Annotated in this window: 49 protein-coding genes (2 of these 49 cut by a window edge); 36 read left to right on the top strand and 13 right to left on the bottom strand. The window is 44.7% G+C overall.

Annotation, left to right across the window (positions count from 1 at the left end; genetic code table 11):
* From metK to AC1RNB_RS09675, 5 genes are all read left to right on the top strand, one after another.
* Window positions 1–153, top strand: the 3' end of a protein-coding gene (metK, locus tag AC1RNB_RS09695; RefSeq protein WP_493082475.1) for a methionine adenosyltransferase. It extends 1,101 nt beyond the left edge of the window; only the last 153 of its 1,254 coding nucleotides appear in the window; its start codon lies off the left edge, out of view; its stop codon occupies window positions 151–153.
* A gap of 100 nt (window positions 154–253) precedes the next feature.
* A complete protein-coding gene (locus tag AC1RNB_RS09690; protein WP_493082474.1) occupies window positions 254–757 on the top strand; it encodes a hypothetical protein in 504 nt (167 codons plus the stop codon).
* A 42-nt stretch (window positions 758–799) separates the two neighbouring features.
* The gene (rlmB, locus tag AC1RNB_RS09685; RefSeq protein WP_493082473.1) at window positions 800–1,546 is read left to right on the top strand and encodes a 23S rRNA (guanosine(2251)-2'-O)-methyltransferase RlmB; all 747 of its coding nucleotides are present in this window, start codon (window positions 800–802) and stop codon (window positions 1,544–1,546) included.
* A 41-nt stretch (window positions 1,547–1,587) separates the two neighbouring features.
* Window positions 1,588–2,469, top strand: coding sequence for a hydroxymethylglutaryl-CoA lyase (locus tag AC1RNB_RS09680; RefSeq protein WP_493082472.1), 882 nt, complete (start codon window positions 1,588–1,590; stop codon window positions 2,467–2,469).
* Window positions 2,470–2,472: 3 nt separating this feature from the next.
* Window positions 2,473–3,474, top strand: coding sequence for a GSCFA domain-containing protein (locus AC1RNB_RS09675; protein ID WP_493082471.1), 1,002 nt, complete (start codon window positions 2,473–2,475; stop codon window positions 3,472–3,474).
* Here the strand turns inward: AC1RNB_RS09675 and AC1RNB_RS09670 are convergent.
* The gene (locus AC1RNB_RS09670; RefSeq protein ID WP_493082470.1) at window positions 3,471–4,079 is read right to left on the bottom strand and encodes a MiaE family protein; all 609 of its coding nucleotides are present in this window, start codon (window positions 4,077–4,079) and stop codon (window positions 3,471–3,473) included. The two genes, AC1RNB_RS09675 and AC1RNB_RS09670, sit on opposite strands and share 4 nt — an antisense overlap.
* Before the next feature lie 131 nt (window positions 4,080–4,210).
* Between AC1RNB_RS09670 and AC1RNB_RS09665 the strand changes: the two genes are divergently transcribed.
* The 17 genes from AC1RNB_RS09665 (at window position 4,211) to AC1RNB_RS09585 (ending at window position 20,896) form a co-directional block, all read left to right on the top strand.
* Window positions 4,211–5,302, top strand: a complete 1,092-nt coding sequence (locus AC1RNB_RS09665; RefSeq protein ID WP_493082469.1) for an aminotransferase class I/II-fold pyridoxal phosphate-dependent enzyme — start codon at window positions 4,211–4,213, stop codon at window positions 5,300–5,302.
* Window positions 5,303–5,312: 10 nt separating this feature from the next.
* Complete coding sequence (locus tag AC1RNB_RS09660) at window positions 5,313–5,885, top strand: pentapeptide repeat-containing protein (RefSeq protein ID WP_493082468.1); 573 nt, start codon at window positions 5,313–5,315, stop codon at window positions 5,883–5,885.
* 72 nt (window positions 5,886–5,957) lie between these two features.
* Window positions 5,958–7,283, top strand: a complete 1,326-nt coding sequence (locus AC1RNB_RS09655) for a DEAD/DEAH box helicase (RefSeq protein WP_493082467.1) — start codon at window positions 5,958–5,960, stop codon at window positions 7,281–7,283.
* 275 nt (window positions 7,284–7,558) lie between these two features.
* Complete coding sequence (locus tag AC1RNB_RS09650; protein WP_493082466.1) at window positions 7,559–8,716, top strand: homogentisate 1,2-dioxygenase; 1,158 nt, start codon at window positions 7,559–7,561, stop codon at window positions 8,714–8,716.
* Between the two features lie 67 nt (window positions 8,717–8,783).
* Window positions 8,784–9,188 carry a hypothetical protein gene (locus tag AC1RNB_RS09645; RefSeq protein ID WP_493082465.1) on the top strand — a complete coding sequence of 135 codons (405 nt, stop codon included), beginning with the start codon at window positions 8,784–8,786 and terminating at the stop codon, window positions 9,186–9,188.
* A gap of 121 nt (window positions 9,189–9,309) precedes the next feature.
* Complete coding sequence (locus AC1RNB_RS09640; protein WP_493082464.1) at window positions 9,310–10,458, top strand: redoxin domain-containing protein; 1,149 nt, start codon at window positions 9,310–9,312, stop codon at window positions 10,456–10,458.
* 129 nt (window positions 10,459–10,587) lie between these two features.
* A complete protein-coding gene (locus AC1RNB_RS09635; protein ID WP_493082463.1) occupies window positions 10,588–13,386 on the top strand; it encodes a TolB family protein in 2,799 nt (932 codons plus the stop codon).
* A 132-nt stretch (window positions 13,387–13,518) separates the two neighbouring features.
* Window positions 13,519–13,737: a translation initiation factor IF-1 gene (gene infA / locus AC1RNB_RS09630; RefSeq protein ID WP_026752042.1), complete on the top strand. Its 219-nt coding sequence runs from the start codon at window positions 13,519–13,521 to the stop codon at window positions 13,735–13,737.
* Between the two features lie 66 nt (window positions 13,738–13,803).
* Window positions 13,804–13,920: a type B 50S ribosomal protein L36 gene (gene ykgO / locus AC1RNB_RS09625; RefSeq protein ID WP_161819061.1), complete on the top strand. Its 117-nt coding sequence runs from the start codon at window positions 13,804–13,806 to the stop codon at window positions 13,918–13,920.
* A gap of 100 nt (window positions 13,921–14,020) precedes the next feature.
* Window positions 14,021–14,401 (top strand): 30S ribosomal protein S13, encoded by a 381-nt coding sequence (rpsM, locus tag AC1RNB_RS09620; protein WP_493082462.1) that lies wholly within the window; start codon window positions 14,021–14,023, stop codon window positions 14,399–14,401.
* A gap of 163 nt (window positions 14,402–14,564) precedes the next feature.
* Complete coding sequence (gene rpsK / locus AC1RNB_RS09615) at window positions 14,565–14,975, top strand: 30S ribosomal protein S11 (protein ID WP_493082461.1); 411 nt, start codon at window positions 14,565–14,567, stop codon at window positions 14,973–14,975.
* Between the two features lie 149 nt (window positions 14,976–15,124).
* Complete coding sequence (gene rpsD / locus AC1RNB_RS09610) at window positions 15,125–15,730, top strand: 30S ribosomal protein S4 (RefSeq protein WP_493082460.1); 606 nt, start codon at window positions 15,125–15,127, stop codon at window positions 15,728–15,730.
* 127 nt (window positions 15,731–15,857) lie between these two features.
* Window positions 15,858–16,859 carry a DNA-directed RNA polymerase subunit alpha gene (locus AC1RNB_RS09605; RefSeq protein WP_493082459.1) on the top strand — a complete coding sequence of 334 codons (1,002 nt, stop codon included), beginning with the start codon at window positions 15,858–15,860 and terminating at the stop codon, window positions 16,857–16,859.
* 120 nt (window positions 16,860–16,979) lie between these two features.
* Window positions 16,980–17,507, top strand: a complete 528-nt coding sequence (gene rplQ, locus AC1RNB_RS09600) for a 50S ribosomal protein L17 (RefSeq protein WP_493082458.1) — start codon at window positions 16,980–16,982, stop codon at window positions 17,505–17,507.
* A gap of 134 nt (window positions 17,508–17,641) precedes the next feature.
* Window positions 17,642–18,751: a glutamine-hydrolyzing carbamoyl-phosphate synthase small subunit gene (gene carA / locus AC1RNB_RS09595; RefSeq protein WP_493082457.1), complete on the top strand. Its 1,110-nt coding sequence runs from the start codon at window positions 17,642–17,644 to the stop codon at window positions 18,749–18,751.
* 142 nt (window positions 18,752–18,893) lie between these two features.
* Window positions 18,894–19,316 (top strand): type II 3-dehydroquinate dehydratase, encoded by a 423-nt coding sequence (locus tag AC1RNB_RS09590; RefSeq protein WP_493082456.1) that lies wholly within the window; start codon window positions 18,894–18,896, stop codon window positions 19,314–19,316.
* A 101-nt stretch (window positions 19,317–19,417) separates the two neighbouring features.
* Complete coding sequence (locus tag AC1RNB_RS09585; RefSeq protein WP_493082596.1) at window positions 19,418–20,896, top strand: ArnT family glycosyltransferase; 1,479 nt, start codon at window positions 19,418–19,420, stop codon at window positions 20,894–20,896.
* Between the two features lie 20 nt (window positions 20,897–20,916).
* On the opposite strand, the gene AC1RNB_RS09580 is transcribed toward AC1RNB_RS09585, so the two are convergent.
* The 3 genes from AC1RNB_RS09580 to AC1RNB_RS09570 form a co-directional block, all read right to left on the bottom strand.
* On the bottom strand, window positions 20,917–25,635 hold the full coding sequence (locus tag AC1RNB_RS09580) for a translocation/assembly module TamB domain-containing protein (protein ID WP_493082595.1): 4,719 nt from the start codon (window positions 25,633–25,635) through the stop codon (window positions 20,917–20,919).
* A 177-nt stretch (window positions 25,636–25,812) separates the two neighbouring features.
* Window positions 25,813–26,487: a hypothetical protein gene (locus AC1RNB_RS09575; protein ID WP_493082455.1), complete on the bottom strand. Its 675-nt coding sequence runs from the start codon at window positions 26,485–26,487 to the stop codon at window positions 25,813–25,815.
* 2 nt (window positions 26,488–26,489) lie between these two features.
* Window positions 26,490–26,999, bottom strand: a complete 510-nt coding sequence (locus AC1RNB_RS09570) for an RNA polymerase sigma factor (RefSeq protein WP_493082454.1) — start codon at window positions 26,997–26,999, stop codon at window positions 26,490–26,492.
* Between the two features lie 132 nt (window positions 27,000–27,131).
* On the opposite strand from AC1RNB_RS09570, the gene AC1RNB_RS09565 reads away from it, so the two are divergent.
* Window positions 27,132–27,428, top strand: coding sequence for a hypothetical protein (locus tag AC1RNB_RS09565; RefSeq protein WP_493082453.1), 297 nt, complete (start codon window positions 27,132–27,134; stop codon window positions 27,426–27,428).
* A gap of 9 nt (window positions 27,429–27,437) precedes the next feature.
* On the opposite strand, the gene AC1RNB_RS09560 is transcribed toward AC1RNB_RS09565, so the two are convergent.
* Entirely contained in the window at window positions 27,438–28,319 is an 882-nt protein-coding gene (locus AC1RNB_RS09560) for an AraC family transcriptional regulator (RefSeq protein ID WP_493082452.1), read from the bottom strand.
* Between the two features lie 301 nt (window positions 28,320–28,620).
* On the opposite strand from AC1RNB_RS09560, the gene AC1RNB_RS09555 reads away from it, so the two are divergent.
* From AC1RNB_RS09555 to AC1RNB_RS09535, 5 genes are all read left to right on the top strand, one after another.
* The gene (locus AC1RNB_RS09555; RefSeq protein WP_493082451.1) at window positions 28,621–30,447 is read left to right on the top strand and encodes a sodium:solute symporter family protein; all 1,827 of its coding nucleotides are present in this window, start codon (window positions 28,621–28,623) and stop codon (window positions 30,445–30,447) included.
* 341 nt (window positions 30,448–30,788) lie between these two features.
* Entirely contained in the window at window positions 30,789–33,971 is a 3,183-nt protein-coding gene (locus AC1RNB_RS09550) for a SusC/RagA family TonB-linked outer membrane protein (RefSeq protein ID WP_493082450.1), read from the top strand.
* A 33-nt stretch (window positions 33,972–34,004) separates the two neighbouring features.
* Complete coding sequence (locus AC1RNB_RS09545) at window positions 34,005–35,741, top strand: RagB/SusD family nutrient uptake outer membrane protein (RefSeq protein WP_493082449.1); 1,737 nt, start codon at window positions 34,005–34,007, stop codon at window positions 35,739–35,741.
* A gap of 115 nt (window positions 35,742–35,856) precedes the next feature.
* On the top strand, window positions 35,857–39,447 hold the full coding sequence (locus AC1RNB_RS09540; protein WP_493082448.1) for a VCBS repeat-containing protein: 3,591 nt from the start codon (window positions 35,857–35,859) through the stop codon (window positions 39,445–39,447).
* A gap of 16 nt (window positions 39,448–39,463) precedes the next feature.
* The gene (locus AC1RNB_RS09535) at window positions 39,464–40,777 is read left to right on the top strand and encodes a vanadium-dependent haloperoxidase (RefSeq protein ID WP_493082447.1); all 1,314 of its coding nucleotides are present in this window, start codon (window positions 39,464–39,466) and stop codon (window positions 40,775–40,777) included.
* Between the two features lie 8 nt (window positions 40,778–40,785).
* Here AC1RNB_RS09535 and AC1RNB_RS09530 read toward each other — a convergent pair whose 3' ends face one another.
* Window positions 40,786–41,466: an HAD family hydrolase gene (locus AC1RNB_RS09530; protein WP_493082446.1), complete on the bottom strand. Its 681-nt coding sequence runs from the start codon at window positions 41,464–41,466 to the stop codon at window positions 40,786–40,788.
* Window positions 41,467–41,550: 84 nt separating this feature from the next.
* Between AC1RNB_RS09530 and AC1RNB_RS09525 the strand changes: the two genes are divergently transcribed.
* Window positions 41,551–43,467 (top strand): beta-N-acetylhexosaminidase, encoded by a 1,917-nt coding sequence (locus AC1RNB_RS09525; RefSeq protein ID WP_493082445.1) that lies wholly within the window; start codon window positions 41,551–41,553, stop codon window positions 43,465–43,467.
* 172 nt (window positions 43,468–43,639) lie between these two features.
* Window positions 43,640–45,574, top strand: a complete 1,935-nt coding sequence (locus AC1RNB_RS09520) for a T9SS type B sorting domain-containing protein (RefSeq protein ID WP_493082444.1) — start codon at window positions 43,640–43,642, stop codon at window positions 45,572–45,574.
* Between the two features lie 20 nt (window positions 45,575–45,594).
* On the opposite strand, the gene AC1RNB_RS09515 is transcribed toward AC1RNB_RS09520, so the two are convergent.
* The 3 genes from AC1RNB_RS09515 to AC1RNB_RS09505 form a co-directional block, all read right to left on the bottom strand.
* Complete coding sequence (locus tag AC1RNB_RS09515; RefSeq protein WP_493082443.1) at window positions 45,595–46,110, bottom strand: hypothetical protein; 516 nt, start codon at window positions 46,108–46,110, stop codon at window positions 45,595–45,597.
* 35 nt (window positions 46,111–46,145) lie between these two features.
* On the bottom strand, window positions 46,146–47,147 hold the full coding sequence (bioB, locus tag AC1RNB_RS09510; protein ID WP_493082442.1) for a biotin synthase BioB: 1,002 nt from the start codon (window positions 47,145–47,147) through the stop codon (window positions 46,146–46,148).
* A gap of 69 nt (window positions 47,148–47,216) precedes the next feature.
* Window positions 47,217–48,263 carry an RluA family pseudouridine synthase gene (locus tag AC1RNB_RS09505; protein WP_493082441.1) on the bottom strand — a complete coding sequence of 349 codons (1,047 nt, stop codon included), beginning with the start codon at window positions 48,261–48,263 and terminating at the stop codon, window positions 47,217–47,219.
* Window positions 48,264–48,353: 90 nt separating this feature from the next.
* On the opposite strand from AC1RNB_RS09505, the gene lipB reads away from it, so the two are divergent.
* The gene (gene lipB / locus AC1RNB_RS09500; RefSeq protein WP_493082440.1) at window positions 48,354–49,076 is read left to right on the top strand and encodes a lipoyl(octanoyl) transferase LipB; all 723 of its coding nucleotides are present in this window, start codon (window positions 48,354–48,356) and stop codon (window positions 49,074–49,076) included.
* A 52-nt stretch (window positions 49,077–49,128) separates the two neighbouring features.
* Here the strand turns inward: lipB and AC1RNB_RS09495 are convergent, their stop codons facing one another.
* Window positions 49,129–50,301: a hypothetical protein gene (locus tag AC1RNB_RS09495; RefSeq protein ID WP_493082439.1), complete on the bottom strand. Its 1,173-nt coding sequence runs from the start codon at window positions 50,299–50,301 to the stop codon at window positions 49,129–49,131.
* 26 nt (window positions 50,302–50,327) lie between these two features.
* On the bottom strand, window positions 50,328–51,218 hold the full coding sequence (locus AC1RNB_RS09490) for a 1-aminocyclopropane-1-carboxylate deaminase/D-cysteine desulfhydrase (protein WP_493082438.1): 891 nt from the start codon (window positions 51,216–51,218) through the stop codon (window positions 50,328–50,330).
* 50 nt (window positions 51,219–51,268) lie between these two features.
* Between AC1RNB_RS09490 and AC1RNB_RS09485 the strand changes: the two genes are divergently transcribed.
* Window positions 51,269–52,171: a glycosyltransferase family protein gene (locus tag AC1RNB_RS09485; protein ID WP_493082437.1), complete on the top strand. Its 903-nt coding sequence runs from the start codon at window positions 51,269–51,271 to the stop codon at window positions 52,169–52,171.
* Between the two features lie 121 nt (window positions 52,172–52,292).
* Here AC1RNB_RS09485 and AC1RNB_RS09480 read toward each other — a convergent pair whose 3' ends face one another.
* Window positions 52,293–53,399, bottom strand: a complete 1,107-nt coding sequence (locus tag AC1RNB_RS09480; protein WP_493082436.1) for a S1C family serine protease — start codon at window positions 53,397–53,399, stop codon at window positions 52,293–52,295.
* Window positions 53,400–53,403: 4 nt separating this feature from the next.
* Entirely contained in the window at window positions 53,404–53,970 is a 567-nt protein-coding gene (locus tag AC1RNB_RS09475) for an RNA polymerase sigma factor (protein WP_493082435.1), read from the bottom strand.
* A 146-nt stretch (window positions 53,971–54,116) separates the two neighbouring features.
* On the opposite strand from AC1RNB_RS09475, the gene AC1RNB_RS09470 reads away from it, so the two are divergent.
* The 4 genes from AC1RNB_RS09470 to AC1RNB_RS09455 form a co-directional block, all read left to right on the top strand.
* A complete protein-coding gene (locus AC1RNB_RS09470) occupies window positions 54,117–54,290 on the top strand; it encodes a hypothetical protein (RefSeq protein ID WP_493082434.1) in 174 nt (57 codons plus the stop codon).
* Between the two features lie 531 nt (window positions 54,291–54,821).
* Entirely contained in the window at window positions 54,822–55,709 is an 888-nt protein-coding gene (locus tag AC1RNB_RS09465; protein ID WP_493082433.1) for a prephenate dehydratase, read from the top strand.
* A gap of 2 nt (window positions 55,710–55,711) precedes the next feature.
* The gene (locus tag AC1RNB_RS09460; RefSeq protein ID WP_493082432.1) at window positions 55,712–56,866 is read left to right on the top strand and encodes a pyridoxal phosphate-dependent aminotransferase; all 1,155 of its coding nucleotides are present in this window, start codon (window positions 55,712–55,714) and stop codon (window positions 56,864–56,866) included.
* Window positions 56,867–56,950: 84 nt separating this feature from the next.
* A protein-coding gene (locus AC1RNB_RS09455) for a prephenate dehydrogenase (protein WP_493082431.1) crosses the window boundary here: on the top strand, window positions 56,951–57,671 show its 5' portion. It continues 119 nt past the right edge of the window; 721 of the gene's 840 nt are visible here — the first part of the coding sequence; the start codon lies at window positions 56,951–56,953; the stop codon falls past the right edge of the window.

Genomic DNA, 57,671 nt, shown 5'->3' with positions numbered 1-57,671 from the left:
GCTGCTTATGGCCATATGGGTCGTAAGAATGAAGTGGTAACCAAAGAATTCACCCTGCCTAATGGTAAAGTGAAAAAAGTGAAAGTGGAGCTGTTTACCTGGGAAAAACTGGACTATGTTACCAAAGTAAAGAAAGCTTTCGGGGTTAAATAAGATCCCATACCTGATACACAAAAACCCTTGCCTAACCGGCAGGGGTTTTTTGTTAGTATATTTGGATACTGGTTTTGCCGGCCAGTAAAACCCAACTCCCATGAAAAAGAACCTATCGATTGCTGCGATCAGTTGCATGGTAATGGTAGTAATCATGCAATGGCAGGGCAGCAGTCTTAAAACGTCCACCGCCAAACGGGGGATCCTGGACCTTGAATTTGCCCGTACCCCGGAATTGTTGCAGACAGCATTATCCGGTTGGGATCTCTCAGTGGTAAAGATGAATATCTGGCTTGATTTTGCTTTTATCGTAACCTATGTGGTATTTCTTTCGCTGGCAGCAGAAACCACAGCTCGTAAATGGGGAAACATCCGTTGGCTCTCGCAAACCGGGCTTTTTCTCGCTAGGGTGGCGTATGTGGCCGGTGTACTGGATATTGCCGAAAACCTGCTGATGCTGAAAACCATATCAGGAAGTTATGATGCCATTTCGTTGCAGCTTACTTTTTATTGTGCCGTTGTAAAATTCATTTTGGCAGGACTGATCATTGTCTACCTTTTTCTTTCTCTTCCCCGTATGTTACAGAAAAACGAAAGCCACTAAACTCCTTTTGGCAGAAGGTCGGAGGAAATAATACATTTGCAGATGCCTGTTAAACAAAGCTCCCTGATTATTGGCCGCCAACCGCTGGTAGAAGCCCTGCAAACCGGTAAGGCAATTGATAAGATCTTACTGCAGAAGAATGCTTCCGGAGACGTGATCAACACCATCCGCAAACTGGCACGCGACCAGAATGTGCCCATACAACTGGTGCCTATTGAGAAGCTGAATGGTATGACAAAAGCAAATCACCAGGGTATACTGGCTTTTGTGGCACGTGTACAATATATGGATCTGCAGCAGGTGATCGATCATGTGGTATCCAACGGCGATCTTCCTCTATTCCTGATGCTGGATGGGGTTACGGATGTACGTAATATCGGTGCCATTGCGCGTAGTGCGGTCTGCTGCGGTGCGCAGGCAATCATCATCCCCGACAAAGGCGTAGGTGCATTGAATGAAGAAGCGATGAAAAGCAGTGCCGGTGCACTGGAGCAGATCCATATCTGCCGGGTGAATAGTTTATTGAAAGCGGTAGACACTATGCACCTGAACGGTATCAAAATATTTACCAGCGAAATGAGGGCCGAGCAGAATGTGTTCGAACTACCCTTCACCGATCCCTGCTGTATCATTATGGGTGATGAAGGAAAAGGGGTTCAACCCTATCTCGCCAAAGCGGCGGATCATTTTTTCAAGATCCCCATGGCGGCCAACTTCGATTCATTTAATGTGTCCGTAGCCACGGGAATCATTTTGTATGAAGCCATGAAACAAAGGATGGGGAAATAGTCTATTGGTTTACTGGTTTAATCGTTTATTGGAAAGTCAATATGGGAACGACACTTACTACTCACCACTCACCACTCACCCTAGTAGAATGTCCGAGAGACGCCATGCAGGGCTGGTCCCGTTTTATTCCCACTACCGATAAAATCCGATACCTGAATGCTTTGCTGAGGGTAGGTTTTCATACACTTGATTTCGGCAGTTTTGTTTCGCCCAAAGCCATTCCACAGATGGCTGATACCAAAGAAGTGATCGAAGGATTGCAGTTGGCTGGTTCAGTTTCAAAATTGCTGGCCATTGTGGCCAACCCTCGCGGTGCAGAAGAAGCAGTTGTGTATGATGAGATCCAATATCTCGGTTTTCCTTTTTCATTATCACCCACATTCCAGTTACGTAATACCAACAGCACGATGGAGGAAAGTGCACAAAGGGTAGAAGTCATTCAGGAACTCTGTATCAAAAACCACAAAGAACTGGTAGTATACCTGAGTATGGGATTTGGAAATCCTTACGGTGATGTATATAATGAAGAGATCCTGCTTCATTGGGCAGAGCAGATGGCGCAACTGGGTATCCCAGTTCTTTCGCTGGCCGATACGGTAGGATTGGCTTCACCGGAACAGGTACAGTTTGCCCTGCAAACATTGATTCCGCGATATCCGGCTATACAGTTCGGAGTTCACCTTCATTCGAGTGCCACTAACTGGCAGGCCAAGACAGATGCTGCTTTACAGGCGGGTTGTTTACGGTTTGATGGTGCGCTGAAAGGTATCGGCGGCTGCCCCATGGCGCAGGATGAACTGGTGGGAAATATGGATTCTGTATTGATGATTGATTATTTTGAAAAAAAAGGACTGCTGCCCGGATTAAACAAAGAAGCGTTGGCTCAAAGCCTGCAGATCGCTGCTGAAATATTTTTACACTGATCTATGAAATTTCATCTCGAATTTGATATCAAACGTGCGCCCAAACGCATACAACATCCGCAAAAACTGATGCTGATGGGTTCCTGTTTTACAGAGAATATCGGCGAGAAACTCCGCAGGCATAAATTCGAAGTACTGGAAAATCCGAACGGCATCCTTTTTAACCCGGTAAGTGTGGCCGAGGCCATCGACAGCTATCTTACCCAACCCGTTTTTACAGAAGCCGATATTTTTTTTCACAATGAAACCTGGCATAGCTGGAAACACCATAGCCGGTTTTCGGGTATTACTACTACTGACTGCCTGCAGAAGATCAATACCGCCATCACGGAGGCGCATCAATACCTGAAACATACCGATCACCTGATGATTACACTGGGTTCTGCGTGGTTATATACATTAACAGAAGCAGCACCCCAGGCAATACCCGCTTCGGTAGCGGCCAATAACCATAAAGCACCCGCCAATTGGTTTCAGAAAAGATTACTGTCTGCTGCAGAAGCCAAAGTATTACTGGGTAATATGATAAGCAGGTTGCTTGCTTTTAATCCACAACTCCAGATCATCTTTACTATCAGTCCAGTAAGACATTTACGTGAAGGCGTGGTAGAGAATAATCGTAGCAAAGCGGTACTGATACAGGCTGTACATGAACTGGTGGAAGATTTCGGGCAGCTCTATTATTTCCCCGCCTACGAACTGGTGATCGATGACCTGCGAGATTACCGGTTTTATGCAGAAGACCTGGTGCATCCCAATTACCATGCTACACAATATGTATGGGAGAAATTCACAGATGCCTGTATGAACGAAGACACGATTCAGCTAATGAAGGAAATTGCAGAACTGAACCTGGCTTTTCAGCACAAACCGTTTAATCCTGCTACCCAACAGCACCAGCTGTTTCTGGCGGCCAGTGCCCGCAAAGCACTATTATTACAGGAAAAATATCCATTCCTTGATCTTACCAGGGAACTGGCTTATTTCACGGGTTCTGCGGATTAATGTATCCGGTCTCCCCTTATTTCCAGGTCTTTCATAATGCCTGTTTCATATACCAGCCATTCCTTCCATCTTTTTCTGACCAGTTTCTTATCGAGATAGGTTTCTGCCAGTTCTATAAACAGGGTATAATGACCGGCTTCGCTTTCCATAAAGCGGCGGTAAAACTTACGCATATAGGCATCGGGTAAACCTTCGCTCAATCTTTTAAAACGCTCACAGCTACGGGCTTCAATCAGGGCCATGGTCAGTAAATGATCCAGTAAACGTTCTTCGGGTCGGCCACCTTTTTTTTGGAATTCGATCAGTTTATTTACATACTCATCTTTTCTTTGTTTACCGAGTGAGAGCCCTCTTTTTTTGAGCTCGTTGAGTACCAGCCTGAAATGCCCCCATTCTTCCGTTACGATGGGTGCCAGTTCTGCCACCAGTTTTTCCTTATCGGAATACCGTTGTATCAGCGTGATACAGGTAGTTGCCGCTTTCTGCTCACAATAAGCATGATCGGTGAGGATGGCTTCCAGCGAAATATTGGCCAGGTCTACCCAGCGGGGATCAGTTGGCAGTTGTAAGCCTAAGATGTTTTTGGTATGTTGGGAATATTCCATGAGTGAATGAGTGGATGAGTGAATGAGTGGATGAGTGAATGAGTGAATGTTTTTTGAGAGAAATGTTACTAACAATTCACCATTGCCCATTCACCATACAAATATCTGCTACAATCCTTTAGTTTTGACATATGTACCCGGATGATTTTCTACAGAAGAAACTGAATGAGCGGAGAGAAAACCAGGCTTTCCGGCAACTGCGTTTGCCGGAGGAGAAGGTTGATTTCTGTTCCAATGATTACCTCGGAATCGTTACAAATGGATTACTGAACACGAAACTGCCTCACCTGCGTTCGGGATCTACCGGGTCGCGGCTGTTGTCGGGCAATTATCCGTTGATAGAAGCAACCGAACAAGAACTGACAGCTTTTCACCAGGCAGCAGCGGCACTGTTATTTAATTCTGGCTACGATGCTAACCTCGGCCTGCTTTCTGCTGTGCCGCAGAAAGGGGATACGATTCTGTACGACCAGTTATCACATGCTTCTATCCGCGATGGGATCCGGTTATCTTTTGCCGCAGCATTTTCCTTCGCGCATAATGATATGGATGATCTGCGCAAGAAACTGGAACATGCTACAGGCACTGTCTTCATTGTAACCGAATCGGTTTTTAGTATGGATGGCGATTTTTGTCCTTTGGAAGAGCTGGTTTCTATAAGCCAGAAATATAAAGCCCATCTGATCATTGATGAAGCCCATGCTACCGGCGTAATCGGTAACAGGGGAGAAGGCCTGGTGCAACACCTGCAACTACAGCAAGCGGTATTTGCCCGTGTACACACATTCGGGAAAGCCTGTGGCTGTCATGGATCGGTGGTATTGGGATCAACTGCTTTGCGCGATTATCTGATCAATTTTGCAAGGAGCCTGGTCTATTCCACTTCCCTGCCCGAACATAGTGTGTCGCTGATCAAAGAAAGTTATGAAACCTTTCCGGCTATGCTGGCTGAAAGGGAACATTTACAGCAGTTGATCCGGCATTTTCAATCGGCCCGGCTACGCTTTGAGAAATTGCCTTCTGTTACACCTATTCAGGTGGTGGTGATCCCGGGAAATGAAGCTGTGAAAAAAGTGGCAGCTGATTTGCAGGAACGGCAATTGGATGTACGGGCCATTTTATATCCTACGGTACCCAGGGGCAAAGAAAGATTGAGGATTGTATTACACGCATTTAATACCATAGAAGAAGTAACCCGGTTAATCAATGCACTGAACCGATAAACCTATATAAATGGAAAGACCTTATATAGAAGATAAACTGTTTGACAAGATCATTTTTGCAGAGAAGCCTTTGCAGCAGGGAGATTATGAATATTGCCGTTTTGTGGATTGTGATCTGTCGTATGCAGATCTGTCTGGCTACCATTTTACCGAATGCAGTTTCACGGGTTGTAACCTGGCCATGGCCAAACTGCAGAAAACTTCGCTGAATGGAGCGCAGTTCAAGGAGTGTAAACTCATGGGACTGCATTTTGAAGACTGCGATTCGGTTCTTTTCTCTGTTAACTTTGACCATTGCCAGCTTGATTTTTCTTCTTTCTTTCAACTGAAAATGAAGAAAACACTTTTCAGTTACTGCAGCCTGAAAGAAGCTGATTTTACAGAAACGGACCTGAGTGCTGCGGTATTTGAGCATTGCGACCTTGTAAGGGCCATTTTTGAACATGCTATCCTCGATAAAACGGATCTCCGAAGCAGTTTTCATTATTCCATTGACCCCGCCAGGAATACCCTCAAAAAAACAAAGGTTTCCAGTGCCGGACTTGCCGGTTTTCTCGATCGGTATGACCTGGATATAGACTGATCGCACAAAACTGCCCTTAGCTACGATTCTGCCCTGCACGGGGATTTTGCTGCAGAGGCATTACTTTTGCAGATGCAATCAACAGAAACCATCGAACAAGTCATCACCCGCCTGGGCATCTCTTCTCTCAATCCCATGCAGGAATCGGCTGTGGCTGCCATCCTTTCTCAAAAAGAAGTGCTATTGCTTTCTGCCACCGGTTCGGGTAAAACACTGGCCTTTCTGTTGCCGGTAATGCAACAACTGAAACCGGAAGAAAAACGGGTGCAATGCCTGGTGCTTACACCCTCGCGAGAACTGGCTATTCAGATAGAACAGGTGTGGAAGAAAATGGGTACGGGTTATAAAGTCAGCTGCTGTTATGGCGGACACGATATGCCTACCGAGATCCAGAACCTGGCCGAACCACCGGCTTTACTGATTGGAACACCCGGCCGTATTGCCGACCATATTAAACGTGCAACCTTCTCGCGTGAAGCTCTGACGATACTGGTACTGGATGAGTTTGATAAATCACTGGCACTGGGTTTTGAAGAAGAAATGTCTTATATCTTTTCCTCTCTGCCCAAACTAGACAAAAAAATACTGGTATCTGCCACGGCCGCTGTGGCCATTCCCGCTTTTGCAGCTGTGGCAGAAGACCTGACCGTACTGGATTATATCTCTGAACAACCCGAAACCGCTTCGTTGGAACTGAAACTGGTAATCTCTGAAGAGAAAGATAAGGTAGACCGGCTGGTGCAATTATTGTCTTTTATCTCTTCAGAACCCGCCCTGATTTTCTGCAACCACCGCGATGCGGTGGAACGTACGGCTTCTCTTCTGAAAGAGAAAGGCATTGAATGTGCTTCTTTTCATGGAGGCATGGAACAGATGCAGCGGGAGCAGACATTGATCCAGTTTCGCAACGGTAGTGTAAAATTTCTGGTGGCAACAGATCTGGCAGCCCGAGGACTGGATATACCCGAGATCAAACACGTGATCCATTACCACCTGCCTTCTACTGAATCTGAATTTACACACCGCAATGGCCGTACCGCCCGAATGGATGCTACCGGTACCGCTTATTTGCTGATGCACAGAGAAGAACCCATGCCCTATTATATCCGTCAAAAACCAGAAGAGATGGCTGTGCCGCAGCAGGGCGCTTTACCAAAGCCGGCAGAATGGGTAACCATCTATATCAATGGCGGCAAAAAAGACAAGTTGAACAAGGTGGATATTGTCGGATTCTTTACCCAGAAAGGCAGACTGGAAAAAGATGAGATCGGCCTGATCATCGTCAAAGACCGCAACGCATTCGTTGCCGTGAAAAAGCACAAGGTAAAAACCTTACTCCCCCTGGTGCAGAACGAAAAGATCAAGGGAACAAAGTACAGAATAGTCGTAGCCCGCTAGCTGAAAAAATAACCGTTCGCTTGTGCCTTGGTGTGGTTATTTTTTTATGCCGAAGCACAAGGGAACGGTTATTAGTATCTATAGAAAACTCCCGGAAGTTTTGTAGCTTTAACACATACCATTGTTATGCCTTACCACAGAAACTTCACCTACTGGATCGATAAACGCATCTGGAAATACTATTTCCTCATGCTCTCCCTCCAATTATCGAAATAGACCGATATCCGCTTTACGTCTACTGCTTCCATTTTTAATTTTTAATTTTTAATTAACGCATGCCTCATTACCATACACTCGGAACCATTCCGCACAAACGTCATACCCAGTTCCGCAAGCCTGACGGAACTTTGTATTCGGAACAGTTATTTTCTACTGAAGGATTCAGTAATGATTATTCACTGCTCTACCATACCTGGCCTCCCACACAGATCATTCATACAGATGAGCCGGTGAACATGATGCCCCGGATAGCGGAAGAGAAAATGCTGAAGCACCGCAGTTTCGAAGGATTCCGGATCAAACCCTGGAAAGATTTTTTACAAAGCCGCAAAGCAGTGTTGGTGAATAACGATTGCCATATTGTACTGGCTGCCCCGCAGGAAAGTATGAAAGATTATTTCTACAAAAATGCAGATGCCGATGAAATGATCTTTGTACACGAAGGATCCGGCAAACTGATTACCCAATACGGGGAACTACGTTTTGGCTACGGAGATTATCTCGTTATTCCACGCGGCACGATTTACCAGATCCATTTTACAGATGCCACCAACCGTTTGTTTATTGTAGAAAGTTTCAGTCCCATCCGTTACCCCAAACGTTATGTAAGCAAATACGGCCAGTTGCTCGAACATGCCCCTTTCTGCGAGCGTGATATCCGTACCCCGCAAAACCTGCAGACCATAGATGCGGAAGGTGATTTTCTGATCAAAACCAAAAAGAAGGGGATCCTGTATGGGCTGCATTACGCCCATCATCCTTTTGATGTGGTAGGCTGGGATGGCTGTTGTTATCCCTATGCCTTCAGTATCCACGATTTTGAACCCATCACAGGCCGCGTGCACCAGCCACCACCGGTGCATCAGACTTTTGAAGCAAATAATTTTGTGGTCTGTAGTTTTTGTCCAAGGCTCTATGATTACCACCCCGATGCCATTCCCGCGCCTTATAACCACAGCAATATTGATAGTGATGAGGTACTGTATTATGTGGCCGGCGATTTTATGAGCCGGAAACATGTTACCCGCGGTATGATTACCCTGCATCCGGCCGGTATCCCGCATGGGCCACACCCCGGAGCCGTAGAAAAAAGCATCGGTAAAAAAGAGACGCAGGAACTGGCGGTAATGGTAGATACTTTTCATCCACTGCAGCTGACAATCGAAGCACTGGAAATCGAGAACCCCGGGTATACCATGAGCTGGGCCGAGTAGAGAAGGAGGATAGAACTTGGTTCTTCTCCAAATAAATCTTATCTTCTACTCCTAAAAACATTGCCATATGATTAAATTCAGCGACATCAGAATCGGCGACTATCTGAAGGCAGAATATGAAGGAAAAATGTGGGATGGAGAAGTTGTCCGGTTAAACGGAGACGAAAAACAGGTTTGTGTACAAACCGATGTGCAGGAGTTCTGGTTTGAGACCGATCACCTGCATCCGATTGAACTGACTGACGAAGCCTTACTGAAACTGGGTTTTCACAAGCAGGAAAATGAGGATGGATCTGTAAAGTACGGGAAAGGTTCTTTCCGGATCGTGATTCCCAAAGCCGGAGATTTCAGCAGTATCGAAATGTGGTACCGCGAAGACCGCAGGCATCACCCGGATGTACACTATGTGCACCAGTTGCAGAACCAATATCTGGATATGACCAAGATCCATCTTACCGATGAACCGATGTAACCAGTACCGTTGATACTTTTTTAAAACCCGCTTCCGGCGGGTTTTTTATATTGGGGAATATTTGACAGGGATATCAAAAAGTCTATTAAATTTGTAGGATAATAATTAAAAATGAATCAACATGCTTAGAAGGAGTTTCTTTTTCGTATTAATCAGTGTAGCTATTTCAGGTGCTGCCCAGACAGAAAAACCGTTCAGCGTAAAAGGAAGGTTTACCAATATCTCCCTGCCGGTGCAGAAAGTGTTTCTTTCTTACAGGGCAGGTGATAAGAATATCACGGATAGTGTAGTGCCGGCAGAGGGTGTGTATACATTCTCCGGTAAACTGGCAGAGCCCACAGCGGCATCCCTTCGGGTCAGATATGCACCCGATGCGGAAGGGAAGCCCGTTAAATTTGCAGGAACAAGGGATTTTATTTCTCTGTTTCTGAGTGCGGATAAAATTGACGTTATTTCTGTTGATTCTTTCAGTAATGTGAAAGTTACGGGTTCCAAAGCTAACGACGATTATGCAAAATTAACGGAGGCACTGAAACCGTTCAATACGCGGATGCGGGCACTGAGTGCTGAATACAGCAAAGCAGCTGCCGCCAAAGATGAATCTGCGCGTAAAGCCGCAGAAGATAAAATGGATGCGCTTGATAAAGAAAGTAAACTCGTGTACCGCGACTTTGTTACCAACCACCTGCAGTCACCGGTTGCGGTGTACGCCATCTCGCAGTTTGCGGGATGGGATATTCAGGTAGACGAGGTAGAGCCCCTGTTCAATCAACTTCCCGTTGCTGCCAGAAATGCACCGGCTGCCAAATTACTGAGCGAGCAGATCGCGATTGCCAAAAAGACAAGCGTGGGCAGAGAAGCCATGGACTTTACACAGAACGATACCCTGGGAATACCAGTTAAGTTGTCTTCATTCAGAGGTAAATATTTACTGGTAGATTTCTGGGCCAGCTGGTGCGGTCCCTGCAGAAGAGAAAATCCGAATATAGTGAAAGCCTATCAGGCATACAAAGAGAAAGGGTTTCATATACTCGGTGTCAGTCTCGATCAGCCCAACGCCAAAGACAAATGGATCAAAGCCATACACGATGATAACCTTACCTGGACACATGTATCTGATTTGAAATTCTGGCAGAATGAAGTGGCCCAGCAATACGGCATCCAGGCTATCCCGCAGAACCTGTTACTCGATCCGCAGGGCAAGATCATTGCCAAAAACCTGAGCGGGGAACAGCTGCAGCAAAAATTAGGAGAGATTCTGAAGCCATAAAAACAACTCTCCATCTTTTATGCCGTGCCTCAATGCCTTTGTGAGAAAATATATTCCACACAAAGGCATTGAGGCACGGTTTTTTGTATAGCTTGTTTAAGTAACTTTCATCAAATTCTATGGAGGATCATGAAGTGTCTTGGTTATATCCTTGTTGCCCTTTTTAGCTGCATGCAGGCAGCGGCACAATCATTCGGTGGTAACCCTGCCTCTGTAAAATGGCAGCAGGTAAATACGGATACCGTTCGCGTGATTTTTCCGAAAGGATGGGAACAGCAGGCGCAAAGGGTAACACAGGTGGTACACTGGTTGCAGAGACGGCAGGCAAGCAATCTCGGAACAGATTTCCGCAAAGTAAATATCGTTCTCCAGAACCAGACAGTACTTTCCAATGCCTATGTAGGGTTGGCCCCCTTCCGTAGTGAGTTCTATACCACAGCCCCGCAAAACGCGTTTACATTAGGTGCCGCCAACTGGCTCGATAACCTGGCCGTACATGAATACCGGCATGTGCAGCAATACAATAATTTCAACAAAGGGCTATCACGGGTTGCTACCTGGCTGTTGGGTGAACAGGGACAACTGCTGGCCAATGCGCTCTCTGTGCCGGATTGGTTTTTTGAAGGGGATGCTGTTTATAATGAAACAAGATATACGGGGCAGGGAAGGGGGCGTCTTCCTTTATTTCTGAGCAGTTATCAATCGCTGTGGCTGGCCAATAAACCTTACGATTTCATGAAGCTGCGCAATGGCTCTTTGCGCGATTATGTTCCCAATCATTATGAACTGGGGTATCTGCTGGTAGCATATGGAAGAAAACAATACGGAGATAATATCTGGCGTAAAATAACAGATGATGCGGCCCGGTTCAGATCATTGTTTTATCCCTTCCAGGGAGCAGTGAAAAAACATACCGGCATTTCCTATGCACAATTTGTAAATGAGGCACTGCAATACTACCGGCAGCAATGGCAAACACCTGGCAGCGACCAGGTGAACTGGCTTACACCAACTGCTCCGCACCAGGTGGTCAATTACCTGTATCCGCAGGCAGCAACTGATGGTGCTATCATCGTACTCAAAACAGGCAACCGTTTCATACCGGCATTTTATACAGTGACTGCGGATGGGAAAGAAAAACGAATTGCCCTAAAGGATATTTCTGCCGATACGTATTTTACTTACCAGAATGGCAAGATCGTATACGCGGCTTACCAACCGGATGCACGCTATGGTAACCGCGAATACCAATCTATCAGAGAGTTGGATGTGTTAACCGGGAAGGAGAAGACCCTGCTTCGCCGCAGCCGCTATTTTTCTCCTGCCCAATCAAACGATGGGAAACGGTTACTGGCTGTTGAGATGGATGTGACCGGTAATTCAAAACTGGTACATATGGATATGGAGGGGAACCTGCTGGACTCATTTACCCGATCCGGTATCGTTTATTCTACGCCCCGCTTCAGTGCCGATGACCGTTTTTTTTATGTAGCAGAAAGAAATCAGGCAGGTGAGATGTCGTTAGTGAAATACGGATCCGGCAAATCAAATCCGGTTGATACACTGTTGGCACCCGCCAACCGGCTCATTGGTTATGTTACGGTGCAGTCGGATACGGTTTTGTTCACCACCACCTACCAGGGCCGCGATGAATTATGGGCTTTTATAGATGGAAAAGAGAAACGGGGACCCTATCGACTTGCTTCCTACGCAACAGGCTTATACCAGGGCGTTTTGCGAACCGATGGAAATCTCGTAAGCGCAGCTTTTACGGCCGAAGGATATCGCCTGGGACTGTTACGGCCGCGGTGGGAGCGGGTAGAATGGCGGGATGAACTGACCGAACGTTACCTGTCCGGGCTTTACTCCGATTCGGATCGGACGATGCTGTCGGCATTATCAGCCGGCACATTTCCTGTAAGCAAATACCTGAAATCCACCCGTTTACTAAACCTGCATAGTTTCCGGCCATTTTACGAGCAGCCGGAATATTCGCTGACCCTCTATGGCGAAAATGTGCTCAATACCTTACAATCAGAGATCGCCTATACCTATAATGAAAACGAAGGCAGCCACAAACTGGGTTATAACGGAGCCTATGGAGGCAGTTTTCTGCAGCCTGTTTTCGGACTAAGCAATACCTGGCAGCGGTCGGGGGCATTGAATAAAGACACTGTGGTGAACTGGAATGAGTTGGTGGGTTATGCCGGGTTACGGCTGCCACTGAACCTGACGGGTGGCAAACAGTACAGAAACCTTACCCTCACCGCCACCTATCACCTGGAAAAGGTTAACTGGACCGGATTGGCCCAAAAACTACTGACCAACCGCAGTTTCCCCTATCTGCAAACCCGGATCGCTTATTCGGGGCAGATCCAGAAAACGGCACAGCAGATCTATCCTCACCTGGGCCAGAGCCTTGTTTTACAGTACCGGAATCTCGTTAACAACTACTCTGCCTACCAATTCCTTGCCACGGGATCCCTGTTTTTGCCGGGCATCAGCAATGATCATTCCCTGGTGATAACGGCGGCTTTTCATAGCCGGGATACCCTTCAGCAATACCTGTTTGCTAATAATTTTCCCTTTGCGAGGGGCTATTCTGCAGTAGATTTCCCCAGGATGTGGAAGATCGGGGTCAATTATCACTTTACCTGGGCCTATCCCGACAAGGGCTTTGGCAACCTGGTGTACCTGCTCCGGGTAAGATCCAACCTGTTTTTCGATTATGGCATCGGCCGCAGTTTACGGCTGGCCACCAATTACCCGTTCCAGACACTGGGTACCGAGCTGTTTTTCGATACCCGTTGGTGGAACCAGCAGCCCGTTACCTTCGGGGTCAGGTATAGCCGCCTGCTTAACAATGAGTTCCGGGGGATTACCCGGCCCAATGTATGGGAGCTGGTATTGCCGGTAAACCTGTTCTGATTGCCCGTTTTTTGGTACCTTTGCCCCTTTTACGGGAAAATAGGGAAGGTTTTTCCACATTTTTGAGATTTTTTTCCACTAATTTTTCTTATTCCGGTTGCATTGTAATATCTTTGCAGCCCCAAAAATTGTATGTCGAAACAACCACTGATCAAACAAGATGGCGTAATTCTGGAAGCCCTGAGTAATGCTATGTTCCGGGTAAAATTGGAAAATGGACATGAGATACTGGCCACCATCTCCGGAAAAATGAGAATGCACTATATCCGTATTCTGCCGGGTGATAAAGTGGGGGTGGAGATGAGTCCGTATGATTTGAGCAGGGGAAGGATCATTTTCAGGTATAAATAATTTAACGCTGAATGCAGCCGGCAGAACGCCGAAAGCAGAAGCAGGAACGAGATAAAAAAACAAACAATGAAAGTTAGAGCTTCCATTAAAAAACGCAGCGTTGATTGCAAGATCGTGAAAAGGAAAGGAAAATTATTCGTGATCAACAAGAAGAACCCTCGCTTTAAGCAGCGCCAGGGGTAAAAGCAATTTGAAAATGGGGTAATTTGAAAATGATTTTCAAATTCCTAAGTCACCATTTTCGAATCTTTAAATTTTCAAATTTTCAAATTAAACACAAAATATGGCTCGTATTGCCGGTATTGATTTACCAAAAAATAAAAGAGGAGAAATTGGTCTGACCTATATTTTTGGTATTGGCCGTTCCACTGCACAGTATATTCTTACCCAGGCTGGTATTGACTTTGACAAAAAAGTAAACCAGTGGAATGACGATGAGCAGACTGCTATCCGTAACATCATCAACAATGAGTTTAAGGTAGAAGGTGCTTTGCGTAGTGAGGTTTCCATGAGCATCAAACGCTTACTGGATATCGCCTGCTACCGTGGTCTCCGTCACCGTAAAGGATTACCTGTTCGCGGACAGCGTACCAAAACCAACAGCCGTACCAGAAAAGGTAAGCGTAAAACGGTTGCCGGTAAGAAGAAAGTAGCTAAGAAGTAATTAATAATTAGTAGTTAGTAATCAGCAATTTAATTACTAACTACTAATTACTATTTATATAAAATCCGGCACTTGGATCGTTTGATAACCATCAGACAGGAGAGTTCCCCGGTTCCCGGCTTACGGGATTTTTTATTGTTAAAGATTACCTCAAAAAAGAAACATGGCTAAACCACAAAAAGCGCAAAACAGTGCAAAAGCTGTTGCCAAGAAAAGAATCGTTAAAGTAGATGCAACCGGTGAGGTTCGTATTTCTGCCACTTTCAACAACATTATTATCAGTTTTACCAATAAGGCCGGCCAGGTTATCAGTTGGAGCAGTGCAGGTAAAATGGGCTTCAAGGGTTCTAAAAAGAATACTCCTTATGCCGCCCAGATGGCCGCTGCCGATGCTGCCAAAGTAGCACTGGAAGCTGGTTTGAAAAGAGTGGATGTATTTGTAAAAGGACCCGGATCAGGCCGCGAAGGTGCTATCCGTTCTATCGCACAATCAGGTGTAGAAGTTACTTCTATCAAAGACGTAACACCTTTACCACACAACGGTTGTCGTCCTCCCAAGCAGCGTAGGGTATAATGAGTGAAAAGTCAGAAGTTAAAAGTGAATAGTCTTAATGACCGCAACTTTTAACTCCTAACTATTAACTTTTAACTATAAAGGGTATCTTATCGATTTTAGATTTTTATGATAAGATATCGTCATTAAAAAATCGCAAAACAAAACAAATGGCACGTTACACAGGTCCCAAGACCAAAATTTCCAGAATCTTCGGTGAACCCATTTTGGGTAATGGCAAATGGCTGGGTAAGAACAGCAACCCTCCCGGCCAGCATGGTGCAGCGCGTAAGCGTAAAACCTTAGGTGAATACGCATTACAGTTGCGTGAAAAACAGAAAGCCAAGTACACTTACGGTGTATTAGAGCGCCAGTTCCGCAAGACCTTTGAAGAAGCGCAGCGTCTGAAAGGTGTTACCGGTGAAAACCTGATCAAATTACTGGAAGCCCGTCTAGACAACACTATCTACCGTCTGGGTTTAACTGCCAGCCGTCCGGAAGCCCGTCAGCTGGTTAACCACAAGCATATCACTGTAAACGGTGAAACCATGAATATCCCTTCTTACCAGTGTAAGCCAGGTGATATCATTGCGTACAAACCCAAAAGTGCTGATAACTCATCTGTAACCAGCAAGAACCGCGGTAAAAACCCTAAGTTCAGTTGGTTAGACTGGAATGAAGCTGAGAAAAAGGGTGTGTTCATCACTTACCCAGAGCGAGAAAGTGTTCCTGAGAATATCAAGGAGCAGCTGATCGTCGAGTTGTACTCTAAATAAGCGTGAAACGTGAATCGTGAATCGTGAGAACAAAACTCACGATTCACGTCTCACGACTCACGGTTCATATATTTTCCTTTTCGCCTCATGTGGGTGCAAAGACAAACCAGTAAAAACAAGTTTTAATATGGCCATATTAAGCTTTCAGAAGCCCGATAAGATCGTTTTACAAAAAGCAAATGATTTCGAAGGTCAATTCGAATTCCGTCCGTTGGAGCCAGGTTTTGGTCTTACCATCGGAAATGCTTTACGCAGAGTGTTATTAAGTTCTTTAGAAGGGTATGCACTGATCGGTATCAAGATAGAGGGAGTAGACCATGAGTTTGCCACCATCAAAGGTGTAACAGAAGACGTTACCGAGATCATCCTGAACCTGAAGCAGGTGCGTTTCAAAAAGCACGTTGAACATGACGTGGTAAATGAAAAGATCACTTTATCCATCAAAGGACGTACTGAATTCACTGCCGGAATGATCGGGGAATTATCCCAGAACTTCCAGGTAATGAACCCGGAACTGGTTATCTGTACCATGGATACCACTTCTAAGCTGGACATTGAACTGACCATCTCCAAAGGCCGCGGTTATGTACCGGCTGAAGAGAACAAGATCAAAGATGCTATCTTCGGATATATCGCCATAGATTCTATCCACACACCGATCAAGAACGTGAAATACGCCATTGAGAACTATCGTGTGGAGCAAAGAACAGACTACGAGAAACTGATCCTGGAAGTAGCTACCGATGGAACCATCCATCCGGAAGATGCGGTTAAACAGGCTTCCCGTATCCTGATCCAGCACCTGATGATCATTACCGATGAAAACATCACTTTCGATAACAAGGAAGATAAGAAAGAAGATGTGGTGGATGAGCATGTACTGCAACTGCGCAAAGTATTGAAAACACCACTGGAAGATCTCGATCTGTCCGTACGTGCTTTCAACTGCTTAAAAGCAGCTAAGATCAACAGCCTGAGCGAACTGGTTCAGTACGAGCAGGAAGACCTGATGAAATTCAGAAACTTCGGTCAGAAATCACTCTCTGAAATTGAGCAGGTGTTAACTGAAAGAGGTCTGAGCTTCGGTATGGATCTGAATAAATTAGGATTAGACAATTTAGATAACTAAGCCGCGAGCCATGAGCCGTGAGCTGCGAGTCCAAAGCTCATAGCCCACAGCTCAAAGCTCATAGCTATTCACTCACATCTTGTAATTCCTGACACGGTACAAGATTAAAAACAAAAAGTCATGCGTCACGGAGACAAAATCAACAATTTAGGCCGCAAAAAAGCACACCGCGTTGCTTTATTGCAGAACCTGGCCAGCCAGCTGATCACACACAAACGTATCGTTACCACTTTGGCCAAAGCCAAAGCCCTGAGAGCATATGTTGAGCCATTGATCACCAAAACCAAAAAGAACGAGTCTGCTTTGCAGATCAGTCACAATCACCGCCTGGTATTTGCAGAACTGCAGGATAAAGCCGCTGTAAAAGAACTGTTTACAGTAGTAGGTCCAAAAGTAGCCAGCCGTCCCGGTGGTTATACAAGGATCCTGAAACTCGGTATCCGTCCGGGTGATAACGCTGAAAAAGCCATGATTGAACTGGTAGACTTTAACGAGATCTACGGTAAAGCTGTGGATAAAGCAGCAGAACCAGCTAAGAAAACCCGTCGTGGACGTGCTCCTAAGAAAGCAGAAGCTGCAGCCCAGGCTGAAGCACCTGCCGCTACTGAAGAAGCCGCCCCTTCTACTGAAGAAAAAGCAGCTGAATAAGTGATAACAATTTTTTGATATAAAAGGCAAAATCGTTTTCGGTTTTGCCTTTTTTCTTGTGTGCCGGTGTGAGAAAATATATCCGGAATATTACGCAGGATGCATTTTTTTTGTAATCGTAAACAGACATACCCATGACCCCAAGCCAACAACCCGCCATCTTATTATTAGCAGATGGACACGTATTTTACGGACAGTCTTTCGGAAAAACAGGAACCGCCACCGGTGAGATCTGTTTTAATACCGGCATGACAGGTTACCAGGAAGTATTTACCGACCCCAGTTATACCGGCCAGATCCTGATTATGAACAATGTACATGTGGGTAATTACGGGGTGCGTAAATCAGATGTGGAAAGCAGTTCGGTGAAAATCCGCGGTTTGATAGCCCGTAACCTGGAAGAGCAGTTCAGCCGTTTAATGGCCGATGAGGGCGACCTGAATGAATACCTGAAAAGAAACAATATAGTAGCCATTGAAGGCGTGGATACGAGGGCCTTGGTAGCGCATATCCGTACCAAGGGTGCTATGAACTGTATCATATCTACCGAGCTCCTGGATCCGGAAGCACTGAAAGCAGAACTGGCCAAAGTGCCTGATATGGATGGCCTGGAACTGGCAAGCACCGTTAGTACACCAACGGAATATGAACTGGGTGATGTAAATGCTGCTTTCAAAGTAGCTGTATTGGATTTTGGTGTGAAAGAACATATTCTGCAGTGCCTGGTTAGCAGAGGGGCGCATGTTCGCGTACATCCTGCCAAAACAACATTGAGTCGCTTGAAGGAGTTCAGTCCAAATGGCTATTTTATCTCCAATGGTCCCGGCGATCCCGCGGCTATGCCTTATGCAGTAACCACGCTGAGAGAAATCTTGGCGGAGAACAAACCGGTATTTGGGATCTGTCTGGGACACCAGTTACTGGCATTGGCCAATGATATCCCCACGTTTAAAATGCACCATGGCCACCGTGGATTGAATCACCCGGTTAAAAATATCATTACCGGTCAGTGTGAGATCACCACGCAGAACCATGGTTTTGGGGTAGATCCCGAAGCAGTTCGCAAGCATCCGAATGTGGAAGTGACCCACGTGAACCTGAATGATGATTCAATTGAAGGTATCCGTTTAAAAGACAGACCGGCTTTCAGTGTACAATATCACCCCGAAAGTACACCGGGCCCGCACGATAGCCGTTACCTCTTCGACAGGTTTGTTGAGATGATCAAAGACCAGATGAACTAGCAGTTTTAGTACAGATACATATATCAGCCGCCATTTTGATGAGAGAAACTGAGAGGATCTTCTGAAACAGAAGGTTACACTACAGGCTTCCCGCAAAATGGCGGTTCTTATTTACCGCTGTTTTTTTCTCTATCTTAGCTACATGAAAATCGCCATCATCAACGGCCCCAACCTGAACCTGCTCGGTAAAAGGGAAACAGATATCTACGGCAATATGCCGTTTGAGAAATACCTCGCTGAACTGGAGGAGTTGTTTCCTGCAGTGATCTTTCATTATTACCAGAGCAATGTAGAAGGAGAGCTTATTAACGAACTGCAAAAAGTAGGGTACGATTATGATGGCATTGTACTGAACCCCGCCGGTTATACGCATACTTCTGTAGCCATCGGCGATGCCATTGCCGCTATCAAAGCACCGGTTGTGGAAGTGCATATCAGCAACGTACATTCAAGGGAACATTTCAGACACCTGTCGCACGTGTCTGGCAAATCTGTGGGTAGTATTTTCGGGTTGGGCATGAAAGGCTATGAATTGGCCATCCGTTGGCTGATAGACCGGAAATAAACTTTCTGAGGCACAGTATTTGCTTTCTTCGTTTTATAAGCATGAATCAATCATATTCCAGAAAAATAATTTGGCTTATTCTGATCGTTTCCATTGTGAAAATGATCACCGCTTCATTGATCGAACTCGGTAATGATGAAGTGTATTACTGGACCTATGCGCTGCAGCCGGACTGGAATCATTTTGATCATCCTCCCATGGTTGGCTGGATGATACGCGCCACCACCCTGAACCTGCATTGGGTGAGTGATCTTTCCTTACGGTTGGGCAGTATTCTCTGTGCCGCTTTATCTACCTGGTTTATTTTTAAAACCGGTAAACTGATTGCAAATGAAAAAGCGGGTTGGTATGCAGCGTTGATCTATAACTGCTCGGTATATACCGGCATCATTGCCGGGTTGTTTATTCTGCCTGATTCGCCACAGATGCCTTTCTGGACAGGTGCTTTGTATATCATGGGGCATCTCTTCATCAAAAATGAAGAAAACAAAACCAGTATCTGGTTATTGCTGGGACTCATGATTGGGTTGGCAACACTTTGCAAAGTGCATGGCTTGTTTCTGTGGGCCGGATTTGGTTTATTTCTGTTACTGACAAGACCAAAATGGTTATTGAACTGGCGTTTGTATACAGCTGCGCTGGTAACAGTTATCTGTGTATTGCCGATCGTTTACTGGAATGTGGTCAATGATTTTATCACGTATCGATTTCATTCAGAAAGGGTAACGCATACCACCATCCAATGGGATATGCTGGGCAGGGAAATAGCAGGGGAGTTCGTTTACCAGAATCCTGTTATTTTTATTCTCATACTGATCTCATTGGTAGCGCTGTTGCGAAAAAAAATCCGGTTTAACCGCAAAAGAGCTTCCACCTGGCTGTTGTGTATGAGTTTGCCGATGATCTTTTTATTCTGGGGAGTGTCTCTCTTGAACCCGACATTACCGCATTGGAGCGGGCCTGCCTATATTCCTTTGTTTTTTGTGGGAGGATTGTATCTCGAGCAACGATCTTTTAACCTGTTTCCCGGCTTCATAAAAGTAGCAGGTAGTCTTTTGCTGATTGTTTTGATAGCGGGTGTGGGACTGGTTCGTTTATCGCCTGTCAATTTCGGCAGTCATAACAAAGAGAATTATGGTGAATATTGTCCTACACTCGATCTTTCCGGATGGAGGGCGTTCAGTGATTCTTTTGCCGTATTGTCGAAAACTGATATGGCTAATGGAACCATGAAAGCAGCTTCCCCCATACTCATTCAAAAATGGTTTCCCGGCGGGCATTTAGAATTATATACCTCCCGTGCTGCTGCATTACCCGTAATCAGTGTGGGCAGTCTGCAGGATGTACACAAATTTGCCTGGCTGAACAAAGTTCGTAAACCCCTGCAGTTGGGAGATGATGCGTATGCGATTGTGCCTTCCAATCTTCCCCTGAATGTGGCGGAAGCTTATGGGCAATACTTTACTACCATTGTTGCGCCGGTTGTAATAAAACAAAAAAGGAGTGGGGGTGTTGTGCGATACTTTTACGTGTACAGACTCAAAGGTTGTAAGCTGGTTCCCAAGCCAATCCTTCCGTAATACAATAGTTTATTTATCCTTTATTTATCCTTATTAGCGGTACTGTCTGCAGGTCCTTTAATCACAAGGTCTTTTTCCTTATTGGCAAACAGGGTTTCAAAGTCTTTGCGGTAAGAAATACTTACCCCCTGCCGGTTACGCCGGCCAAAGCTGACACCTGTCAGATCCAGACTGGCTTTATTGAATACGATTAAACGGAGTTTCTTATCCTTCGAGAGAATGAATTCAATGTTTACATTCGGTAGCCATTGGGTATTTCCCTGAACTGCTGAAGAGGCACCGAAGTTAAAATCAATATCACTGCCCAGTGTTACAATTACTTTATCGTTGGCAAATGCATAACCGAATTTAAAGTCTACCCGTGTACGGTCCAGTTTACTATTGGTACCACCCGAACTGCTGCTACCTTGATCCAGCAGGTTGGAACTGCTGTAAACGCTGGTGCCTACGTCAAAACGAAGACTCTTATCGCCGGTAATACGGAACAGCAGATTGGAGAGTACCTTATTCACACTTTTGGTCAGCATCTGCGAAATGGTGTTCACCGTTAAGGAAGTGATCGAATATGGCGACAGGGCATTGTTAGTTCCCAATCCGCCGGGAGGCTGAAAAGAGTTGAAAAGGAAGAGGAATGCTACCTGGTTCAGTATCTCGTTCTGGTCTCTTTCCAGGCGATTCAGGTACTGGGTGAATTCATTATCCGATTTTACGGGGCTACCCTGCGGGAAATCGATTCTGAAAAAGATATTGGGCCTGCTCAGTTTATCCCTTAACTGGGCAATCACATACACATCACCCCGATAGCCTTTTACGGCAGGGCTGAGGTTGAGGGAGCTCACCAGTTCTGCCAGACTGATGCGTTCTGCTGTATAACGTGCATCAATATGTACATCGGCATTCATGGGGTCGCCTTTCCATTCTATATAGTTGCCTGCACCAGGCATCAGTTCAAAGGGCTTTCGTAGAATGTTCTGAAGATTAAACAGGTAGCTTCCACTTTCAATATTATATCTGCCACTCATGCTCAATGCTTCGGTAGTACCTGCCTTGATTCTTAGTCTGCCACTGCCTACTGCTTTAATCACATCCCCGGCCAGTTCGTCCAGTATGACGTCAATCATTACGTCGTTGGTAGCAGTCAGATCCAGGTCAACGGTGAGGTTGAAATTACTTTTGTTCCTTTCCTTCTCCATTTCTGTTCCATACTGCTTGAAGACAATAAAATCTGCTACACCACTTTCTTTACTTACTGTGTTCGGAATATAAATGTGAGAACTATCATTAGATTCTGCTTGGAGCTGCATCTGGGCTGCATATTCCGGTCCGGTCAATCTTAAGCGCGCACTGCCAATGGCTTTGCCGTAGAATTGCTGGTTATCCTGTGCTTTGGTATCAATCAATAATAGCTTTTTGGTGTCAAGATAGAGGTCAAATACCATATTCTTAAAACCCCGTTCTTTCAGTTTACCACTTACGGTACCTGTATTTCCATACCTGTCAAAGATGGAGAACCGGCCAAAGTCAATGCCTTCTTCCGTAAAACGGATATCGGCAGAATCGATGGTATAATATACCTGGGTGTAGTTAACCTTCATGCCTGCTTTCTGCAGCTTGATTCTGCCTAACAGATCCGGAGCATTCAGGTCTCCTTTAATGGTAAGATTGCCGGTCGCTTTTCCGTTGATATCACTGAAAATATCAGACAGGAACATGTGCAGGAAATCAATTTTTGATTTGGTAAGGGTGATGTCGGTATTAAAAGAATTTCCGGTGCTGTCTTTGGTATTGTAACTTCCTTTGGCACTGAAATTATATTCTTCATTGGGTGATTGAATACTGAAAGGAAGCATACCTGTTTTGGTATCATAACTGGCTTTGATATTCACCAAACCAATAGAGTCATCATTCAGGCGGAACTGTTCTGCTTTCAGGTCTGCCGCTGCATTGAAATTGCCGGTAAGGTCATTCAGCTGTACCGTTCCGGAAGTAATACCCTCCAGCCGCGGATTTTTGAAAAAGATGGAACTAAGATCGCCCAATACAACATTTTTTAATCTCACTACCAGATTATTGCTGCTGCTGCCATCATCCGGATGATCCGATTCCACACTGATCTCCTGAAATCCCTGCGTAAACTTCACATTCTCTGCTTTTACCAGTTTGGTACGAAGGGTTATCTCACCCGATTTTTCGATACTCCATTTTTTATCATTCAATACAAACGAAGAAGGCCTGAACTGGATACGTGCGCCATCGGTAAGCGTGTATACATCCACGTACAGGTCTGCATCATTCAACGTATTGTCTGCACTGGTTTTGATAGATACTACGGAGTGATCATTGCTGGAAGTGATATTGATTCTGGAATTCGGAAAACGAAGACTATCACTTACCTGTACTTCTGTAATGGTTCCCTTTAACGAAATACTGTCTTTATTTCCGTTTCCAGTCAGATCCATTCCGGTAAAACGGATATTGTCATACCCGCCGGTAGGAATGGCGGTGGTAACTGCCAGCAGGTTTTTCCGGGTATCAACAGAGCCGTTGATACTGGCATCATTGAATCCGTGCAGTTTCTTATCAAACAATTGCAGATAAGGCTCAATATTTCCTGTATTCACTTTAAAAGTAAATACCTGATTTTGCGGAACAGATTTGGGCTGCTTGATATAGGTTGGATAATACCGGGTTAAAAAAGCCTGGAAACTGGCAGGCAGATCCCTGATACTGAATTTGCCTTCGATGGTAGCATTAAATTCATTACTGCCCAGGTGTAAACGTTTTACAGAATCTACATGGGTCGATACCAGATTCAATGAATCAAAACTCAGGTTACTGGTTCCGCTTTTTACATTCGCATTCAGAAATTTAGCAGTACCCGAAAAATTATCGATATTGGTTCCGGTAAAGTTTACGTCTAACAGACCTGTTACCAGTACTGAGTCTTTGGTAAAATTCATCGCCTTCAGATTGGAATTCACCAGATCGCCCACGATATTAAAACGGGGTAATGCTTTCGAAAGATCAATCTCTACCGTACTGGTAAAATCAAGATTCGGATCATCGATCTTAACCTCTCCCGTAAAATATTTACGCTGAAACGTACCTAAGGTAATGATATTGGTATACGTATATCCATTGTACTGCAGCGAACTGGCCGTTCCCTGAAGGGTGGTCTTTAACCTGTCAATATTAAAACTGCTCCCTACAATTCTGCCTTTAAAATCTACCAGCCCGAGCAAGCTGTCGTTCAGGAATTTTCCGATATTGAAACGGGTGGTCTCCAGCGAACCGGTATACACGGGGTCTCCGCGTCGGGGTAATTGTAAACTGATATTGGTTCTGACACCGCCCAGTTGTGTACTGAATGTACCGGCAGTTACAAAATTCTGAATAGTACCCTTGAAATTACCCCGGTAAATCACACTGCCTAATGCTGCGAGATTGGGCGATGTAACACCTTTCAGTTGTGGAATCAGTGCTCCGAGATCGGTATAATTGGTTTGCAGGGTTCCCTCTGTCAGTTCAATCTTTGTGGTATTGATATCAGGCAAACCTTTCATGCTCAATGTGCCGATTACTTTGCTGGTATTGCCTATCCGCGCAGACAGATTCTTTACTACAAAATTGTCAACAGTACCCAGGTACTTACCACTTATGACCACTTCTTTTTTCCAGCTGTTCAGTTCCGGTGCGAAATAGGCAATATCATCACTGTTCACCCTGGCTTCGGTGAAATTCGCATTCATGACCACCTGACTGATGTAATGCCCAAAGTCTTTATTAAAGTCTTTGTACTGCATCGCATAGTAGTTGGTTAGTCTGCTTTTGTTTGTCTGCAGATCCAGTTTAGCGAGCTCCATGATCTGTGGTGTGAAACGGAATTGTGTCTTTAACTTTCGCAGTTCCAGACCGCAACGGTCTTTCACAGACAGGTCTATATTGGCCCTGAGGGTATCTTTCAGAAAACGGATATTTTTAATAGTACCGGTAAGTTTGCTCAACTGGATATGGCTACCGTCAAAATGCGGAAGGGGGGCATCTGTATTTCCATCAATGAACAGACTGCCGTTTCTGATGGAAAAATTATTAACAGATAGTGCGATATCTCCCGCATTCAGGTACATGCCCGTATCTACGGTCGCTTTTTTTCGAAGTGATTCCGGGCGAAGGGCATCCAGGCTCTGGATACTGATCAACGGCTTTTCGAGTTGTATGGAATTGATCTGAAAAATGCTTTTCTGGAGGTCTACATTTTCAGCATCTGCCAATAAACTGTTAACAGAAACGGTCATACGTTCGCCTACCCAAAGATCATTCTTTAGAAAACGTACATTCTTCAGGTCAATGGTCTTCAGATTCAGTTCCAGTCCGCCCCCTTCTTTTTTGGGATTAGGAGAGGAGAAATAGTCAACAATGAATCCATAGTTCCAGACACTGTCTTTCCGTTGCAGTTTAATCACGGCATCTTCCAGTCCTACAAACTTCAGTACGGCTTTTTCTTTCAGGAAAAACCAATCTGTGATCCGCACTTTTAACTGGCCTGCATACAGTAATGTGTCCTTTTTCTGGTCACGCACCATCGTGCCTTCCATGTTCAGCCGGTTAAACAGCGAAAAACTTACATTTTTAACACTTACTTCTGTGCCCAAAGCATTGGATAAACGGGAGGTAGCGATACTCACCAGCCAGTTTTGTACAAAATCAGTCTGGATCGCGATGAATGCCAGCAGAATCACAGCCAAAATAATGAGAACCGATCGACGTAATATTTGTAAGAAGCGCTTCAGGCGTTGGTTGGTTTGAGGGGTAAAAATACGTATTCATAACCGTAGGGCAAATACAATACCAAACTGGGTTATCCAGCTATAATCCCCCATAAAAAAACTTTCCTGTCAAAGAAGGTACAAGGGATGTCAGAAGCGATCTTTTATGAATGCATCAATCTCTTCCAGATATGCCCTTGCGGCGGCAACATGGCTGTATTCCGGTCCTGCCATCATCAAAGTTTTTACCCATTTTTTGTGCAGGTTACCGGCAGATATATTCCGGTAGAGAAAAATGGCAAGCAGGGTAAAAAGCAGGGTAATGGGAAAAGCAATCAGCCAGAAGCCCATACCCGGTTCCTTGATCCAACTGCTGCTCCAGAACCAGGTAGTATAAAACGGGAGCTGCAACCAGGCAATAGCAGTGCTATGAAACGTGGAACGCTGTAGCCTGGCCAGTTGTTGTTGGGTATCGGTTACGGAATTGTCGTACCTGACCTGCCCAATCAGGATATTGTGGCGGATGTAGGTAGCTGTCACAAACAGGGTAATCAAAGCGATGGCGCTGACAGATAGGGAGAAAAAAACATTTTGAAAGCGGTTTAACCATACCAATAACAGTAGAAATCCTGCCCATACGATTCCAAGGATGACGGCCCGGGTATTAAACCGACGCAGGGCTTTTAGTTTTTTTTCGGCCTGTTGTTGCTGCAGACTTTCAAAACAACGGATATTCAATGCCCACGATTGCAGGTTCAATAACTCGGCTTTGGCTATTTGCTGGTTGTAAGATTCCCATACCTGCTTGAGTTCCATGTCTTGCATAACTATGATATTAAAGGTGATATTTTTTGTTTGAGCTTTTCTTTGATCCGGTTAATCTTACTGGCTACATTGGTTTCGGTAATACCCAGAATTTCTGCTATTTCCCGGTAGGTTTTAGATTCGAGATATAACAACATCAGAGCCCGGTCAAGTTCCCTGAGTTCATTGATCAGCTGCTGTAAAAGGATCAACTGATCCGATCTGCTGTCCGTTACTTCAGGAATCATCAGTGTTTCTTCCTGCGCTGAAAGGGATACCGTATCCGGTTCCCTGGACTTTTTTCTGTAAAAACTGATGGCTACATTTAAAGCCACCCGGTACATCCAGGTCGAGAATTTTTTATCCGGATCAAAAGCATGTCCTGATTTCCAGATATGGTAGATGATTTCCTGCGCCAGATCCTGGTGCTGGGTTTTATCTGAACAGTAGGTGTGGCAGATCTTGAAGATAATGGCTTTGTTATCTTCAATCAACCTGAAAAAAGCTTCCTTATCTGCAGTAAGTTGTACCATAGTAGTGATCCCTTAAATATATGATTCGCACATCGGCTTAAAAAATCACAGCCGGCAGTGAAAATAAAATCCCGGAGCCATTGCGGATGAGGAGGCATTGCTTATTTTTAAACAGCCGATTAACTGATTTTTATGAAAAAGATCCTTGCCTGCCTTTTATTAGTAAGCCTGCTGGCCTGTCAGAAAAGGCCCAAACCTGCCGAAATAGAGGAAAGACTGAAAAAAGCTTTCTCCGGATTTTTATATGAATCGGTCAACAATGATTCCTCCCGTGTGAAGTTCAGGGTGGTGGAAGTTGTGTATTTTGAGGAACAGGAGGGGTATGAGTGCGAATTCAAAGTAAATATGGCGCAGGCCGGAAAAGATACACTGGGGGTGATGAAAGCCACTATTGCCAAAGATTTTTCCAAAGTGAGCCGCAAACTATGACCCGGTGGGTTAAAAGAAAATCCTTTCTTCTGATGAATAACTTTTCTTGAACTCCTTCGGTGTGCAGCCCTTTTTCTTTTTAAAAATGCGGTTGAAATTGGAGATATTGTTAAAGCCGCATTCATAAGCGATCTCTGCCACCGACTGTGTAGTATCGATCAGCATTCTGGAAGCATGACCCAGCCGGATCTCAGTCAGGCTATCAATAAAAGTCATTCCTGTTCTTGTTTTAAAAAACCGGCTGAAGGCAGAATCGGCCATGTTGGTTAGTTTGGCTACTTCTGTTAATGAAATCGGATTTTTGAAATTCTCGTTCAGGTATTCCATCACTCTTTCAATCCTGCGGCTGTTGTAGGTAAAATGCTCCATGTTATTGAACGTGGAGTTAGACAGGATCTTGGAATGGCGCGAAATAGAAAGTTCATGCAGGATCCACATCAGTTCATGTACCGATTCAAAGCCATCTTTTTTGCTCAGCCTCATCAGCCGGGAGGAGAGGAGAGCCGCCGTTTCGTAGGAGAAAAGAATACCCCGCAAAGAGTTTTCCAGCATGGTACGGATAAAACTCAATTGGTTCCTGCGCAGAAATTTATCATCAAACAGATCCTTGTGAAACTGGATAGTTACTTCTGTGATCTCCGGACTTTTACATTTATGGGTAAACCAGGCATGCTGCAGGTTAGGGCCGATCAATACCAGTTCGTAATCGCCAATCTCTTTTACATGATCTCCCACTACCCGTTTTACCCCTTTCCCGTTTTTGATAAAATTCAGCTCAAATTCTTCGTGGTAATGTACGGGGAAGTCGAACGCTGTTTTGGTACGGGCAAAAACCGTAAAACAATCGGCGGAGGTTAATGGTGTAATTTCTCTGAGTATGTTTTTCTGCATGGCATGGTTCCTTCTGAAAATTGGGTCAGTAGGCGGCAGTCAAAAGGTCTGCTGCACTACGGCAACTTCTTATTTTTCAATAATTACTTTTCTGAATCAAAAGCATTCAGGTCTGCTTCCCCCCCGGTGTTACCGAAGAACGGATCGATTTCCTATCTTCAGACAGGCAGGGGGGATTATTCGCTGCAAATAACTGGTACTTTTTTATCATTTTCGCATTTTCAGGTAATATAATCACCAAAGAGTTACAGCTGATTTACGCTGTAACTCAGTATAATAAAATGAGTATTCGATATCGTTTATGAAGCTTACTGTATTGGATATCAGCATTATAGTTGCCTACCTGCTATTAATGCTGTGTATTGGCTGGGTATTGCGTAAGAAGGCGGCCCGCAATAAAGAGTCTTACCTGATGGGTGGTAAAAAATTACCATGGTACCTGCTGGGCATGAGTGATGCCTCGGATATGTTTGATATCAGCGGCACCATGTGGATGGTGGCCCTTTGTTTTGTATATGGTATGAAAAGTATCTGGATCCCCTGGCTCTGGCCCGTATTTAACCAGGTAGTGCTGATGATGTTCCTGTCTAAATGGCTCCGGCGTTCCAACGCCAATACGGGAGCCGAATGGCTATCTACCCGTTTTGGTACCACCGGGGCGGGAGTCAGAGCTTCGCACCAGGTAGTGGTGGCTTTTGCGCTGCTGAGTTGTTTTGGTTTCCTGGCTTATGGTTTTGTAGGATTGGGGAAATTTATAGAGATTTTTGTTCCCTGGGCGGAAGTGAAAAACTACCTCCCTTTTGATATCGCGCCGCAGTATGTGGCTCATTTTTACGGGATTATCTTCACCCTGTTCGCTGCTTTTTATTCTATACTGGGAGGAATGCACAGTATTGTGCTGGGCGATCTGATCAAATACCTGATTATGACCGTTGCCTGCATCGCGATAGCCATTATTGCAGGGCAGCATCTGCAGCAACAATCATTGACTGTTCCGGATGGCTGGTTAGATCCTTTTTTCTCCTGGAAATTACAGCTCGACTGGAGCCGGATTGAGCCGGCAGCCGATGTGAAAATTGCGGAAGACGGGTTCGGACTGTTTGGCTTCTTTTTTATGATGATGCTGTTTAAAGGGGTGTTCGCCAGTTTGGCCGGACCTGCGCCGAATTATGATATGCAGAAGATTCTCTCTGCCAGCTCGCCCAAAGAAGCTTCCAAGATGAGTGGCTTTGTTTCTATCGTACTCTTACCGGTGCGTTATTCCATGATTATTGGGTTAACTGTATTAGGATTGCTGTATTATCACACCCTCGATCTGTCGAATGGGGCCGGAGGGGTTGATTTTGAAAAAGTACTACCGGCTGTAATCAATCGTTATTTACCGGCCGGGATACTGGGTCTCGTACTAACCGGATTACTGGGTGCATTTATGGGCACATTTTCCGGAACGTTGAATGCGGCGCAGGCGTATATCGTGAATGATATTTATGTGAAATATATCAACCCGCAGGCTTCGGTTACAAAAGTGATGCGGATGAATTACGGATCAGGTTTGCTGGTGGTAGTAATCGGGATCATACTTGGCTTTTTCGCCAAAGATGTGAACAGTGTTTTACAATGGATCGTAGGGGCTTTGTACGGAGGTTATATTGCTGCCAATATGTTGAAATGGTATTGGTGGCGCTTTAATGCAAGCGGTTTTTTCTGGGGTATGATGAGTGGTATTATTGCAGCACTGCTATTTCCCTGTATATCGGACGATCTGCCTTTGTATAACTGGCCCTGGTTATTCCTCATATCATTGGCCGGTTCTTTGATCGGTACCTATTCGGCGCCGGCTACTGATATGGTTGTGTTGAAAGCTTTTTATAAAACCGTAAATCCCTGGGGTTGCTGGAAACCGGTGCAAAATGCAGTAATGCAGGAGGATCCGGACTTTGTACCCAACCAACGGATGGGGAGGGATCTGTTTAATGTGGTTATCGGCATTATTGGCCAGTTGTGTTTGACACTCTTACCTATGTATCTTGTGTTGTGGATGAAATTGCCCTTACTGATTACAGTAGTGATTTTATTGGTAGTGATACTGATACTGAAAAGAACCTGGTGGAATACCCTGGAAGATTAGCCCGCTTACTACCACCATGTTAGAGGATCCGGTTGTTGCTATGGTAGACAGATCATTCAGATTGTGAAAAACATCTATACGTGTTTAAAATTCATTGATTTGAAAATGTTGCAGACTCCTGCAAGAGTGTACACAAAACCGCAAGTTTCCTGAAAAGCCTTGTCCACAAAGAGTTTCAACTGGTAATAACATTTGTTAGTTTATTGATATGTGTATTTTATACATAGTACATCGGGTAAAATCCTACAATAAAATGTTAAAAAATCACAGTGTAGCATTAACAAATCATTATAAATTTAACAAAGATTGCTATAATCCTTTAACTAACAACCCAAATTGCTATGCCAACGAAAATTAACCTGCTTGTGCGGAGTTATCTGCTCGCGCTGTTTCTCGTCTTTTTCAGTTTCAATGTATTTGCCCAGAAGGCTGTCACCGGTAGAGTTACCAACAAGGCAACAGGCCAGCCTATTGCCGGTGCTACCGTTCAGGTAAAGGGTACCACGGTAATATCCCTCACCAACAACGAAGGGGTATTTTCTATCAATGCCGGTGCCAAATCGGTACTGGTGGTAACCGTTGTGGGCTTTGAAGCTGTTGAACAGACCGTGTCTGGTAAAACAGAATTCAATTTTGCCTTAACAGAAACAACCAGCCAGCTGAATGAAGTATTGGTTACAGGTTATTCTGCCCAACGGAAAAAAGATATCACAGGATCCGTTTCTGTGGTAAACGTAAAAGACCTGAAAGCGGTTCCGGCCGGTAGTCCCGAGCAAATGTTACAGGGACGTGCTTCCGGTCTGAACGTAATTACGTCTGGTCAGCCAGGTTCCGGAAGTAATATCCGTATCCGTGGTATCACATCTTTCGGTAACGTAGATCCCCTTGTTATTGTAGATGGTGTGCAGGGTAGTTTGTCAAACCTTAACGCATCTGAGATCGAATCTATCCAGGTATTGAAAGATGCCGGTGCCGCTTCTATCTATGGTGTGCGTGGTGCCAATGGTGTAATCGTGGTTACCACTAAAAAAGGTAAATCCGGTCGCGCTACCGTTACCTATGATGCTTATGTTGGTACACAAAGACCTGCCGGTGGTAATCCTTTTAATCTCCTGGGTACACAGGGAATGGCTGATCTTACCTGGCTGGCGCTCAAAAACTCTGGCCAGCCCACCACACACCCTCAATACGGAAGCGGTGCTTCACCGGTAATCCCTGATTACCTGATGAACGGTCCCAGCGGATCCGGTATCGTTGGTAGCATCTCTGCTGCGGACCTTGCCAAGTATAATGTGACTGACTTTAACAAAGGAATCTACCAGATCACTGCTGCCAATAAAGTGGGTACTGATTGGTTCCATGAGATCTTCCGTCCGGCCCCTATTCAGAGCCATACCGTAACGGCCAGTGGCGGTAACGAAAAAAACACTTACCTGTTTTCGCTGAATTATTTTAACCAGCAGGGTACTTTGATGGGTACTTACCTGAAAAGATATTCTGCCCGAGTAAATACAACCTATAATATCAGCAAGAATATCCGCGTAGGAGAGAACCTCTACATTTTTAACAGAGATAATCCAAGAATCACCAACCAGGATGAAGGTAATGCCATCTCAATGTCTTACCGCGAACAACCGATCCTCCCGGTATTTGATATCAATGGCGGATTTGCCGGTACCGCTGCAAAGGGTTTGGGTAATGCATCGAACCCGGTAGCCAACCAGATGCGGTCTTTCGATAACAAAGGAAACTCTTGGGATATCCAGGGTAATATGTTTGCAGAGGTTGATTTTGCCGATCACTTCACTGCCAGAACCGCTTTTGGTGGTACCATGAGTAACTACTATTATTATAACTACGGATACCGTACTTACGAGAATGCGGAGAACAATGGCTCCAACTCATTCAGTGAAAATGCCGGTTATAACAGGCAGTGGACATGGACCAATACCATCAAATACAGCAATGTATTTGCCGCTAAACACGCCGTAACGGCACTGGCAGGTGTAGAAGCTGTTGAAGCCTATGGTCGCTCAGTAGGTGGTGGTGCACTGGGTTATTTCACAGATAATCCTAACTACAGAACATTAAGTGGAGGTTCTTCCGGTTTCACCAATTACAGTAATGCGTATTCAAACTCGCTGTTCTCTATATTCGGTAAAGTGGATTATGCCTTTAATGATAAATACCTGTTAGGGGTTACGGTTCGTCGTGACGGTTCTTCCAGATTCGGCCCCGACAAACGTTATGGTGTATTCCCGGCCTTTGCTTTAGGTTGGAGGATTTCCCGCGAGAACTTCATGAAAAATATTACCTGGATCGATGACCTGAAAATCAGGGGTAGCTGGGGTAAAATGGGTAACCAGGCCAACGTAGATCCTTCGAATGCCTTCAGTCAGTACGGAAGCCGTGCCGGTAGCTCTTTTTATGATATCAATGGTGCCAGTACCAGTTCTGTTCAGGGCTTCTATGCAACCCGTATCGGTAACCCTAAAACAGGATGGGAAGAAGATATCCTGACCAACTTCGGTTTTGATGCCCAGTTGTTCAAGAACAAAGTAGACTTCTCTATTGAGTACTATGAGAAAAAAGTAAACGGTCTGTTGTTTACCGATCAGGCACCTGCTACTGTAGGTGGTGCTGCCTTACCTAACGTAAACATCGGTGATATCCAGAACAAAGGGGTGGATGCTTCTTTAACCTATCATGGTACAGCTTCCAGAGACTGGAAATATGATATCGGTGCCATCTTTACTACTTACAAAAGTAATATCGTGAATATCCCAGGCAACTATTTCACTGCCGGTGGATCACGTATCGGTGATTTTGTAAGAAATGAAGTAGGACATCCTATCGGTTCTTTCTATGGTTATGAAGTAGCCGGTTTATTCCAGGATGCAGCAGATGTAACTAAATCTGCTACACAGGACGGTGCTAAACCCGGCCGTTTCAAATACAGAGATGTTGATGGCGATGGTAAGATCACTGATGCAGACAGAACCTATTTTGGTAACCCTAACCCTAAATACACACTGGGTCTGAACCTGAGTGTAAGTTATAAGGACTGGGATTTCTCTACCTTCATGTATGCTTCTGTGGGTAACGATGTAATTAACTATGTACGTTACTGGACTGATTTCTATCCTTCTTTCCAGGGTGCTAAAAGTATCGACGCCTTAAACAAATCATGGCTGCCTACGAGAACCAACACAACTGTTCCAATTGCAGAGAACGATGCCAGTTTCAGTACCAACCAGGTTCCTAACTCTTATTACAAAGAGAACGGTTCTTACCTGAGATGTAAGTCAATGATCCTGGGTTACAACATGCCTGCTTCTCTGTCGAAAAAATGGGGTATTGAGAAACTGCGTTTCTATGTACAGGCCGCTAACTTATTTACAATTACAAAATACACAGGGTTAGATCCTGAATTATCCGGTTCTAACGCAGCATTTGGAATTGACTATGGTAACTATCCTAACAACCAGAAAAATTTCAACTTCGGCGTAAACGTAACTTTCTAATTAACCCATTAAACTGTATTTAAAAATTGCAATATGAAACAATCAAAATTTAAAATATTACTGGTAGGGGTTACCACTTCGATGGTACTGTTCTACGCATGTTCTAAAAACTTTCTCGATAAATCACCCATCGGTTCATTAGACCAGAATACCCTTGCCAACAAAGCAGGTGTGGAAGGTGTATTGATCGGTGCCTATTCCATGCTGGATGGTTACGGTGGTGCCGGCGGTGGCTGGCAGAGTGCCGGATCCAACTGGGTATATGGTGGTGTAGCGTCTGATGATGCGTACAAAGGTTCCGATCCGGGTGACCAGGCAGATATCGTTCCGATCGAAACCTATTCACCCACTGCTTCCAATGGTTATTTTAACCAGAAATGGCAGGCGGTATACGATGCTGTACAACGTTCCAACGACGTATTGCGTCTGATGGCTTCTGCTACAGATATCAGTGATGCGGATAAAAAACGTATTGAAGCAGAAAGCCGTTTCCTGCGTGCGCATTATCACATGGAAGCAAAAAAAATGTGGAATAATGTTCCTTTTGTTGACCAGACCATCACCTATGCTGCCGGTAATTTTAATGTATCGAACACAGCAGATATCTGGCCCAATATTCTGGCTGATCTGGATTATGCCATCGCTAACCTGCCTGCTACACAAAGTTCTGTAGGACGTGCCAATTCATGGGCTGCCAAAGCGCTGAAAGCAAAAGCGCTGATGTTTAAGAAAGACTATACAGCTGCTTTGCCTATCCTGAAAGATGTGATCGCCAATGGTGTTACTGCTTCGGGAAAGAAATATGCGCTGATGCCTAATTTCTTCGACAATTTCAATGCAGAAACCAAGAACTCTGCAGAAGCCGTATTCTCTTGCCAGCAATCTGTTAACGATAACTCCAGTGGTGACAATGGTGGATGGGGAGATGTATTGAATTTCCCTTACAATGGTGGTCCCGGCGGTTGCTGCGGATTTTACCAGCCTTCTATCAGCCTTGCCAATTCCTATAAAGTGGATGCCGTAACCGGGTTGCCTTTACTGGATACCTGGAATGCTGTTGATTTCAAAAATGATCAGGGTCTTACTTCTTCACAGCCATTTACACCTGACGTTACCACACCGGTAGATCCACGTCTGGATTTCACTATTGGCAGAAGAGGTATTCCTTACCTGGACTGGGGTTTACACCCGGGTAATGACTGGGTACGTGACCAGAATAATGGCGGACCTTACGCTGCGATCAAACACGTTTACTACAAACGCCAGGCAGGAGCTTTAACAGATAATTCATTCTGGACTGCGGGTGTAACTGCCAATAACTATACTTTCATTCGTTTTGCAGACGTATTATTATGGGCTGCAGAGTGTGAAGTAGAAGTTGGTTCACTGGTCAATGCCGTAACACTGGTTAATCAGGTTAGGTCAAGGGTGAAAGACAATCCGGCTACCTGGGTTAAACAGGCTGGTGGTGCTAATGCTGCCAATTACCAGATAGGTTTATACCTTGTGTTCCCTGATCAGGCCTATGGCCGCAAGGCAGTTCGCTTTGAGCGCAAACTGGAACTGGCTATGGAAGGACACCGCTTCTTCGACCTGGTTCGTTATGGTACAGCCGATGTTGAGCTGAATGCCTATATCGCCAAAGAAAAAGCAAAACGTACTTACCTGAACAGTGCTACTTTCACTAAAGGTAAAAACGAATACTTCCCGATTCCCCAGTCTCAGATCGATCTGAGTAAAGGTGCATTAAAACAGAATCCCGGTTATTAATAGCCTTGCATGTTTCATCATAAATCTTAAGAAAGAGGCGGTGTTTTACACTGCCTCTTTCATTTTTTTTAAGGATATTGTAGTCCATATTTTTTTAGTTCCTGAACCTGCTTCCATGAAATATCCTTTCAGATATTCTATTCTGTTTGTTGTTGTTTTTTCTGCCGTTTTGTTTTTTTCCTGCAAAGGCAAACACACATTATTCTCCCGTATTGATCCGGAAACATCCGGGATTCACTTCAATAATACGATCATAGAAAATGATTCAGTAAACGTACTCGATTTCGAGAATGTGTATAACGGAGGTGGGGTAGGCGTGGGCGATTTCAATAATGATGGCCTCGCTGATTTGTATTTTTCTGGGAACCTGGTGGCGAATAAATTATATCTCAACAAAGGGAAATTTTCTTTTCAGGATATTACGGAAGCGGCAGGTGTGAATGGGGAAGGCAAATGGTGCAGGGGTGTATCTGTGGTTGATATCAACAATGATGGCCTGATGGATCTGTATATAAGTGCCACTTTGCGCCGCGATTCCAAACTGCGGGAACACCTTTTATATGTAAACCAGGGGAATGACAAAGAAGGCGTACCTCATTTTAAAAATCTCTCCAAAGAATACGGATTAGCAGATACTACGCACGGAACAATGGCGGCTTTTTTTGATTATGATAACGACGGCGATCTGGATGTGTATATGGTCAATAATGAGATCGTAAAAAACGACTACCCTAACCGGTTCCGGCCTATTTTGAAAGACGGTAGTCATAAGAATACAGATAAACTTTTCCGCAACGATTGGAGCGCTGAGCTGCAACACCCTGTATATACCGATGTATCGAAAGAAGCAGGTATTTTACAGGAGGGCTATGGCCATGCTGTTACCATCGCGGATATTAATAAAGATGGCTGGAAAGATATTTATGTAAGTAACGATTATCTCTCCAACGACCTGTTATGGATCAACAACCGAAACGGTACTTTCAGTGAGCAGTTGAATATGTATTTCAAACATACGGCCGCCAATGCCATGGGGAATGACATTGTTGATATAAATAACGATGGATTAAGTGATGTAATAACACTGGATATGAACCCGGAAGATAATTTCCGGAAGAAGATGATGATGAATGCCAACAGTTACCAGACCTACCAGAACAGCGATTATTTCGGTTATCAATACCAGTATGTTCGTAATACCCTGCAACTGAACCAGGGCCCGCGTGTAACACAAAACGATTCTATCGGAGCACCCATTTTCAGTGATATATCTTTTTATGCCGGTATTGCTGAAACGGACTGGAGCTGGACACCGCTGGTGGCCGATTTTGATAATGATGGGAACCGGGATATTATTGTTACCAACGGGTTTCCGAAAGATGTAACGGATCATGATTTTGTGGCTTTCCGGAATACTGCTTATGCAGTGGCTACCAAAAAACAGTTGCTGGCCCAGATCCCGGAAGTGAAAATTCATAATTATGCTTTCCGGAATAATGGCGATCTGCATTTTACCAATGTAACCAATGAATGGGGATTAACCATTCCTACTTTTTCCAATGGTGGTGTGTATGCAGATCTTGATAATGATGGTGACCTGGATGTAGTGGTTAACAATATCAATGATGAAGCCGGTGTTTTCCGGAATAATGAACGTGAACAGCAAAAAGAGAACACTCACTTCCTGCAGGTAAAACTGGCGGGCGACTCACTGAACAGGAACGGACTGGGTACCTGGCTGGAAATTTATTATGATACGAATAAAAAACAGGTCCTCGAATATTCTCCCTACCGTGGGTACCTCTCTTCTGTAGAGGGCTATGCACATTTTGGTTTGGGAAAAACAACTGTAATTGATTCACTGATCGTTCGCTGGCCCAATGGAAAGATGCAACGGCTCGATAAAGTAAAAGCAGATCAACGCATCACTGTGACCAGTAAAGAGGCACAGCTTTCATTCTCTTTTGGTCAGGATACTTTTGCGAAGGATACCTGGTTCACCGATATTACGGGTGCTGTAAACATTAATTATATACACCCGGAAAAAGATTTCGTTGATTTTAATATCCAGAAACTGATCCCGCATAAGTTTTCTGAGTATGGTCCGGCACTCGCTGTTGGCGATGTGGATGGAAATGGGCTGGATGACCTGGTAACGGGCGGTTCCTTTTCTTTCAGTGGTCAGATCTTCCTGCAACAAAATGATGGGAAATTCAGCCAGAAAAATCTCATCGATAAAGCAGATATCAATACCAAGCGATGGGAAGATGAAGGAATGATCCTGTTTGATGCAGATGCCGATGGCGACCTGGATCTGTATGTATCCAGTGGTGGATATGAAAACGATAAAAATGCATTGGTATACCAGGACAAATTGTATGTAAACGATGGAAAAGGAAATTTCACCATCGATGTCAAGGCTTTGCCCACCAATTTTACAAGCAAGTTATGTGTAAGAGCAGCTGATATTGATAAGGACGGAGATCTGGACCTTTTTGTATCGGGCAGAGTAGAGCCATGGAATTATCCCAAACCAGTGTCGAGTTTTATTTACCGGAATGATTCAAAACCCGGTGAGATACGTTTTACAGATATCAGCGATCGGGTAGCAAAAGAATTAAAAAATATTGGGCTTGTTTGTGATGCATTGTTCACTGATTTTGATAATGACGGATGGACAGACCTGGTGCTGGCAGGTGAGTGGATGCCGGTAACTTTTCTGAAGAACGATAAAGGTGTTTATAAAAATGTAACCGCTGCTACTGGAATCGGCCAGCAGACCGGTTGGTGGAACAGCATTGCCCCGGGCGATTTTGATAATGACGGTGATATTGACTACATCGTAGGAAATATGGGCCAGAACTCTTTCTATCGCGCCAGCGAAAAATATCCGGTTCATATTACGGCGGCTGATTTCGATAAGAATGGAAGCTATGATGCATTTCCTTCCCTTTTTCTGCCGGATAAAAAAGGGGAGATGAAAGAATTTCCTGCCCAGACGAGAGATGATATTGTGAAGCAGATGATCAGTATGCGTACCCGTTTTCAGAATTATAAAACCTATGCAACGGCAACCATTGATCAGTTATTTACGCCCGAACAGTTCAAAGCATCGCAGCGACTGGAAGCCAATACTTTTCAGTCTATGTACCTGAAGAACGAAGGCAATGGACAATTCAGTATGTTGCCCTTACCGCAACAGGCGCAGTTCTCAACCCTGAATGGAATGTCTGTTATGGATTTTGATGGAGATGGTAATCTGGATGTAGCCATCAATGGAAATGATTACGGAACTGAAGTCTCTGTTGGAAGATATGACGCATTAAATGGTCTGGTACTGAAAGGAAATGGTAAAGGAGAATTTACAGCATTGTCTATTCTGCAAAGCGGGATCTTTTTACCGGGTAACGGAAAATCCATGGTGCAGTTGAGAGGTAAAGAAGGTAATGCTTTACTGGCGGCCAGTGAAAACCGCGGCCCTTTGAAAATATTCAAACAGAAATTGAAAGTAAAAACAGTGCCGGTTACTCCTGCGGATGTGAGTGCGGTATTGCTGATGAAGGATGGACGAAAACAAAAACAGGAACTGTATTATGGGGCATCTTTTTTATCCCAGTCGGGAAGATTTCTGCAGTTACCCGAACAGGTAACCGGTCTTGAAATCAAAGATGCCAAAGGGAACCTCAGGAGGATTCAGCTTAATTAATGTAAAAGATAACGTTATGAAAAAGTATGTCTATGCAGGTTTGTTTGTATCAGCCGGATGGCTGTTAACGGCCTGCGGTGGTAAAAAAGCAACTGCCATTGATGATGCAGCCGTGTTGCACAATAACCAGGATCAGTTAACCCAGATTATCATATATGATGTATTTACACCGCCGGTAAGCAGCAGGATTTATGTCTATTCTTCACTGGCTTCTTATGAAGCTGTTCGTTTTGCCAGGCCGGGTAGCCCGTCTATTGCGGCTAAACTGCATGGTTTTGCCCCCATGCCAGAACCCGAAAAAGGGAAAACGTATAATTATACATTGGCCGCTACACAGGCTTTTTTTACAGTAGTGCATAAAGTGGTGTTCTCGCTTGATTCCCTGAAAGCGTATGAGGAGGCTACCATGGAAAAATTCAAGGCATCGATGGATGAAGAAACTTTTCAACGTTCAGTGGCTTTGGGCGATACCATTGGGAAAACGGTGCTGGCAAGAGCCATGAAAGACGGCTATGCCCAATCGAGAGGCAAACCTAAATTTTTGGGAAACAATGAGCCGGGTCAATGGCATCCAACACCGCCTGATTACCTTGATGGGATAGAATGGTGTTGGAATACCATGAAGCCAATGGTCATGGATTCAGCTTCGCAGTTCATGCCAGCCCGACCCCCTAAATACAGTACAGACAGTAACAGTTTCTTTTTCAAGGAAGTAAAAGAAGTATATACGATCGGAAAAAATCTGACAGAAGAAGAGAAAACCATTGCTAAATACTGGGATGATAATCCGTTTGTAATCGAACATTCCGGACATATGATGTTCGGCAATAAAAAAATCACTCCCGGAGGTCACTGGATGGGAATAGCAGCCATTGCGGCGCAATCAAGTAAAGCAGATGCAGTGAAAACAGCGCAGGGATATGCCTTAACGGCGATTGCTTTATACGATGCTTTTATTTCCTGCTGGGATGAAAAATACAGGAGTAATGTGGTTCGTCCGGTTACAGTGATCAATGAACACATTGATAAGGGATGGACCCCGTTTCTGCAAACACCTCCTTTCCCGGAATATACCAGCGGGCATAGTACCATTACTGCTGCAGCTGCTATGGTGCTGGCGCATCTCTATGGTGATAAGTTTGCCTTCCAGGATACCAGTGATCTGCGCTATATCGGCATGCAGCGGCATTTTAATTCTTTTCAGGAAGCTGCAGCAGAAGCATCTATCAGCCGGGTATACGGCGGAATTCACTATCGTAATAGTGTAGATGTTGGTGCAGAAGCGGGAAAAAAAGTAGGGACAAATATTATCAACCGGATTTTCAAATAATTTTCAGCTTAGGTTATGGAGAAGATAGTTCCGTTGGGTGTGGTAAAAGTTCTTTGATGAATGCGGATGGCTGCATAATGTTCGATCACATCTTTGGCACCATGAAAGGTAAGATCTGTTCTGGCATCTTCCTTACCGATACCAATGGCATGCATACCCGCGCCCGTGGCAGATTGTATGCCACTGATTGCATCTTCGAATACGAGGCAGTGTTCGGCTGCAATATTCATTTTAGTGCCCATGGCCAGGTAAGGTTCGGGATCAGGCTTACCCTTGCTAACGTCATGAGCGGTAACAAAATGAGAGAACTGCTGCAGTAGTCCCAGCTGCCTGATCATTTCCTGCATGCGGGAATGATGAGAGCTGGTAACAATACCAGTAGGAATTTCCAATTCCTGTAGTGTTTGTACAAAGGATACAATACCGGGTATGGGGCCGGGTTGCAAATCTTGGTCAAACAGGTAAGCTGATACGCGGATCTCTTCCAACTGTTTGGCTGATAGGTGATGGAAGAGACCTGAAAGTGTATCGCCGATTTTTCGGCCATGGATCCACTGGCGGATCAGTGGTTCTGTGAGTGAGATGCCGTATTTGTCTGCCAGTGTTTTCCAGAATTCCTCGATAGCGGGATTGGAATCAACGATCACACCGTCTAGATCAAATATGACTGCCTGAATACGATATTGCATACAATAAATGATGATCACACTAAACTATTTATTTACACGCATTTTGTTATGATTGCTATCTATTATTTTTTCAAAATTTTCGACATGAGAAAAACACTAATGTTTGCTTCTTTATTATTGAGTATGACCTCTTTTGCGCAGGATGCCAAAAGACAGATTGCGATTATTCCGGAACCGGTTTCAGTGAAACAGGGTGCAGGCAGTTTCCGCTTACCTGCCCAAATCCGCATAGAAGCACCGGCGAACCCGGAACTGAAACAGGTACTGGCTGTGTTAAAACAGCATTTGTCTGCGGTAGCCGGCAGTACATACTCGGTAAGTACTGTTTCGCCTGGAGCTGATATCAGACTTATTTTGAACAGTACGGAAAATCCTGCTATTGGTAAAGAAGGATATCAGTTGTCTGTTACCCAGAAAAATATTCAGATCAAAGCCAATCAGCCCGCAGGGCTTTTTTATGGCGTGCAATCTCTCTTGCAGCTTTTTCCTAAAGAGATAGAGAGTAAAGAGCGTGTTACTGGTGTAAAATGGCAAGCACCTGTAGTAGAAATTACAGACAACCCCCGTTTTGGCTGGAGAGGATTGATGTTTGATGTGGCCCGTCACTTCTTTACCAAGGCGGAAGTAAAACAGTTCATCGATGATATGGTTCGTTATAAATACAACCTGCTGCATCTGCATCTTACCGATGACGAAGGCTGGCGCCTGGAGATCAAAGGATTGCCAAAACTTACTGAAGTAGGTGCCTGGAATGTGAAAAAAACAGGTTATTTCGGCACTTTCAGCAAACCTACACCCGATGAACCCAAAGATTATGGGGGATTTTACACACAGGATGATATCAAAGAACTGGTGCAATATGCGAAGGAACGTTTTGTTGATATCCTGCCCGAAATAGATGTGCCCGGTCATAGCCTGGCCGCAGTGGTATCTTATCCTGAATTATCCTGTACGCCGGAAGCCAATACTTACCAGGTAAGATCCGGAGAAGAGATCATGGATTGGTCTAAAGGAAATCCGCCTACCGCTTTGGTAGATAATACCCTTTGTCCTGCCAATGAAAAAGTGTACGAGTTTCTCGATAAAGTAATGACACAGGTAGCACAGCTGTTCCCTTTTGAATATATTCATGTGGGAGGAGATGAGTGCCCCAAGAACTACTGGGAAAAATCTCCAGCTATCAAAGAATTAATGCAGCGGGAGGGATTACACCATATGGAAGAAGTACAGAGTTATTTTGAAAAAAGACTGGAGAAGATCGTTTCATCCAAAGGCAAAAAATTCCTCGGATGGGATGAGATCCTGGAAGGTGGCCTTGCCTCCGGCGCAGCAGTGATGAGCTGGCAGGGAATGAAAGGAGGGATTCAGGCTGCTAAAATGAAACATGAAGTGGTGATGAGTCCTACGACTTATACCTATATCGATTATATGCAGGGGGATCCGATTATCGAACCACGCATCTACGCTTCCTTACGGTTGAACAAGACGTATGAATTTGAACCTGTACCGGATGAAGTGGATCCAAAATATATCAAAGGCGGACAGGCCAACCTCTGGACAGAGCAGGTGTATAATATGCGTCACCAGCAATACATGACCTGGCCCCGTGCATTTGCCGTAGCAGAAACACTCTGGTCTCCCAAAGAAAAAAAGAACTGGAATCATTTCTTCGGAAAAGTGGAACAGCATTTTGAAAGATTTGATGTGGCGGATAAAAAATATGCACCCAGTGTGTACGATCCCAGTTTTGCGGCCAGTTTCACAGCTGATAAACAACTGAAGATAGAGCTGGGTAAGGAAGTAGAAATACTGGATATCTATTATTCATTCGATAACAGCTTTCCGGATAACCACTATCCTAAGTATACCAGTGCACTGATAGCACCAAAAGATGCCGTGATGCTGAAAGTGGTAACTTATAAAGGCAAAAAACAAACCGGTCGTATCATTGCCATGCCCATTGCAGAATTGAAATCAAGGGCAGAAAAAGCAAAGAAGTAAATTCAGCCAAATCAAACCACCAAAGGCCGCTGTTCTGTAATAGCGGCCTTCTCTTTTGTGTTTTTTAACAGGCGGTACTGTTTGGGTATAAAACTGTCTCTGTTTTCTTCGTATTTTTAAAAGGTGGTCATTTATCCTGCTGTTATTGCATGTGACTGACACATGTGCCATCATGAAACAAAAGTTGCTCTATTTTTTACTGCTTACTATACTCTGTTTTCAGGCTAACGGACAACTTTGTAATGGCAGTCTCGGAGATCCCGTTGTAAATGTTACATTCGGCTCAGATGCTACACCCAATGGCCCTTTAAAGGCTGGCATTACCAATCTGCAATATGTAACTTCCGGTTGCCCGGGCGATGGACAGTATACCATTACCAATATGTCGTTTGGTTGTTTCGGTAATACCTGGCACCTGATGGTGGGAGATCATACCGGAGATACCGGTGGCCGATTTATGCTGGTAAATGCTTCACCGGAACCCAGCGAGTTTTATGTAGATACCGTAAAAGGCTTATGTGCCAATACCACTTTTGAATTTGCTACCTGGGTAGCCAACGTTTTAAAACCCACCGCCTGTGGTGGTACTGGTGTGAAACCCAACCTTACTTTCCGGATCGAAACAGTTGCCGGTGTATTACTCCAGAAATTTGATTCGGGCGATATTCCTTTCGAAGGGCAGAAGGTATGGAAGCAGTATGGTACATTTTTTAAAACCCCGGCTGGTGTAAATACGGTGGTACTCCGGATTACAAATAATGCTCCCGGTGGTGCCCAGTGCGGAAATGATCTGGCGCTGGATGACATAACTTTCCGCCCCTGCGGACCGGTTATTGCGGCTACGGTAGATAACAGGATACAATCGCTGATAGATGTATGCGAAACAGAACAAACCCTATTTTCTTTTGCTACCACTTATCCGGCAGCATTCGCCAGTCCGATGGTGCAATGGCAGCTCAGTGTAGATACGGGTAAAACATGGAAAGATATTACGGGTGAGACTTCTTTGAACTTTACCCGTAAAGCAACTGCCGGTGGTATTTACCAGTATCGTGCTGTAATGGCAGAAGCTGCCAATTTCAGTTCGCTCAACTGCCGTATTGCTTCCAATATCACCACCATTAATGTAAATCCTTTACCACCGGTTGGTGCCGATAAAAATCTCCTGGGTTGTACAGGTAGTGATTTCAGGCTAGCTGCCGTAGATGGTTCTGCTTTTACGTATCAATGGTCTGGTCCCAATGGCTTTACCGCCAAAGTGCGGGATCCTTTCTTGTATAATGTGAGTGAGAAAGATTCCGGATGGTATATAGTGCAGATCAGAACGGAACCCGGTTGTACCCGGATTGATTCTTTCCATATTACCGTTTTTCCCGGAACCAAAGCGTTGGTCAGTTCAACAGTAAATATTTGCGAGGGGAGTAGCACGCTATTAACAGCATCCGGTGGAGTCGCTTATCGCTGGTCGCCGGTAAATGGACTTTCCGACAGCAGTTCAGCCAACCCGCTTGCATCACCTGTAGATACCATTTCCTACAAAGTGGTGATTACCAATCAGTATGGATGCAAAGATTCGGCCACTGTACTGGTGAATGTATTACAGAAACTGATCGTTAATGCAGGACCGGATAAAACCATTTTTGAAGGAGATACGGTAACGCTGAATGGCTCTGTTCAAGGCAGTCCGCTCAGTATTTACTGGACACCCAATACCCATATCCAGAATGGGAATACCGTAACACCTGTAGTGAATCCGGTGGATAACACTACTTATACCTTGGCTGCTTTGCCAGGTTCGGGTTGTCCTATAGAAACTGATGAAACATTTGTAAGGGTGTACAAAAAATTACGGGTTCCCAATATTTTCTCACCCAATGGAGATGGCATCAATGATACCTGGGTGATCCAAAACCTGGATACTTACCCGCTGGCTACTGTGAAAGTATTTGCCCGTAATGGCACGCAGGTTTTTGAGACAAGAAATGCCAGCAGGGAATGGGACGGTAACTATAATGGCAGGCCATTACCAATGGCTACTTATTACTATGTAATAGACCTGAACATCAACCAGCCGGTCATTTCCGGCTGGGTAGTAATTGTAAGATGAGATAGGAGATACGCTGAGACCTATTGTACCTTTTTTACCAGGATCGGATCTTCATTTAATCCTTCGATCTTAAGTTTATACCCCTCCGAACTCAGGTAAATCAACACTGCAGGACGATACATATTGGCAAACACTGTGCTGGTAGGATTATCCTGCTTCCAGATCTGTTGGTTCACAAGTTTAAAACTCGTAGAGCCATCCCAACCTTTAAAATCTCCGTCAATATTGCTTTCGATGACTTCCTGTACTTTATTGCAGGTTAGCAGTTTTTCGATTCCCTCAATTTTGATTTTGAATTTTTTACCATCCTGGTACACCAGCAGCTGCGGCTGGCCATTATTGAACTTCTGGTTCACTTTGTCATTGATCTCGTAATAATGAAAATTACTGGTCTTGATCAAACTGCCACGTGTAATGGCTCCATTGATAGGTTTAAAAGGAGTGGTAGAATCTACCAGTTTCATGGTCTCGGTTATCTGGGCCTGTGCTAACTGACAGGTAACGAGCACTAAAAGAGAACAAAGTAATTTTTTCATGATGCGTATGATTTAGGGGTAATTGTTTAATGGTACTATGCTTCTGTCATTTCACGAAGGTATTGCTTCGATTCCTCTTTAAACGCTTTCCGGGGCGATAATCCTAATAGTTGAAACATGGCATTATCCGCTTCAAAACCGGGATTGGCGGTAGTAAGTAACTTATCTCCGGCAAAAATAGAATTGGCACCTGCCATAAAGCAAAGCGCCTGTTCGGCTACACTCATATCATTTCTGCCTGCACTTAAACGTACCATGGTTTTGGGCATCAGGATCCTGGCGGTGGCGATCATGCGAACCATGTCCCAGATATCTACTTTGGTATTGTTCTCCAGCGGTGTTCCGGCCACTGGCACCAATGCGTTAATGGGAACACTTTCCGGATGCTCCGGCATGGTAGCCAGCGTATGCAGCATCTGAATCCTGTCTTCATGTGTCTCTCCCAAGCCAATAATGCCGCCGCAACAAACGGTTACCCCTGCTTTGCGTACATTTTCGAGGGTTTGCAAACGATCGTCATAAGTGCGGGTAGTAATGATATCGCCGTAATGTTCCTTACTCGTATCCAGGTTGTGGTTGTAGGCATATAAACCAGCTTCGGCCAGTCTTAGCGCCTGGTATTCGGTAAGCATACCCAGCGTACAACATACTTCCATCCCCATTTCATTCACGCCTTTTACCATATCCAGTACACGGTCAAAATCACGGTTATCCCTTACTTCTCTCCAGGCAGCTCCCATACAAAAGCGGGTACTGCCGGCTTCTTTGGCTTTTTGTGCATAGGTTAATACTTCTTCTTTCTGCATCAATGCCTGTACATCTACGCCGGTATTGTAACGGGCAGCTTGCGGACAGTATGCACAATCCTCACTGCAACCTCCGGTTTTAATACTCAGTAAGGTACAAACCTGAACTTCAGCGGTATCGTTGTATTGGTGGTGTAAACCTGCTGCGCGATAAATCAGCTCCAGCAGAGGGGTATCGTACACAGCTTTGATTTCAGAAAGGGTCCAGTTATTCCGGATATCTGTAGACATAGGGATCTGTTTATAGTACAAATATAAGCGGGTATCTTATATGCTGAAGGGGTGTGTTGAATGAAGTAGTTACTCTTTCCGGGTACCGATATACGCTCTCCATTTTTCAATAACACCCTGCATATCTTCGGGTAAGGGCGATTCAAATAAAATTTCTTGCTGTGTAACCGGGTGAATAAATCCCAGTGTTCGGGCATGCAGTGCACAACGCGGACAAATCTCGAAACAGTTATCTACAAACTGTTTGTATTTGCTGTAAATGGTTCCTTTCAGAATTTTATCGCCGCCATATTCCCAATCGTTGAAAAGAGTATGCCCGATATGTTTCATGTGCACCCTGATCTGATGGGTACGTCCTGTTTCGAGCACACATTCTACCAGGGTTACATAATTGAATCTTTCGAGTACTTTGTAATGGGTAATGGCATGTTTACCGATTTCTCCTTCGGGATATACATCAAACATTTTTCTGTGCTGTTTATGCCGGGCAATATGACCGGTTACCGTTCCTTCATCAAATTCCATATCACCCCAAACCAGTGCAACGTATTTACGTTTTACCGTATGGTTAAAGAATTGTTTGGCGAGATGCGCCGCTGCTTCCGGTTTTTTGGCCAGCACAATCAGTCCCGTAGTATTTTTATCTATCCGGTGTACCAATCCAAACCTCGGTAAAATATCTTCATCAATACCCGGATGCTGTTGTTCGAGGTAATAAGCCACCCCATTCAGTAAAGTACCGCTGAAATTACCTACGCCCGGATGCACCACCATATTGGCTGGTTTATTAATCACCATCAGGGCATCATCTTCATACACGATATTTAAGGGGATATTCTCTCTTTTCAATACGGTATGCTCCGGGTTAATCAAGCTCATCAACAACAACTCATCACCCGGTTTGATCTTATAATTGCTTTTTACTGTTTTTCCGTTCACCGTTACAAACCCGGCTTCAATACCCTGTTGTACCTTATTACGGGTAGCACCTTCCAGGTGCATCTGGATCCATTTGTCTATACGCAGTGGTTCCTGTCCCTTATCAATGGTAAAGGTTTTGCGCTCATATAGGGCTTCTGATGTGTCTTCGGGCAAATTATCAAGCTCATCCAACATGCGGCAAAAATAAAGGTTTGAAGGGAGATGGCGTGTTTTAACAGCCACCCCCGGCAATTCACAGTGCCAATTTCTTCCTACTTTTGCGCCATGCAACAGGAAGTCTTGTTCCAGGATCTTGGCCGGCAACGCAGTTACAAGGAGATCTGGGATTACCAGGAAAAATTATTAAAAGAGAATGCCGATACAAAGGCCCTGCTGCGGGCAGCAGATCCGGCAGTAGTGGCAGTATTGCCCTCCACTGTTCATCGCCTGCTTTTTGTTGAACATGAACCTGTTTATACACTGGGTAAAAACGGGAAAGAAAGCCATGTGCTGATTTCAGCAGAAGAAAGACGGCAGAAACAGATCGAATACTTCCATATTAACCGCGGCGGAGATATTACGTTTCATGGACCGGGACAATTGGTAGGCTATCCTATTCTCGATCTGGAAAAATTAAAGCCAGATCTGGGCTGGTACCTACGTAGCCTGGAAGAAGTGATTATTCTTACGATGGCCGAATATGGTCTGAAAGGAGAACGCAGTCCCGGCGAAACCGGTGTATGGCTCGATCCTGATCAGAAAGGCAGGGAGCGTAAAATCTGCGCCATGGGCATCAAATGCAGCCGCTGGATCACCATGCATGGATTTGCCTTTAATGTTAATACGGATCTTGACTATTTCAGTCATATCGTGCCCTGCGGCATCGAAAACAAACAGGTAACTTCTCTCCGGAAAGAACTGGGCCGTGAAATTCCTTTCGATGAAGTAAAAGAAAAAGTAAAAAAGAATTTCGAAAAAGTATTCCCCATTCATCTCGTTTCCCCCTGACAAAACATTCACTCATTCACTCACTCACTCATTCACTCATTCTATCATTCATTCACCTCGGCAGAAAGAACTTGTTCTTTTCCATCAGTCTATCATCCTCAAATAACTCAAAATAAAACCAACCTGCATGAACAAAGTCTGTTTTGTCCAGGATCAGTTCCTGCTCTTTCAGGTTTTTGATGCGGAATAGTTCTGAGCCATCTTCTTCATAAAAGATCACAGCATATCTGTGTTGTTTTACCAGTGGCAGCAGAATAGTCACATATCCTTTGTTATTGGTGAAGATATAGTCTGAAGGTTTCCATACATAACGCGGAACAAAAGGCCTGATCTCCACATGTTGCTCATCGCTGGCATATAAGGTGTCCTTGGTTTTATTGGCTACCGAGTCTTTGAATTTACGATACAGGGCGGTTTCCAGTACCTGCAACAGGCTATCATTCCGGTAAATAAATACATAGGCTTTGGGAGGGGGGGCATAGGAGCGGATCTGGCTATGGTATGCATCCAGCGCATACAGGGTATCCTGTGTTTTGTATTTAATCGAGTCTTTCCACTTCAAGAAGGATTTCTTAGTTAACTCAGCCACTACCTGTTGGTCTTTATAAATATAGTATACCTCTTTGTTTACAGGGATCCATTCTACCGACCTCTCGTTCAGGCGACGGAGTTTGTCTTTGGTTTTTGTATTGATGGAATCCTTAAATCGCGCATACCCTGCTTTATCAAAACGGAATAGGATATTCTTTTGTAAATAGATGCTGGTCAGGTTTTTCTTTTCTCCAGCAGTGAGGGTGGGTGTAATGAGTTTTTCTTTTATCGGCGGTATTGATGGTGTAACAGTAGGCAGATCAACAGGCAAAGATTTTACCACCGAACTGGCTTCTACTGCGATGGCCCTGGTGAAAAAATAACTACCTCCCTCCAGCGAATAAAAAATCCGGTAGAAATTTTTCACACTGGGCACCGGTCTGTTATCAACATAACCATTCGAAGCCAGCTCCGGCGATTGCGAAGAAAAAATAGTACGGAAATTTTTGCTGCTGTCAAGGGATCGTTGAATAGCCAACTGAACACAATTACGGTAAGGATTGTTCCAGCTGATCTGGATTTTTCCGCGGGTCAGTTCCCGCGCAGCAAAGTCGGGCAGCAGGCTCTGCGAAAAAGCGGTAAAACATACGAGTAACCCTGTCAGTATTGCAAGTGAACGTAAGATCGGCCTCATGGGTTACAAATATAAAATCAGATCGTTTAAGAAAATGGTAATATGCCGGACGGTAAAGAGTTATTTCCCTGCAATCCGCCGCTATGGATCACCAGTAACCGGCTACCTGTAGGAAAATATTGATTGGATACCAGCTCTTTCACTGCATACAGCAGTTTGGATGTATACACAATATCTGTGGGTAATTGCTCTGCCTCCCAGGTTTCGCACATGAATCGGATCAACTCAGCGGGGTGTTTGGCATAGCCGCCAAAATGATAGTTATGCAGGATGGTAAATGGTGCCTGCTGGCTATTGGATAGTAGTGATTTTACTTCCTGTTCCAGTCCCAAATGGTTTTTGAGAACACTGATTCCGATCAATTGCTGTTCTATGCGGGCAGACCGGATCAGACCCGCCAGCATGGTACCCGTGCCTACGGCACAAATGATATGCGTATAGGCTTGGGTGTCGGCCGATGATAAGATATCACCCGCACCTTTGGCGCCTAACAGGCCATAGCCACCTTCTCGTACCCAATATACCCCCGGGTCAGTGTTAGCGCGGATGATAGTATCCGGATCCCGGAACTGCTCCCTGGTTACAAACCTCAGCTCCATACCCAGTTCCCGCGACTGCCGCAAAGTGGGAGATAGGGGATGGGTTAACTCTCCCCGGATATACCCACGACTCTGCAATCCGGCTTCTTTAGCGGCATAAGCCATGGCCACAATATGATTAGAGAAAGCACCGCCAAACGTGGCAATGGTATGATGGCCGGCCAGGTGGGCTTCCACCAGGTAATACTTCAGTTTAAACCATTTATTGCCCGATACGATGGGATGCAGTAGGTCCAGCCGCAGGATATCTGTCTGCACCTGTTCATCCGAAAAATGGGGCAATGGCTGAACCTTGATATTTTGTAATTTCGCATACATTTTAACCGATCATTCATTCTTTTAACAGCACAATCTTAATCATATTCTGCATGAAACCAACACTTGTGATCTTAGCTGCCGGCATGGCCAGCCGATATGGAAGCATGAAGCAGACCCAGTCTTTTGGTCCTTCCGGCGAAACTATCATGGATTATTCTATTTATGATGCTATCCGCGCAGGTTTCGGCAAAATCGTTTTTATTATCCGGGAAGAGTTTGCAGAAGGTTTTAAAGCCATTTTTGAACCTAAATTACAGGGACGTATTGCTACTGATTATGTTTACCAACACCTGAATGCCTTTACCGGTGGCCGCACTCTACCGGCAGAAAGAACCAAACCCTGGGGAACCGGTCATGCCGTACTTTGCTGCAAAGGAAAAGTAAACGAACCCTTTGCCGTGATCAACGCAGATGATTATTACGGGAGAGACGCTTTTGTGAAAGCATATGATTTCCTGACTACCCAGTGTAATGAACAAACCTATTGTATCCTGGGTTATGAGTTAAAAAACACGCTCAGCGATAACGGTAGTGTAAGTCGTGGCGTTTGTGATATTGATGCTGATAATAACCTCACTGATATCAATGAACGTACCAGCATTTTCAGAGACGGGAACGGCAAAATCACCTACCAGGATGAGACCGGCTTGCATGAAGTATCAGAAGACAGCCTGGTTAGCATGAACTATCTCTGTTTTGCACCCGGTTTTATCGATCTCTGCGAAGAGCAGTTCCACCATTTCCTTGATCAGCATATGAACGAGCCCAAAGCTGAATTTTTTATTCCTACGGCTACTAAATATTATATTCAGTCAGGAAAAGGCGTAGTAAAAGTAATTCCTACTTCTGCCAAATGGTTCGGGGTAACGTATAAGGAAGATGCACCGGGTGTACAGGCCAGTATCAATGCCTTGGTAGCTTCGGGTGAATATCCCTCAGCTTTGTGGACCTGATCCTGGTTATTGATTGATAAAATACTAACAGGGAAGCAAATGCTTCCCTGTTTTTTGCTATGTAATGGCCATAAAAAAACAGCCCGCAAAAAGCGGGCTGTCTAAATCAATAATTCATATCTTATTTCTTAAAAGCTTTCACAGAAAACACCGATTCTTCCAAACGGGTGATCTGCTGTTTTCTTTGTACACCCTTTAAACTCGAGCGACCGGGCAGCTTCAGTCTGGCAAAAGAAGTATCAGCTGCTTTCAGCTCCTCCACCAGTTTATAAATATTTTTAGATTTCACGGCAAAAGCTACGCCTTCGGCTTCCGCCTGGCGGGTACTTAAAATCCCGATCACTTCGCCACTGTTATTGAATACCGGTCCGCCGGAGTTACCGGGGTTGGCGCTGATCTGCACCTGGTAGGTAAGGGAGTCGCTGTTATAACCGGTTCTGGCACTCAGGTAACCTTCTCCGTACACAATATCGTTTCTTGGGTAACCAAGGGTAAATATTTCTTCCCCTAATTCGGCATTGGATTTACGGATGGTATAGGGGAGGGATTTCTGTGGCTGGTATTCTGAATCGTTGATCTTCAGGATCGCAAGGTCGCGGTCTGTATCTATATGGGCAATAGTAGCATTGTATTCCTGCCCTTTATTGTCTACCACAACCGCACCGGAACCTTTCAGCACGTGTGCATTGGTAATAATATATCCTTTAGGATCGATGAGGAAACCGGAACCACCGCTGATCAGCCTGGCGTTTGCAGGGATCTTGCTTTTTACTTCATTGATCAGGGTTCCCTGGTATTGCTGGTTCTTCTTGATTACTTCAATGGCTTTGCTCAACTGCTCAATCTGGTTGCCATTCACTACCGGAGAGAAATAAATGGCCAGTCCACTGATCACCAATGCAATTACGCCACCCACAGAAGCTGCGATAGCGGTTACCCTTTTGTATTTGTTCCAGATCTGGATCACTTTACCGCGGGTGGTCAATTCGCCACCTTCATTGATATCGCCACGCTCCAGTAATTTGGCATGCGACAGCTGTAAGCTGGCACGCAGGTTACGGTGAAGCGCGTAAATGTCCATCTGGTGCAGGAACATGCCATGCTCTACCACCATCTGGTCTATTTCGGGTGTATTTTTCCGGAGCGTCTCAAAATAGTCACGCTCTGCGGCATCCATATCGCCGTGGAGGTAACGTTCGATTGCTTCCAAAAGTAGAATGTCGTCCATGATATTAGTCTCCGATATTATATTGCGAGAAGAACAATTTCTTCAACCGCATCAAACATTTATATTTCTGGTTCTTGGCATTGTCGGCATTGGTGTACCCAAATTCGGCCGCCAGGTCCTGCATTCCCATTTTCTTCAGGTAATACCCCTCCAATAAACTCTTACACGGTTCTCCCAGGCTGTTCAGGGCCCGGTCCATGATGGCAAACTCGGCATTACGCTTTTCGTGTATGTCAAGATCTTCTTCCACCGGAACCGTTTCTTCCATACTGTCGATCCGGTTCGAATATCTACCCAACTGTTGTAATCTTTTCAACCATAAACGCCTGCATATAGAATATACATAGGTTTTGATCTGGCAGGTTAAGACAAATGATTCGCTTTGTGCTTTCTCATACAAGGCGATCATGGCTTCCTGGAAGATATCCCGGGCGTCGTCGTAAGAGCCATTGTTCTGCAGAATAAAAGCCTGAACCATCGAAAAATTATCCTTGTAAATGGTTTCGATGGCTTTGGAGTCGTTCAGTGCCAGTCCCTTCAGTAATGCTTGTTCGTTAGTATCGGCTTTCACTATCTGTACATTTAATACGGTATAGGGGGTAAAAGTAACCCAAAATAGGCCTAAAATATTTTTTTAAAAAACTTCGGCTACCCCGGGTTACCTTTTATCACATGCGGGTATTAATACTAAATTCACTCACAACAAAACAAACAAACATGAAAAAGCTGTTATTCGTATTGGCTCTGGGCGCTTTCGCTGCCTGTAATTCTGGTGAAAACCAAACTCCTGCTGCTGACACAGTAAAAACTGATTCAGTTACTGCCCCAGTTGACACTACCGCTGCTGCTGTAGATACAACCAAAGCTGCTGCAGACACTACCAAGAAGTAATTCTTAAAGCTAAGTGTGTAAGATTTGAGGTGACTTAGCTTGCCGGTCAGAACAGCTTTCGAACTTTTTTTCATATGGCAAGCAATCGTTAGAGGGCGCTCCGTTTCCACGGAGGGCCTTTTTTATGTTGGGACGCTGGAGCGGCCTGACATAAAAATTAACAATTAGCAATTAATAATTAATAAGTAATAAGTAAAAGTTAACCCTATTTCCACCCTCGCCACTACAACAACCAATCAATCCCCAGACCACATCCGTATCCTATCTTAGTTCTAACTAAGGTTTGTTAGTATAATATTTTTTGAGAGATGATGCTATTGAATAGGATCAATGATTATATTTGGCATAGAATGATTCAAAACACAGCAAATACTTTCTATTTTTTCTTTTATTACTTCTTTACACAAAGAAGCCGGGTAGTATTTGCCAAAGCATAAAAGCGAAAACAAATTAAGATACGATCCCGGCCCGAAAGGCCGGGATTTTTTTTGCCCCGCTGTAAGGAAAGGGGGTAATGAAACAGGAAATAATATGACAACTGTAAAACAGGATAAAAGATCTGCCACTACCGATCCGGCTGATAAGCCGGCAGGGATCTGCATTCAGGGGTACGAAGGAAGTTTTCACCAGGTAGCTGCCCGTTCCTTTTTTGGTAAACAGGTAGAAGTGATTACCTGCGCCACTTTCCGCGACCTGATCCGGATATCTTCTGATAAAAAACAGTCCGCCGGCGGAATCATGGCCATAGAAAATTCCATTGCCGGAAGTATCCTTCCTAATTACAACCTGCTGCAGAAAAGCAACCTGAAAGTGATCGGGGAAGTGTATCTCTCTATCAGCCAGAACCTCCTGGTTAACAAAGGCGTGAAACTGGAAGATATCAAAGAAGTGCATAGTCACCCGATGGCCATCCTGCAATGCCTCGATTACCTCGAAAAACAGGATTGGAAACTGGTAGAAACAGAAGATACCGCACTCAGTGCCAAACATATTCACCAGAAACACAGCAAACATGCGGCCGCTATTGCGAGCAAACTGGCGGCAGAATTATACGATATGGATATCATTGCTCCGCATATCCATACCCTGAAAAATAATGTGACCCGTTTTCTCGTATTACAAAGAGAAAAAGAAGTGCAGGAAGTGGCCGATGCGGATAAGGCATCTGTTTATTTCCAGACCAATCACTCCAAAGGCATACTGGCACAGGTATTAAGCCGGATCGCAAAAGGGGGCATTAACCTGAGTAAACTCCAGAGTATGCCCATACCCGGCAGTAATTTCAAATACGGCTTTTATGCGGATCTGGAATTTGATTCCCGCAAACAATTTGAAGGAGTAATGGCTTCCATTGAAGCACTGACGAACAGTGTAAAAATATTCGGTATTTACAAAAAAGGAAAACTTGTAAAAGGTTAATTATGACAGTAGCTACTTCAACAAGACTGGAAGGCATCGGCGAATACTATTTCTCGCAGAAACTACGTGAGATAGAAGAGCTGAACAAACAAGGTAAAAATATTATCAACCTGGGTATTGGCAGCCCCGATCTGCCGCCGCATCCCGATGTGGTAAAAGTGCTGCAGGAAGAAGCGGAGAAGTCTAACACGCATGCCTATCAGAGTTATAAAGGATCTCCGGTTTTACGAAATGCCATTGCCGCATGGTATGCCCGGTGGTATGGTGTTACCATTAACCCCGATACGGAAGTATTGCCGCTGATCGGTAGCAAAGAAGGGATCATGCATATTTGTATGACCTATCTGAACGAAGGAGATGAAGCACTGATCCCTAACCCCGGTTACCCCACCTACAGCAGTGCCGTAAAACTGGCCGGAGGTAAAGCGGTTTCCTATGAAATGAAAGAAGAGAACAACTGGGAACCTGATTTTGCCGCACTCGAACAAATGGATCTGCGGAAAGTGAAACTGTTATGGGTTAACTACCCGCACATGCCAACCGGACAATTGCCAACAGTGGCTTTGTTTGAAAAGATTGTGGCATTTGGAAAAAAACATAATATCCTGGTTTGTCATGATAATCCTTACAGCTTTATCCTGAACGAAACACCCATGAGCCTGCTCAGTGTGGATGGAGCCAAAGAAGTGGTGATTGAGCTGAACTCATTAAGCAAAAGCCAGAACATGGCCGGCTGGCGGGTAGGAATGCTCTGCGCCGCCAAAGAAAGAATTGAAGAAATCCTGCGGTTTAAAAGTAATATGGACAGCGGTATGTTTTTGCCGGTACAACTGGCTGCGGCCAAAGCCCTGAGCCTTGGTAAAGACTGGTACGATGATATTAATGCCATTTACACAGCCCGACGTGAGAAAGTATTTGAATTGCTGCAATTGCTGCACTGTGAATTTTCCAAAGACCAGGTAGGTTTATTCGTATGGGCTAAGATTCCTGCAAAATACCCAAGCGGTTACCAACTAAGCGATGAAGTGCTGTATAATGCCAGTGTATTTATCACCCCCGGTGGCATTTTTGGTTCTGCCGGCAACGGTTATATCAGGGTGAGTTTATGCGGCAGCATCGAAAAATTTGAAGAAGCGATCAATAGAATTAAAAATTAGCAATTAACCATTAATAATTTCTAAACAGAGTTAGTGAGAACGCGTATTCAATTTTTAATTTCTAATTTTTAATTCTTAATTACCATGACAGTTACCATCATCGGGGTTGGCCTTATCGGAGGTTCCATGGCTTTGACATTGAGAGAGAAAGGTTTTGCCACCAGACTGATCGGGGTAGAAGCTAATCCTGCGCATGCATCTAAGGCTTTGGAACTGGGGCTGGTGGATGAAGTAAAGGATTTGCATACAGCCGTTCAGGAATCCGGTCTGGTGATACTGGCAACGCCTATTAACGTGGCTGAAGTTTTGTTGCCACTGATTTTGCAAATGGTAGACAAACAGGTAGTAATGGATGTGGGCTCTACCAAAAAAACGATCTGCGAAGCGGCGGATCAAAGCCCCCAACGCGGACGTTTTGTAGCCACCCACCCGATGTGGGGTACCGAATACAGCGGTCCGGAAGCGGCAGTAAAAAATGCTTTTGAGAAAAAAGCAACCGTGATCTGCAGTAAGGATGCAAGTGATACGGATGCTGTGGAACTGGTAGAAAAAGTCTATGGACTCCTCGGTATGCACATCGTTTACATGAATGCGGAAGCGCACGATGTGCATGTAGCTTATGTAAGTCATATTTCGCATATCACTTCTTTTGCCCTGGCCAATACGGTTTTGGAGAAGGAGAGGGAAGAAGATGCCATTTTTGAACTGGCGAGTGGCGGTTTCGAGAGCACCGTACGTTTGGCCAAGAGTAATCCAGCCATGTGGGTACCCATTTTTATGCAGAATAAAGACAATGTGCTGGATG

This window comes from Sediminibacterium sp. GW821-FHT12F12 (genome assembly GCF_058806635.1).
This window is presented reverse-complemented; position numbering and strand designations above follow the sequence as displayed.

Excerpts from the sequence above, each read along its gene's own strand:
- AC1RNB_RS09690 (WP_493082474.1), top strand. The coding sequence starts at position 254 with ATGAAAAAGAACCTATCGATTGCTGCGATCAGTTGCATGGTAATGGTA.
- rlmB (WP_493082473.1), top strand. The coding sequence starts at position 800 with ATGCCTGTTAAACAAAGCTCCCTGATTATTGGCCGCCAACCGCTGGTA.
- AC1RNB_RS09680 (WP_493082472.1), top strand. The coding sequence starts at position 1,588 with ATGGGAACGACACTTACTACTCACCACTCACCACTCACCCTAGTAGAA.
- AC1RNB_RS09675 (WP_493082471.1), top strand. The coding sequence starts at position 2,473 with ATGAAATTTCATCTCGAATTTGATATCAAACGTGCGCCCAAACGCATA.
- AC1RNB_RS09670 (WP_493082470.1), bottom strand. The coding sequence starts at position 4,079 with ATGGAATATTCCCAACATACCAAAAACATCTTAGGCTTACAACTGCCA.
- AC1RNB_RS09665 (WP_493082469.1), top strand. The coding sequence starts at position 4,211 with ATGTACCCGGATGATTTTCTACAGAAGAAACTGAATGAGCGGAGAGAA.
- AC1RNB_RS09660 (WP_493082468.1), top strand. The coding sequence starts at position 5,313 with ATGGAAAGACCTTATATAGAAGATAAACTGTTTGACAAGATCATTTTT.
- AC1RNB_RS09655 (WP_493082467.1), top strand. The coding sequence starts at position 5,958 with ATGCAATCAACAGAAACCATCGAACAAGTCATCACCCGCCTGGGCATC.
- AC1RNB_RS09650 (WP_493082466.1), top strand. The coding sequence starts at position 7,559 with ATGCCTCATTACCATACACTCGGAACCATTCCGCACAAACGTCATACC.
- AC1RNB_RS09645 (WP_493082465.1), top strand. The coding sequence starts at position 8,784 with ATGATTAAATTCAGCGACATCAGAATCGGCGACTATCTGAAGGCAGAA.
- AC1RNB_RS09640 (WP_493082464.1), top strand. The coding sequence starts at position 9,310 with ATGCTTAGAAGGAGTTTCTTTTTCGTATTAATCAGTGTAGCTATTTCA.
- AC1RNB_RS09635 (WP_493082463.1), top strand. The coding sequence starts at position 10,588 with ATGAAGTGTCTTGGTTATATCCTTGTTGCCCTTTTTAGCTGCATGCAG.
- infA (WP_026752042.1), top strand. The coding sequence starts at position 13,519 with ATGTCGAAACAACCACTGATCAAACAAGATGGCGTAATTCTGGAAGCC.
- ykgO (WP_161819061.1), top strand. The coding sequence starts at position 13,804 with ATGAAAGTTAGAGCTTCCATTAAAAAACGCAGCGTTGATTGCAAGATC.
- rpsM (WP_493082462.1), top strand. The coding sequence starts at position 14,021 with ATGGCTCGTATTGCCGGTATTGATTTACCAAAAAATAAAAGAGGAGAA.
- rpsK (WP_493082461.1), top strand. The coding sequence starts at position 14,565 with ATGGCTAAACCACAAAAAGCGCAAAACAGTGCAAAAGCTGTTGCCAAG.
- rpsD (WP_493082460.1), top strand. The coding sequence starts at position 15,125 with ATGGCACGTTACACAGGTCCCAAGACCAAAATTTCCAGAATCTTCGGT.
- AC1RNB_RS09605 (WP_493082459.1), top strand. The coding sequence starts at position 15,858 with ATGGCCATATTAAGCTTTCAGAAGCCCGATAAGATCGTTTTACAAAAA.
- rplQ (WP_493082458.1), top strand. The coding sequence starts at position 16,980 with ATGCGTCACGGAGACAAAATCAACAATTTAGGCCGCAAAAAAGCACAC.
- carA (WP_493082457.1), top strand. The coding sequence starts at position 17,642 with ATGACCCCAAGCCAACAACCCGCCATCTTATTATTAGCAGATGGACAC.
- AC1RNB_RS09590 (WP_493082456.1), top strand. The coding sequence starts at position 18,894 with ATGAAAATCGCCATCATCAACGGCCCCAACCTGAACCTGCTCGGTAAA.
- AC1RNB_RS09585 (WP_493082596.1), top strand. The coding sequence starts at position 19,418 with ATGATCACCGCTTCATTGATCGAACTCGGTAATGATGAAGTGTATTAC.
- AC1RNB_RS09575 (WP_493082455.1), bottom strand. The coding sequence starts at position 26,487 with ATGCAAGACATGGAACTCAAGCAGGTATGGGAATCTTACAACCAGCAA.
- AC1RNB_RS09570 (WP_493082454.1), bottom strand. The coding sequence starts at position 26,999 with ATGGTACAACTTACTGCAGATAAGGAAGCTTTTTTCAGGTTGATTGAA.
- AC1RNB_RS09565 (WP_493082453.1), top strand. The coding sequence starts at position 27,132 with ATGAAAAAGATCCTTGCCTGCCTTTTATTAGTAAGCCTGCTGGCCTGT.
- AC1RNB_RS09560 (WP_493082452.1), bottom strand. The coding sequence starts at position 28,319 with ATGCAGAAAAACATACTCAGAGAAATTACACCATTAACCTCCGCCGAT.
- AC1RNB_RS09555 (WP_493082451.1), top strand. The coding sequence starts at position 28,621 with ATGAAGCTTACTGTATTGGATATCAGCATTATAGTTGCCTACCTGCTA.
- AC1RNB_RS09550 (WP_493082450.1), top strand. The coding sequence starts at position 30,789 with ATGCCAACGAAAATTAACCTGCTTGTGCGGAGTTATCTGCTCGCGCTG.
- AC1RNB_RS09545 (WP_493082449.1), top strand. The coding sequence starts at position 34,005 with ATGAAACAATCAAAATTTAAAATATTACTGGTAGGGGTTACCACTTCG.
- AC1RNB_RS09540 (WP_493082448.1), top strand. The coding sequence starts at position 35,857 with ATGAAATATCCTTTCAGATATTCTATTCTGTTTGTTGTTGTTTTTTCT.
- AC1RNB_RS09535 (WP_493082447.1), top strand. The coding sequence starts at position 39,464 with ATGAAAAAGTATGTCTATGCAGGTTTGTTTGTATCAGCCGGATGGCTG.
- AC1RNB_RS09530 (WP_493082446.1), bottom strand. The coding sequence starts at position 41,466 with ATGCAATATCGTATTCAGGCAGTCATATTTGATCTAGACGGTGTGATC.
- AC1RNB_RS09525 (WP_493082445.1), top strand. The coding sequence starts at position 41,551 with ATGAGAAAAACACTAATGTTTGCTTCTTTATTATTGAGTATGACCTCT.
- AC1RNB_RS09520 (WP_493082444.1), top strand. The coding sequence starts at position 43,640 with ATGAAACAAAAGTTGCTCTATTTTTTACTGCTTACTATACTCTGTTTT.
- AC1RNB_RS09515 (WP_493082443.1), bottom strand. The coding sequence starts at position 46,110 with ATGAAAAAATTACTTTGTTCTCTTTTAGTGCTCGTTACCTGTCAGTTA.
- bioB (WP_493082442.1), bottom strand. The coding sequence starts at position 47,147 with ATGTCTACAGATATCCGGAATAACTGGACCCTTTCTGAAATCAAAGCT.
- AC1RNB_RS09505 (WP_493082441.1), bottom strand. The coding sequence starts at position 48,263 with ATGTTGGATGAGCTTGATAATTTGCCCGAAGACACATCAGAAGCCCTA.
- lipB (WP_493082440.1), top strand. The coding sequence starts at position 48,354 with ATGCAACAGGAAGTCTTGTTCCAGGATCTTGGCCGGCAACGCAGTTAC.
- AC1RNB_RS09495 (WP_493082439.1), bottom strand. The coding sequence starts at position 50,301 with ATGAGGCCGATCTTACGTTCACTTGCAATACTGACAGGGTTACTCGTA.
- AC1RNB_RS09490 (WP_493082438.1), bottom strand. The coding sequence starts at position 51,218 with ATGTATGCGAAATTACAAAATATCAAGGTTCAGCCATTGCCCCATTTT.
- AC1RNB_RS09485 (WP_493082437.1), top strand. The coding sequence starts at position 51,269 with ATGAAACCAACACTTGTGATCTTAGCTGCCGGCATGGCCAGCCGATAT.
- AC1RNB_RS09480 (WP_493082436.1), bottom strand. The coding sequence starts at position 53,399 with ATGGACGACATTCTACTTTTGGAAGCAATCGAACGTTACCTCCACGGC.
- AC1RNB_RS09470 (WP_493082434.1), top strand. The coding sequence starts at position 54,117 with ATGAAAAAGCTGTTATTCGTATTGGCTCTGGGCGCTTTCGCTGCCTGT.
- AC1RNB_RS09465 (WP_493082433.1), top strand. The coding sequence starts at position 54,822 with ATGACAACTGTAAAACAGGATAAAAGATCTGCCACTACCGATCCGGCT.
- AC1RNB_RS09460 (WP_493082432.1), top strand. The coding sequence starts at position 55,712 with ATGACAGTAGCTACTTCAACAAGACTGGAAGGCATCGGCGAATACTAT.